At 63.4% G+C, this 57671-nt stretch carries 44 protein-coding genes and 2 pseudogenes (2 of these 46 cut by a window edge); 25 read left to right on the top strand and 21 right to left on the bottom strand.

Annotated elements, in window-relative coordinates; all coding sequences use genetic code 11:
* A pseudogene (locus tag ABNP31_RS26130) lies at nt 1-330 on the bottom strand (MCP four helix bundle domain-containing protein); its annotated part reaches 393 nt to the left of the window's first position; the annotation flags it as partial.
* A gap of 275 nt (nt 331-605) precedes the next feature.
* Here ABNP31_RS26130 and ABNP31_RS01565 point away from each other — a divergent pair.
* The 4 genes and pseudogenes from ABNP31_RS01565 to ABNP31_RS26140 all read left to right on the top strand — a co-directional run bounded on the left by ABNP31_RS01565 (nt 606) and on the right by ABNP31_RS26140 (nt 3251).
* Nucleotides 606-836, top strand: coding sequence for a hypothetical protein (locus tag ABNP31_RS01565; protein WP_085618417.1), 231 nt, complete (start codon nt 606-608; stop codon nt 834-836).
* On the top strand, nt 833-1135 hold the full coding sequence (locus tag ABNP31_RS01570; RefSeq protein ID WP_350012924.1) for a cell division protein ZapA: 303 nt from the start codon (nt 833-835) through the stop codon (nt 1133-1135). Before ABNP31_RS01565 ends, ABNP31_RS01570 begins: the two co-directional genes overlap by 4 nt.
* A gap of 361 nt (nt 1136-1496) precedes the next feature.
* Nucleotides 1497-2339, top strand: a pseudogene (locus ABNP31_RS26135) (cache domain-containing protein); the annotation flags it as partial.
* Nucleotides 2340-2546: 207 nt separating this feature from the next.
* Nucleotides 2547-3251, top strand: a complete 705-nt coding sequence (locus ABNP31_RS26140; RefSeq protein ID WP_433916060.1) for a methyl-accepting chemotaxis protein — start codon at nt 2547-2549, stop codon at nt 3249-3251.
* 149 nt (nt 3252-3400) lie between these two features.
* Here ABNP31_RS26140 and ABNP31_RS01580 read toward each other — a convergent pair whose 3' ends face one another.
* Together ABNP31_RS01580 and ABNP31_RS01585 are read right to left on the bottom strand one after the other, a co-directional pair.
* A complete protein-coding gene (locus tag ABNP31_RS01580; RefSeq protein WP_238067165.1) occupies nt 3401-3841 on the bottom strand; it encodes a hypothetical protein in 441 nt (146 codons plus the stop codon).
* A gap of 225 nt (nt 3842-4066) precedes the next feature.
* A complete protein-coding gene (locus ABNP31_RS01585) occupies nt 4067-5107 on the bottom strand; it encodes a low specificity L-threonine aldolase (RefSeq protein ID WP_085618423.1) in 1041 nt (346 codons plus the stop codon).
* A gap of 338 nt (nt 5108-5445) precedes the next feature.
* Between ABNP31_RS01585 and ABNP31_RS01590 the strand changes: the two genes are divergently transcribed.
* From ABNP31_RS01590 to purU, 6 genes are all read left to right on the top strand, one after another.
* Nucleotides 5446-6699: a serine hydroxymethyltransferase gene (locus ABNP31_RS01590; protein ID WP_025337394.1), complete on the top strand. Its 1254-nt coding sequence runs from the start codon at nt 5446-5448 to the stop codon at nt 6697-6699.
* Between the two features lie 15 nt (nt 6700-6714).
* Nucleotides 6715-7965, top strand: coding sequence for a sarcosine oxidase subunit beta family protein (locus ABNP31_RS01595; protein WP_003255680.1), 1251 nt, complete (start codon nt 6715-6717; stop codon nt 7963-7965).
* Between the two features lie 14 nt (nt 7966-7979).
* Nucleotides 7980-8315 (top strand): sarcosine oxidase subunit delta, encoded by a 336-nt coding sequence (locus tag ABNP31_RS01600; protein WP_039613194.1) that lies wholly within the window; start codon nt 7980-7982, stop codon nt 8313-8315.
* Complete coding sequence (locus ABNP31_RS01605) at nt 8312-11329, top strand: sarcosine oxidase subunit alpha (protein ID WP_085664126.1); 3018 nt, start codon at nt 8312-8314, stop codon at nt 11327-11329. Before ABNP31_RS01600 ends, ABNP31_RS01605 begins: the two co-directional genes overlap by 4 nt.
* A gap of 182 nt (nt 11330-11511) precedes the next feature.
* Nucleotides 11512-12144 carry a sarcosine oxidase subunit gamma gene (locus ABNP31_RS01610; protein ID WP_085664125.1) on the top strand — a complete coding sequence of 211 codons (633 nt, stop codon included), beginning with the start codon at nt 11512-11514 and terminating at the stop codon, nt 12142-12144.
* A gap of 12 nt (nt 12145-12156) precedes the next feature.
* Nucleotides 12157-13014 (top strand): formyltetrahydrofolate deformylase, encoded by an 858-nt coding sequence (gene purU, locus ABNP31_RS01615; protein WP_013970522.1) that lies wholly within the window; start codon nt 12157-12159, stop codon nt 13012-13014.
* Between the two features lie 6 nt (nt 13015-13020).
* Here purU and ABNP31_RS01620 read toward each other — a convergent pair whose 3' ends face one another.
* Entirely contained in the window at nt 13021-13353 is a 333-nt protein-coding gene (locus ABNP31_RS01620) for a hypothetical protein (RefSeq protein WP_061550718.1), read from the bottom strand.
* 271 nt (nt 13354-13624) lie between these two features.
* Between ABNP31_RS01620 and fdhA the strand changes: the two genes are divergently transcribed.
* On the top strand, nt 13625-14824 hold the full coding sequence (fdhA, locus tag ABNP31_RS01625; protein WP_350012926.1) for a formaldehyde dehydrogenase, glutathione-independent: 1200 nt from the start codon (nt 13625-13627) through the stop codon (nt 14822-14824).
* Nucleotides 14825-14983: 159 nt separating this feature from the next.
* Here the strand turns inward: fdhA and ABNP31_RS01630 are convergent, their stop codons facing one another.
* Entirely contained in the window at nt 14984-15940 is a 957-nt protein-coding gene (locus ABNP31_RS01630) for an RHS repeat-associated core domain-containing protein (protein ID WP_238067167.1), read from the bottom strand.
* 193 nt (nt 15941-16133) lie between these two features.
* Here ABNP31_RS01630 and ABNP31_RS01635 point away from each other — a divergent pair, with 193 nt between their 5' ends.
* Complete coding sequence (locus ABNP31_RS01635; protein WP_085664122.1) at nt 16134-16715, top strand: DUF2780 domain-containing protein; 582 nt, start codon at nt 16134-16136, stop codon at nt 16713-16715.
* Nucleotides 16716-16919: 204 nt separating this feature from the next.
* Here the strand turns inward: ABNP31_RS01635 and ABNP31_RS01640 are convergent, their stop codons facing one another.
* On the bottom strand, nt 16920-18269 hold the full coding sequence (locus ABNP31_RS01640; RefSeq protein WP_085664121.1) for an APC family permease: 1350 nt from the start codon (nt 18267-18269) through the stop codon (nt 16920-16922).
* Nucleotides 18270-18514: 245 nt separating this feature from the next.
* On the bottom strand, nt 18515-19402 hold the full coding sequence (locus tag ABNP31_RS01645) for an acyltransferase (RefSeq protein ID WP_350012927.1): 888 nt from the start codon (nt 19400-19402) through the stop codon (nt 18515-18517).
* A gap of 182 nt (nt 19403-19584) precedes the next feature.
* Between ABNP31_RS01645 and ABNP31_RS01650 the strand changes: the two genes are divergently transcribed.
* From ABNP31_RS01650 to creD, 4 genes are all read left to right on the top strand, one after another.
* A complete protein-coding gene (locus tag ABNP31_RS01650) occupies nt 19585-20085 on the top strand; it encodes an ATP-dependent zinc protease family protein (protein WP_003257529.1) in 501 nt (166 codons plus the stop codon).
* A 233-nt stretch (nt 20086-20318) separates the two neighbouring features.
* Nucleotides 20319-20999: a two-component system response regulator CreB gene (gene creB / locus ABNP31_RS01655; RefSeq protein WP_085664119.1), complete on the top strand. Its 681-nt coding sequence runs from the start codon at nt 20319-20321 to the stop codon at nt 20997-20999.
* Complete coding sequence (gene creC / locus ABNP31_RS01660) at nt 20999-22435, top strand: two-component system sensor histidine kinase CreC (RefSeq protein ID WP_350012928.1); 1437 nt, start codon at nt 20999-21001, stop codon at nt 22433-22435. Before creB ends, creC begins: the two co-directional genes overlap by 1 nt.
* 190 nt (nt 22436-22625) lie before the next feature.
* A complete protein-coding gene (gene creD, locus ABNP31_RS01665; protein WP_350012929.1) occupies nt 22626-23954 on the top strand; it encodes a cell envelope integrity protein CreD in 1329 nt (442 codons plus the stop codon).
* A 164-nt stretch (nt 23955-24118) separates the two neighbouring features.
* Here the strand turns inward: creD and ABNP31_RS01670 are convergent, their stop codons facing one another.
* The 5 genes from ABNP31_RS01670 to aceE form a co-directional block, all read right to left on the bottom strand.
* Nucleotides 24119-24742 (bottom strand): glutathione S-transferase, encoded by a 624-nt coding sequence (locus ABNP31_RS01670; RefSeq protein WP_085664116.1) that lies wholly within the window; start codon nt 24740-24742, stop codon nt 24119-24121.
* A gap of 3 nt (nt 24743-24745) precedes the next feature.
* Complete coding sequence (msrA, locus tag ABNP31_RS01675) at nt 24746-25414, bottom strand: peptide-methionine (S)-S-oxide reductase MsrA (RefSeq protein WP_085664115.1); 669 nt, start codon at nt 25412-25414, stop codon at nt 24746-24748.
* 165 nt (nt 25415-25579) lie between these two features.
* On the bottom strand, nt 25580-28270 hold the full coding sequence (locus tag ABNP31_RS01680; protein WP_085664114.1) for a putative bifunctional diguanylate cyclase/phosphodiesterase: 2691 nt from the start codon (nt 28268-28270) through the stop codon (nt 25580-25582).
* 341 nt (nt 28271-28611) lie between these two features.
* Nucleotides 28612-30249 (bottom strand): dihydrolipoyllysine-residue acetyltransferase, encoded by a 1638-nt coding sequence (aceF, locus tag ABNP31_RS01685; RefSeq protein WP_085664113.1) that lies wholly within the window; start codon nt 30247-30249, stop codon nt 28612-28614.
* 13 nt (nt 30250-30262) lie between these two features.
* Nucleotides 30263-32908, bottom strand: a complete 2646-nt coding sequence (gene aceE, locus ABNP31_RS01690; RefSeq protein WP_085618446.1) for a pyruvate dehydrogenase (acetyl-transferring), homodimeric type — start codon at nt 32906-32908, stop codon at nt 30263-30265.
* Nucleotides 32909-33291: 383 nt separating this feature from the next.
* Between aceE and glnE the strand changes: the two genes are divergently transcribed.
* The 8 genes from glnE (at nt 33292) to ABNP31_RS01730 (ending at nt 43409) form a co-directional block, all read left to right on the top strand.
* Nucleotides 33292-36225: a bifunctional [glutamate--ammonia ligase]-adenylyl-L-tyrosine phosphorylase/[glutamate--ammonia-ligase] adenylyltransferase gene (gene glnE, locus ABNP31_RS01695; protein WP_085664112.1), complete on the top strand. Its 2934-nt coding sequence runs from the start codon at nt 33292-33294 to the stop codon at nt 36223-36225.
* 223 nt (nt 36226-36448) lie between these two features.
* A complete protein-coding gene (waaF, locus tag ABNP31_RS01700; RefSeq protein ID WP_085664111.1) occupies nt 36449-37498 on the top strand; it encodes a lipopolysaccharide heptosyltransferase II in 1050 nt (349 codons plus the stop codon).
* On the top strand, nt 37499-38557 hold the full coding sequence (waaC, locus tag ABNP31_RS01705; protein WP_015268679.1) for a lipopolysaccharide heptosyltransferase I: 1059 nt from the start codon (nt 37499-37501) through the stop codon (nt 38555-38557).
* Nucleotides 38557-39681 carry a glycosyltransferase family 4 protein gene (locus tag ABNP31_RS01710; protein WP_013970538.1) on the top strand — a complete coding sequence of 375 codons (1125 nt, stop codon included), beginning with the start codon at nt 38557-38559 and terminating at the stop codon, nt 39679-39681. The genes waaC and ABNP31_RS01710 overlap by 1 nt, the downstream gene beginning before the upstream one ends.
* On the top strand, nt 39678-40484 hold the full coding sequence (gene rfaP / locus ABNP31_RS01715; protein WP_085664110.1) for a lipopolysaccharide core heptose(I) kinase RfaP: 807 nt from the start codon (nt 39678-39680) through the stop codon (nt 40482-40484). The genes ABNP31_RS01710 and rfaP overlap by 4 nt, the downstream gene beginning before the upstream one ends.
* A complete protein-coding gene (locus tag ABNP31_RS01720) occupies nt 40484-41218 on the top strand; it encodes a lipopolysaccharide kinase InaA family protein (protein ID WP_025337412.1) in 735 nt (244 codons plus the stop codon). Before rfaP ends, ABNP31_RS01720 begins: the two co-directional genes overlap by 1 nt.
* On the top strand, nt 41215-41967 hold the full coding sequence (locus tag ABNP31_RS01725) for a lipopolysaccharide kinase InaA family protein (protein WP_350012930.1): 753 nt from the start codon (nt 41215-41217) through the stop codon (nt 41965-41967). Before ABNP31_RS01720 ends, ABNP31_RS01725 begins: the two co-directional genes overlap by 4 nt.
* On the top strand, nt 41967-43409 hold the full coding sequence (locus tag ABNP31_RS01730; RefSeq protein ID WP_350012931.1) for a lipopolysaccharide kinase InaA family protein: 1443 nt from the start codon (nt 41967-41969) through the stop codon (nt 43407-43409). The genes ABNP31_RS01725 and ABNP31_RS01730 overlap by 1 nt, the downstream gene beginning before the upstream one ends.
* Here the strand turns inward: ABNP31_RS01730 and ABNP31_RS01735 are convergent.
* The 8 genes from ABNP31_RS01735 to ABNP31_RS01770 all read right to left on the bottom strand — a co-directional run bounded on the left by ABNP31_RS01735 (nt 43370) and on the right by ABNP31_RS01770 (nt 54724).
* Entirely contained in the window at nt 43370-46189 is a 2820-nt protein-coding gene (locus ABNP31_RS01735) for a dermonecrotic toxin domain-containing protein (protein WP_350012932.1), read from the bottom strand. The two genes, ABNP31_RS01730 and ABNP31_RS01735, sit on opposite strands and share 40 nt — an antisense overlap.
* 66 nt (nt 46190-46255) lie before the next feature.
* A complete protein-coding gene (locus ABNP31_RS01740) occupies nt 46256-46441 on the bottom strand; it encodes a hypothetical protein (RefSeq protein WP_085664106.1) in 186 nt (61 codons plus the stop codon).
* Entirely contained in the window at nt 46438-47550 is a 1113-nt protein-coding gene (locus ABNP31_RS01745) for a PepSY-associated TM helix domain-containing protein (protein ID WP_061303849.1), read from the bottom strand. Before ABNP31_RS01745 ends, ABNP31_RS01740 begins: the two co-directional genes overlap by 4 nt.
* A 141-nt stretch (nt 47551-47691) precedes the next feature.
* Complete coding sequence (locus tag ABNP31_RS01750) at nt 47692-50127, bottom strand: TonB-dependent siderophore receptor (protein ID WP_085664104.1); 2436 nt, start codon at nt 50125-50127, stop codon at nt 47692-47694.
* 219 nt (nt 50128-50346) lie between these two features.
* On the bottom strand, nt 50347-51303 hold the full coding sequence (locus tag ABNP31_RS01755; RefSeq protein ID WP_085664103.1) for a FecR domain-containing protein: 957 nt from the start codon (nt 51301-51303) through the stop codon (nt 50347-50349).
* On the bottom strand, nt 51300-51818 hold the full coding sequence (locus ABNP31_RS01760; protein WP_025337420.1) for an RNA polymerase sigma factor: 519 nt from the start codon (nt 51816-51818) through the stop codon (nt 51300-51302). Before ABNP31_RS01760 ends, ABNP31_RS01755 begins: the two co-directional genes overlap by 4 nt.
* Before the next feature lie 261 nt (nt 51819-52079).
* Nucleotides 52080-52790: a 3'-5' exonuclease gene (locus tag ABNP31_RS01765; protein WP_025337421.1), complete on the bottom strand. Its 711-nt coding sequence runs from the start codon at nt 52788-52790 to the stop codon at nt 52080-52082.
* Nucleotides 52787-54724, bottom strand: a complete 1938-nt coding sequence (locus ABNP31_RS01770) for a DUF294 nucleotidyltransferase-like domain-containing protein (protein ID WP_085664102.1) — start codon at nt 54722-54724, stop codon at nt 52787-52789. Before ABNP31_RS01770 ends, ABNP31_RS01765 begins: the two co-directional genes overlap by 4 nt.
* 116 nt (nt 54725-54840) lie before the next feature.
* Here ABNP31_RS01770 and ABNP31_RS01775 point away from each other — a divergent pair, with 116 nt between their 5' ends.
* Nucleotides 54841-55380: a response regulator gene (locus tag ABNP31_RS01775; protein WP_085664101.1), complete on the top strand. Its 540-nt coding sequence runs from the start codon at nt 54841-54843 to the stop codon at nt 55378-55380.
* Nucleotides 55381-55527: 147 nt separating this feature from the next.
* Here the strand turns inward: ABNP31_RS01775 and ABNP31_RS01780 are convergent, their stop codons facing one another.
* On the bottom strand, nt 55528-57671 hold the 3' portion of the coding sequence (locus tag ABNP31_RS01780) for a malate synthase G (RefSeq protein ID WP_350012933.1). It continues 34 nt past the right edge of the window; 2144 of the gene's 2178 nt are visible here — the last part of the coding sequence; its start codon lies beyond the right edge, outside the window; it ends in the stop codon at nt 55528-55530.

Genomic DNA, 57671 nt, shown 5'->3' on the forward strand with positions numbered 1-57671 from the left:
GTCGGCGGCGCCGATCATCGGCAGGTAGGCCTGGCGTGCACGGTCGATCTGGCTGTTGCGTTCGTCCAGCAGGCTCAGGGTCTCGCGCTGGGTCGCCGGCTCGCGGTTGAGCAGCAGGCGGTAGGAGAGGGTGCGCATGCGCAGGTTCAGGGCGGTGAGTTCGTCGAGGATCTTGATGCTGGGCACGCTGACCTGTTCGATGACGACGCCGGCCTGGCGGATGTTGCCCATCTGGATGAGGGAGAAGATGCCGAGGCCAAGCATCAGCAGGCCGATGAGCGCGAAGCCGAGCAGCGCGCGCGGGGCGATGTTCATATTACGTAGAGACATGAAGGGACGATCCAGGCAAAGGGAAAAGGGTGCGCAAAGTGCGACAGAACATGACTTGCCGGGCTATCGGTTGTGACTGCTCAGTCTTGAGTGCTGTTGGCGAAAATTGTGAGGTTGCTAACCTTTTCCTGACCGGCGGTTGACCCATGTCGGAACAAGGGGGTGGTTCCTCTGTCAATCTGCGGGTTAGACACCTTGTGAATCCGATATTTAATGGCGATGGGCCGCACTTTTCTTTATCGTGTGCGCCCCTCGCAACAACCTGAGATAGACCCATGCTGGAAGCTTCCCTGAACCAAATCGAGCAACTGGTCAGCGACCTGATGCAGAAGAACGCTCAACTCACCGAGCAGAACACCGTCCTCGGCCAGGAACTGGCCCAGGCCAAGGAAGAGAACGAAACCCTGCAGCTGTCGCTGATGGAGCAGGAAGAGAAGAACGGCAGCACCGCCGCACGTCTGCAGGCCCTGCTCGAGCGCGCCAACGCTGGCGTCGTAGGCGCATGACACTGCGAGCGCAGCCGATCAATGTCGTGTCGATCCTCGGCAACGACTATTCGATCAAGGCGCCTGAAGGCCAGGAAGCGACCCTGGCCCAGGCCGTGCAGATGCTCAACACCGCCCTGGCCCAGACCAAGCGTCAGTACCCGACCCTGATCGGCGAAAAGCTGCTGGTGCTGGCCGCGCTGAACCTGTGTTCGCGGCAGATCGAACTGCAGGATGAGCACCGCAAGACGCTGGAGCGTACCCAGGCGCAGATCGACGCCACGGTGGACGCCATCGTGCGAACCATAGCCGAACAATAAGGCCTTGCATCGACCTCTGTGGGAGCGGGTTCACCCGCGAATGCGTCAGTGCATTCAGCATCGCATTCGCGGGTAAACCCGCACCCGCAGGGCATATGATTGCTTCAGATCACTGGATTAACTGGATACGCAAGTGTATACACTTTCCGCAGAACAATAATTATGCGGGGAGTAGGGCATGCGTATCTGGCGCAAGAGCATCCAGTGGCAGTTGATCACCAGCATGGGCGCCGCCCTGCTGGCGAGCATCCTGGTGGTGGTCATCATTTTCACGGTGGCGCTAAACCGCCTCACCGAACGCTACCTGGTCGATACCGCGCTGCCCGCCAGCATCGAGGCCATCCGCAACGACATCGAGCGCATGCTCGGCCAGCCGCTGGTGGCGGCGGCGGATATTGCCGGCAACACCCTGCTGCGCGACTGGCTTGCCGCCGGTGAAGACCCTGCCCAGGCCGCTCCATTCATCGAATACCTGACCGCCGCCAAGCAGCGCAACCAGGCCTTCACCACCTTGTTCGTCTCGACCGAAACCGGCCACTACTACAACGAGAATGGACTGGACCGTACCCTCAGCCGCAGCAACCCCAAGGACAAATGGTTCTACGGCTACATCGACAGCGGTGCCGAACGCCTGATCAACATCGACATCGACGGTGCCACCGGCGAGCTCGCGCTGTTCATCGACTATCGAGTGGAAAAGAATGGCCAACTGGTCGGTGTGGCTGGCATGGGCCTGCGCATGACCGAACTGTCGAAGCTGATCCATGACTTCAAATTTGGCGAGCACGGCAAGGTGTTCCTGGTGCGTAACGATGGCCTGATCCAGGTTCATCCGGACGCTGCCTTCAGCGGCAAACGCCAGCTCCCCGAACAGCTCGGCGCGGATGCCGCCAAGGCGCTGATGACCGGCGGCGAAGGCCTGCGCAGCAGCCGCTTCAGCCGTGACGGCGAAAGCTACCTGGCGCTCGGCCTGCCCCTGCGCGACCTCAACTGGACCCTGGTGGCCGAGGTGCCGGAGGAGGAAATCTACGCGCCAATGCACCAGGCGGTATGGCTGACCAGCCTGATCGGTGGTGCCGTGGCCCTGGTGTCGCTGCTGCTGGTGGTGCTGCTGGCGCGTGGCCTGGTGCGGCCGATCCGCCGCGTCACAGCGGCGCTGGTACAGATTGGCAGCGGCGCGGGTGACCTCAGCCACCGGCTGGACGATTCACGCCAGGACGAACTGGGCGACCTGGCGCGTGGCTTCAACCGCTTCCTCGACAGCCAGCGCCGGTTGATCGGCGAGGTATTGCACACTTCCGAGCGGCTGCACCTGGCGGTCGAGCAGGTGACACAGGTGGTGGACAACACCGCCGAGCGTTCCGGGCGCCAGCAGGAAATGACAGAAATGGTCGCTACCGCCGTGCACGAAATGGGTTTGACCGTGCAGGACATTGCCCGCAATGCCGGTGATGCGGCCCAGGCCTCGCAATCGGCGAGGGACGAAGCCCTGCAGGCGCGTGAAGTGGTGCAACGCTCGATCCGTGGTATAGAGGGGATGTCGGATGATATCGGCAAGGCGGCCGATGCAGTCAGCCAGCTGGCCGATGAAGTGGCCTCGATCGACGAAGTTCTAGCGGTTATTCGTAGCATTTCCGAGCAAACCAACCTGCTGGCGCTGAATGCTGCCATCGAAGCGGCAAGGGCAGGGGAGATGGGCCGTGGGTTTGCCGTGGTGGCCGATGAGGTGCGTACTTTGGCCCGGCGCACCCAGCTGTCCACCGACGAAGTGCAGCAGATGATTCACCGCTTGAAGCAGGGCGCGGGTTCGGCGGTGAGTTCGATGCAGGCGGGGCAGCAGGCGACGGGTAGCGGGGTGGAGTCGAGCCAGCGCACCGGGGCGTCATTGGGGGCGATCACTGACCAGGTGGAGCACATCAGCGACATGAACCATCAGGTGGCTACTGCGACCGAAGAGCAGTCGGCGGTGACCGAGGAGATCAACCGTACGGTGCAGGGGATTTCCGACCTGGCGCGGGAGACCGCGGCGGAGGTGCAAGGGTGTCGCGAGGAATGCCTGGCATTGCGTGGTTTGGCTAACGATCTGGCGCAGCAGATGAATGGCTTCAGATTATGATCGACTCATGGGGTGCGGCAAAAGACCTGGCAGCTTTGTAAGGGAGCAACGCAGTCGATAGACGCGTTACTGGCTTGATGTAGCTCACCCCAGAATGTTGAATCACGATACTGGGGTGAGCCAATTATTCAGCCGAGCAATGCTATTGCTCACTGCGGCTCATTAATATAAAAATCGATGTAGGCATCGCCGTCGGAGAATACTTCGATCGCTGCAAATACGCTTGGGTTTTCAATCATCACGCCTTCAAACTCGAATTTCGGCTGCGAGGTATAGATCGAGATAACGCCGACGTCATGCACGGTGTAGGGTTTTTCGTTGGCGTAGATAGTTGCACCGACATGAGTGGTACGTTTGCCGGCACGCCGCTTCAGCGGTTGCTGGATACGGCCCAGCTTGTAGGTTTTGCTTGCTGCCGCCTGGTTACCTGATACAGAGATACTGGCGACTCTGCCGATAACGGCGTTGGTCTCCGAAGCGGCTTGCACGATGTCACCCACCTTTACCGAAGCAAGGGCTTTGGCGGCTTCTGCGTTACCCGCGATTTCGACACTTTCGTTTTCGTACTGGAATTTCAAAGTGGCGCTCATGGTCTGGTCCCTCTTGGAATACAGGTATCTTGAGAAGTACATGTCCTTCTAGAGCCAGTTTCATTTATCGGAACTTAAAGCGTAACTGGTATTTTTACCAGTTGCGAAAAACAGGGTCCGTAATTAAGCCGACTTTACGCAGCCGGCCCGTTTAACGGGGTAGGCCAAACTGCGCACCAGAGACCGGCCTGGTAGCGACACGCATCGCTGCGAGGCCGGTCGGTTTCATGCAGCGATAATCGCCCGGATATCCGCCGCCAGCTCGCGCACCCGCTCTTCCTCGGTATCCCACGAGCACATGAACCGCGCCCCGCCGCTACCAATGAAGGTATAGAACCGCCATCCCCTGCCGCGCAGTGCCTCGATCGCGTGTTCCGGCATCTGCAGGAACACCCCGTTGGCTTCAACCGGGAACATCAGCTCCACCCCCGGCAAGTCACTCACCAGCGAGGCGAGCAACTGTGCGCAGTGGTTGGCATGCGCGCCATGGCGCAGCCAGGCGCCATCTTCCAGCAGGCCCACCCAAGGCGCCGACAGGAAGCGCATCTTCGATGCCAGTTGCCCGGCCTGCTTGCAGCGGTAGTCGAAGTCCTCGGCCAGTTGGCGGTTGAAGAACAGGATCGCCTCGCCCACCGCCATGCCGTTCTTGGTGCCGCCAAAGCACAGCACATCGACGCCAGCCTTCCAGGTCAGCTCTGCCGGGCTGCAGCCCAGGAACGAACAGGCATTGCTGAAGCGGGCGCCGTCCATGTGCAGGTTCAGCCCCAGCTCCTTGCAGGTGGCGCTGATCGCTTTCAGCTCGTCGGGGCGATAGACGGTGCCCACCTCGGTGGCCTGGGTAATGGTCACCACCCGTGGCTTGGGGTAGTGGATGTCCTGGCGCTTCAGCGCCACTTCGCGGATCGACTGTGGTGTCAGCTTGCCGTTGACGCTGGGCGCGGTCAGCAGTTTGGAGCCGTTGGAGAAGAACTCCGGCGCACCGCACTCGTCGGTTTCGACGTGGGCGGTCTCGGAACAGATAACGCTGTGGTAGCTCTGGCACAGCGAGGCCAGGGCCAGGGAGTTGGCGGCGGTGCCGTTGAAGGCGAAGAACACCTCGCAGTCGGTTTCGAACAGCTTGCGGAAGTATTCCGCGGCGCGTTCGGTCCACTGGTCGTCGCCGTAGGCGCGGTCGTGGCCATGGTTGGCCTTTTCCATCGCTGCCCAGGCTTCGGGGCAGATGCCGGAATAGTTGTCGCTGGCGAATTGTTGGCTCTTATCTGTCATGACACTGTCCTGTGAACGACGCAGAACAGCACTCTAAACCATCGATTCAGCAGTTGCCTATACAAGCGGTGCAGCGTTTGATTTCGGCATTGCCTGTACTGGCCTCTTCGCGGCTAAAGCCGCTCCCACAGGGAGATTGCAAGCATTGAGGCACCGCCGTACCTGTGGGAGCGGGTTCACCCGCGAAAGGGCCGGCACGGTCAACACAAAAGCGAATGTCGTAAACGCGCCATTGCAAGGCGTGCGCAGGCATCTGACCCGCCCCGGCCAGTCATAACATCGCCACAAAGGGCCACAGTGCCCCACGACAAAAAATGATCGCTGCCGGGAGATACACGATGTTCAGCAAGCAAGACCAGATCCAGGGTTACGACGATGCACTGCTGGCGGCGATGAATGCCGAAGAACAGCGCCAGGAAGACCACATCGAGCTGATCGCCTCGGAAAACTACACCTCCAAGCGCGTGATGCAGGCCCAAGGCAGCGGCCTGACCAACAAGTACGCCGAAGGCTACCCGGGCAAGCGCTACTACGGTGGCTGCGAGCACGTGGACAAGGTAGAAGCCCTGGCCATCGAGCGCGCCAAGCAGCTGTTCGGTGCCGACTACGCCAACGTCCAGCCGCACTCCGGCTCCTCGGCCAACGGTGCCGTCTACCTGGCCCTGCTGCAGGCTGGTGACACCATCCTCGGCATGAGCCTGGCCCACGGCGGCCACCTGACCCACGGCGCCAAGGTGTCGTCCTCGGGCAAGCTGTACAACGCTGTGCAATACGGCATCGACACCAACACCGGCCTGATCGACTACGACGAAGTCGAGCGCCTGGCTGTCGAGCACAAGCCGAAAATGATCGTTGCCGGCTTCTCGGCCTACTCCAAGACCCTCGACTTCCCACGCTTCCGCGCCATCGCCGACAAGGTCGGTGCGCTGCTGTTCGTCGACATGGCCCACGTAGCCGGCCTGGTTGCCGCTGGCCTGTACCCGAACCCGATCCCGTTCGCCGATGTGGTTACCACCACCACCCACAAGACCCTGCGCGGCCCACGTGGCGGCCTGATCCTGGCCAAGTCGAACGAAGAGATCGAGAAGAAACTGAACGCCGCGGTGTTCCCTGGCGCCCAGGGCGGCCCGCTGATGCACGTTATCGCCGCCAAGGCCGTGTGCTTCAAGGAAGCACTGGAGCCTGAATTCAAGGCCTACCAGCAACAAGTGATCGAAAACGCCCAGGCCATGGCCCAGGTGTTCATCGACCGCGGCTACGATGTGGTTTCTGGTGGCACCGACAACCACCTGTTCCTGGTCAGCCTGATCCGCCAGGGCCTCACCGGCAAAGATGCCGACGCCGCCCTGGGCCGCGCGCACATCACCGTCAACAAGAACGCGGTGCCGAATGACCCGCAGTCGCCATTCGTCACCTCGGGCCTGCGTATCGGCACCCCGGCCGTCACCACCCGCGGCTTCAAGGTCGCTCAGTGCGTGGCCCTGGCCGGCTGGATCTGCGACATCCTCGACAACCTCGGTGACGCAGACGTCGAAGCCGATGTGGCGAAGAACGTCGCGGCCCTGTGCGCAGATTTCCCTGTTTACCGCTGAGTGGAGTCACACACCATGCAACGTTACTCGGGCTTCGGCCTTTTCAAGCACTCCCTCAGCCACCACGAGAACTGGCAGCGCATGTGGCGCACGCCAACCCCTAAAAAGGTCTACGACGTGGTTATCGTCGGCGGTGGCGGCCATGGCCTGGCCACGGCCTACTACCTGGCCAAAGAACACGGCATCACCAACGTTGCCGTGATCGAGAAGGGCTACCTGGGCGGCGGCAACACCGCCCGTAACACCACCATCGTGCGTTCCAACTACCTGTGGGACGAGTCGGCGCACCTGTACGAGCATGCCATGAAGCTGTGGGAGGGCCTGTCCCAGGACCTCAACTACAACGTGATGTTCTCCCAGCGCGGCGTGTACAACCTGTGCCACACCCTGCAGGACATGCGTGACTCCGAGCGCCGGGTCAGCGCCAACCGCCTGAACGGCGTGGATGGCGAGCTGCTCAACACTGCCCAGGTCGCGGCCGAGATCCCTTACCTGGACTGCTCGAAGAACACCCGCTACCCGATCCTCGGTGCCACCGTGCAGCGCCGTGGCGGCGTGGCGCGTCACGACGCCGTGGCCTGGGGCTTTGCCCGTGCCGCCGACGCCCTGGGCGTGGACCTGATCCAGCAGACCGAAGTGATCGGCTTCCGCAAGGAAAACGGCGCGGTCATCGGTGTGGAAACCAACAAAGGCTTCATCGGCGCCAAGCGCGTCGGCGTGGTCACCGCCGGTAACTCCGGGCACATGGCCAAGCTGGCCGGCTTCCGCCTGCCGCTGGAATCGCACCCGCTGCAAGCACTGGTATCCGAGCCGATCAAGCCGATCATCGACAGCGTGATCATGTCCAACGCCGTGCACGGCTACATCAGCCAGTCCGACAAGGGCGACCTGGTGATCGGTGCCGGTATCGACGGCTGGGTCGGCTATGGCCAGCGCGGTTCGTACCCGGTGATCGAGCACACCCTGCAGGCCATCGTCGAGATGTTCCCCAACCTCTCGCGCGTGCGCATGAACCGCCAGTGGGGCGGCATCGTCGATACCTCGCCGGACGCTTGCCCGATCATCACCAAGACCCCGGTCAAGAACATGTTCTTCAACTGCGGTTGGGGTACTGGCGGCTTCAAGGCGACCCCGGGTTCGGGCAACGTCTTCGCCGCGAGCCTGGCCAAGGGCGAAATGCACCCACTGGCCGCGCCGTTCTCCATGGACCGTTTCTACAACGGCGCACTGATCGACGAACACGGCGCCGCCGCCGTCGCCCACTAACCGGAGACACCGTCATGTTGCATATTTTCTGTCCCCACTGCGGCGAGCTGCGCTCCGAAGAAGAGTTCCACGCCTCTGGCCAGGCGCACATCGCCCGCCCGCTGGATCCTAACGCCTGCTCCGACGAGGAGTGGGGTACCTACATGTTCTACCGTGACAACCCACGCGGTATTCACCACGAACTGTGGGACCACGTTGCCGGCTGCCGCCAGTATTTCAACGTCACCCGCGACACCGTGACCTACGAGATTCTGGAAACCTACAAGATTGGCGAGAAGCCGCAAGTGACCGCCAGCGGCAAGCAGAGCAGCGCCGCGTCGACCGTCAAAGGCCAAGGGGAAAAAGTATGAGCCAGACCTATCGCCTCGCCAGCGGCGGCCGTATCGACCGCAGCAAGGTCCTGAACTTCACTTTCAACGGCAAGACCTACCAGGGTTATGCCGGTGACAGCCTGGCCGCCGCGTTGCTGGCCAACGGCGTCGACATCGTCGGCCGCAGCTTCAAGTATTCGCGCCCACGCGGCATCATCGCCGCCGGTACCGAAGAGCCGAACGCCATCCTGCAGATCGGCTCCAGCGAAGCCACCCAGATCCCCAACGTGCGTGCCACCCAGCAGGCGCTGTACGCAGGTCTTGTAGCTACCAGCACCAACGGCTGGCCGAACGTCAACAACGACGTCATGGGCATCCTGGGCAAGGTGGGCGGCAGCATGATGCCGCCGGGCTTCTACTACAAAACCTTCATGTACCCGAAATCGTTCTGGATGACTTACGAGAAGTACATCCGCAAAGCCGCGGGCCTTGGCCGCGCGCCGCTGCAGAACGACCCGGACAGCTACGACTACATGAACCAGCACTGCGACGTGCTGATCGTCGGCGCCGGCCCTGCCGGCCTGGCCGCAGCGCTGGCCGCTGCCCGCAGCGGTGCCCGCGTGATCCTGGCTGACGAGCAGGAAGAGTTCGGCGGCAGCCTGCTCGACACCCGCGAAACCCTCGACGGCAAGCCTGCTGCCGATTGGGTCAGCGCCGTGGTGAAGGAGCTGGAAAGCCTGCCGGAAGTGACCTTGCTGCCACGTGCCACGGTCAACGGCTACCACGACCATAACTTCCTGACCATCCACGAGCGCCTCACCGACCACCTCGGCGACCGCGCCCCGATCGGCCAGGTACGCCACCGCGTGCACCGCGTCCGCGCCAAGCGCGTGGTGCTGGCTGCCGGCGCCCACGAGCGCCCGCTGGTGTACGGCAACAACGACCTGCCGGGCAACATGCTGGCCGGTGCCGTGTCCACCTACGTACGCCGCTACGGCGTGGCCCCGGGCCGCAAGCTGGTGCTGTCGACCAACAACGACCACGCCTACCGCGCCGCGCTGGACTGGCACGACGCCGGCCTGCAAGTGGTCGCCATTGCCGACGCCCGCCACAACCCGCGTGGCTCGCTGGTTGAAGAAGCACGTGCCAAAGGCATTCGCATCCTCACCTCCAGCGCCGTGATCGAGGCCAAGGGCAGCAAGCACGTCACCGGCGCCCGCGTGGCCGCCATCGATGTGCAGGCACACAAGGTCACCAGCCCTGGCGAAACCCTCGAGTGCGACCTGATCGCCACCTCCGGCGGCTACAGCCCGATCGTGCACCTGGCTTCGCACCTGGGCGGTCGCCCGGTATGGCGTGAAGACATCCTCGGCTTCGTGCCGGGCGATGCCCCGCAAAAACGCGAATGCGTGGGTGGCATCAACGGCGTCTACGCCCTGGGCGACGTGATCGCCGATGGCTTCGAAGGCGGCGTTCGCGCAGCCACCGAAGCGGGCTTCAAGGCCACCGTTGGCAGCCTGCCGAAAACCGTTGCGCGCAAGGAAGAGGCCACCGTGGCACTGTTCCAGGTGCCGCACGACAAGGGCACTGCCCGCGCACCCAAGCAGTTCGTCGACCAGCAGAACGACGTCACCGCGGCCGCCATCGAACTGGCCACCCGCGAAGGCTTCGAGTCGGTCGAGCACGTAAAACGCTACACCGCGTTGGGCTTCGGTACCGACCAGGGCAAACTGGGCAACATCAACGGCCTGGCCATTGCCGCCCGTTCGATCGGCATTACCATCCCGGAAATGGGCACCACCATGTTCCGCCCCAACTACACGCCGGTTACCTTCGGTGCAGTAGCGGGCCGTCACTGTGGTCACCTGTTCGAGCCCGTACGCTTCACCGCCCTGCATGCCTGGCACGTGAAGAACGGCGCCGAGTTCGAAGACGTCGGCCAGTGGAAACGCCCGTGGTACTTCCCGAAAGCCGGTGAAGACATCCACGCCGCCGTGACCCGTGAGTGCAAGGCCGTGCGCGACAGCGTGGGCCTGCTGGACGCCTCGACCCTGGGCAAGATCGACATTCAGGGCCCGGATGCGCGTGAGTTCCTCAACCGCATCTACACCAACGCCTGGACCAAGCTCGACGTGGGCAAGGCCCGCTATGGCCTGATGTGCAAGGAAGACGGCATGGTCTTCGACGACGGCGTAACCGCCTGCGTCGGCGACAACCACTTCATCATGACCACCACCACTGGCGGCGCCGCCCGTGTGCTGCAGTGGATGGAGCTGTACCACCAGACCGAGTGGCCGGAACTGAAGGTGTACTTCACCTCGGTCACCGACCACTGGGCCACCATGACCCTGTCCGGCCCCAACAGCCGCAAGCTGCTGAGCGAGCTGACCGACATCGACATGGACAAGGAAGCCTTCCCGTTCATGACCTGGAAGGAAGGCAACGTCGGCGGCGTACCGGCCCGGGTGTTCCGTATCTCGTTCACCGGCGAGCTGTCGTACGAAGTCAACGTGCAGGCCAACTACGCCATGGGCGTTCTGGAACAGATCATCGAGGCAGGCAAGAAGTACAACCTGACCCCGTACGGTACCGAGACCATGCACGTACTGCGTGCCGAGAAGGGCTTCATCATTGTTGGCCAGGATACCGACGGCTCGATGACCCCGGACGACCTGAACATGAGCTGGTGCGTAGGCCGCAACAAGCCGTACTCGTGGATCGGCCTGCGTGGCATGAACCGCGAAGACTGCGTGCGCGAGAACCGCAAGCAACTGGTAGGCCTGAAGCCGGTCGACCCGAACCAGTGGCTGCCGGAAGGCGCCCAGCTGGTATTCGACCCGAAACAGCCGATCCCGATGGATATGGTTGGCCACGTCACCTCCAGCTATGCGTCCAACTCCCTGGGCTACTCGTTCGCCATGGGGGTGGTCAAAGGCGGCCTCAAGCGCATGGGCGAGCGCGTCTACTCGCCGCAGGCGGATGGCAGCGTGATCGAGGCGGAGATCGTGTCTTCGGTGTTCTTCGATCCGAAGGGTGAGCGGCAGAACGTTTGAGGCTTCACCGGTAGCTCTGATTGGAATGCGGCCTCTGTGGGAGCGGGTTCACCCGCGAATGCGATGGTGGATTCACCGCCCTCTTCGCGGGTAAACCCGCTCCCACACTGGGTCTCCTCAGTCTGTGACTACAGGTTCTACCTCAGGTCTTCGCGATCAACAGAATTCAAGGCAGGTAAGAAATGAGCGCTATCAACGTCTTCCAGCAAAACCCCGGCGCCGAGGCCAAGGCCCAGTCGCCACTGCACCACGCCGACCTGGCCAGCCTGGTTGGCAAAGGCCGCAAGAACGCAGGCGTGACCCTGCGTGAACGCAAGTTCCTCGGCCACCTGACCATCCGTGGCGACGGCCACAACCCGGAATTCGCCGCCGGCGTGCACAAGGCCCTGGGCCTGGAGCTGCCAGTGGCACTGACCGTGGTCGCCAACAACGAAATGTCGCTGCAATGGATGGGCCCCGACGAGTGGTTGCTGATCGTCCCGGGTGGCCAGGAGTTTGCCGTTGAGCAAAAGCTGCGCGCAGCCCTCGAAGGCCAGCACATCCAGGTGGTCAATGTCAGCGGCGGGCAGAGCCTGCTGGAACTGCGCGGCCCGAATGTGCGCGAAGTTCTGATGAAATCCACCAGCTATGATGTTCACCCGAACAACTTCCCGGTGGGCAAGGCAGTCGGCACCGTGTTCGCCAAGTCGCAACTGGTGATTCGCCGCACCGCCGAAGATACCTGGGAGCTGGTGATTCGCCGCAGCTTCGCCGACTACTGGTGGCTGTGGCTGCAGGACGCTTCGGCCGAGTACGGCCTGAGCATCGAGGCTTAAGGAGAACAGAACATGAGTCGGGCACCGGATACCTGGATTCTCACCGCCGACTGCCCGAGCATGCTCGGCACCGTCGACGTGGTGACGCGTTACCTCTTCGAGCAGCGCTGCTACGTGACGGAGCACCACTCCTTCGATGACCGGCTGTCGGGGCGTTTCTTCATTCGCGTGGAGTTCCGCCAGCCGGATGATTTCGATGAAGCCGGCTTCCGGGCCGGCCTTGCCGAGCGCAGCGAGGCGTTCGGCATGACCTTCGAGCTGACCGCACCTAACCATCGCCCCAAAGTGGTGATCATGGTGTCCAAGGCCGACCACTGCCTTAACGACCTGCTGTATCGCCAGCGTATCGGTCAGCTGGCCATGGACGTGGTCGCGGTGGTATCCAACCACCCTGATCTCGAACCCCTGGCACACTGGCACAAGATTCCTTACTACCACTTTGCCCTCGACCCCAAGGACAAGCCCGGGCAAGAGCGCAAGGTACTTCAGGTGATCGAGGAAACCGGCGCCGAACTGGTGATTCTTGCGCGCTACATGCAGGTGCTGTCGCCAGAGCTGTGCCGGCGCCTGGATGGTTGGGCGATCAACATTCACCACTCGTTGCTGCCAGGGTTCAAAGGCGCCAAGCCTTATCACCAGGCGTACAACAAGGGCGTGAAGATGGTTGGCGCTACCGCGCACTACATCAACAACGACCTGGACGAAGGCCCGATCATCGCCCAGGGTGTGGAGGTGGTCGACCACAGTCATTACCCCGAAGACCTGATTGCCAAAGGGCGCGACATCGAGTGCCTGACCCTGGCGCGAGCGGTGGGGTATCACATCGAGCGACGAGTGTTCCTCAATGCGAACAGGACTGTGGTGCTCTGACCGCGTCTAGCTTTTATCGCGGGCATGGGCTTTCAGGGTTTCGCGGATGGCTGTAACGAACCTCTGGCGCATGTCCGCACCCAGTTTGTTACCTGGGATTGGATCGCCGTCGCGGTCCACCCAGCCTGCTTTGAACTCGTGAAGATCCATGCCTTCGGCTTCTTCGTCGAAGTCGTAGCCTGGACCATAAGCCGCGTAATAGAAGATCTTGTCGGCGTCCAGAAAGTACCGCTGTTTGCCGAACAATGCTGCTTCGATGTCTGGGTCGAAGCCCTGCTGCCTGGCAGCCTCGACCCAGTATGGCCAGAAGGCGTCCTCGGGGCGTTCAGTATCCGTCATGGTGGTTCTCCAGTTTGATAGACGATGGGTTACTGCATCCCTATCGAATCACTCGGTCGCCAACGTATTGCGGTAGATATTCATCGCCCCGGGCATGCGCGCGACCACCACCTGGCCGATTGCCGTTCAGAGGTATTTGCCTGTCGTTTCCAGTCAGCGCATCCGTCCCCATCAGGCCCACAATTCCCTGCATTCCAGTAACACATGCCGCCCACGGATGGCGGCGCGTTCAACCACCGCTGCATAAATATAAATCAAGCGAGGTAAGAGCATGTCTGGCAATCGTGGAGTGGTATATCTCGGCGCCGGCAAGGTCGAGGTGCAGAAGATCGACTACCCGAAAATGCAGGACCCACGCGGCAAGAAGATCGAGCACGGCGTGATCCTGAAGGTGGTCTCCACCAACATCTGCGGCTCCGACCAGCACATGGTCCGCGGTCGCACCACTGCCCAGGTCGGCCTGGTCCTGGGCCACGAAATCACCGGCGAGATCGTCGAGAAGGGCCGTGACGTCGAGCGCATGCAGATTGGCGACCTGGTCTCGGTGCCATTCAACGTCGCCTGTGGCCGCTGCCGCTCCTGCAAGGAAATGCACACCGGTGTCTGCCTCTCCGTCAACCCTGCCCGCGCTGGCGGTGCCTATGGTTACGTCGACATGGGCGACTGGACCGGCGGCCAGGCCGAGTACGTGCTGGTGCCGTACGCCGACTTCAACCTGCTGAAACTGCCCGAGCGTGACAAGGCCATGGAAAAGATCCGTGACCTGACCTGCCTGTCCGACATCCTGCCGACCGGCTACCACGGTGCCGTGACTGCCGGTGTAGGCCCAGGCAGCACCGTCTACGTTGCTGGTGCCGGCCCGGTCGGTCTGGCTGCCGCTGCCTCGGCACGCCTGCTGGGCGCTGCCTGCGTCATCGTCGGCGACCTCAACCCAGCCCGCCTGGCCCACGCCAAGTCCCAAGGCTTCGAAGTGGTCGACCTGTCCAAGGACACCCCGCTGCACGAGCAGATCGTCGACATCCTCGGCGAGCCGGAAGTGGACTGCGCCGTCGACGCCGTCGGCTTCGAAGCCCGCGGCCATGGTCACGAAGGTGCCAAGCATGAAGCGCCGGCCACCGTGCTGAACTCGCTGATGCAGGTTACCCGCGTTGCCGGCAACATCGGTATCCCGGGTTTGTACGTGACCGAAGACCCGGGTGCGGTGGATGCTGCCGCCAAGATCGGCGCGCTGAGCATTCGCTTTGGCTTGGGCTGGGCGAAGTCGCACAGCTTCCACACCGGCCAGACCCCGACCATGAAGTACAACCGCCAGCTGATGCAGGCGATCATGTGGGACCGAATCAACATCGCTGAAGTGGTGGGTGTGCAGGTGATCAATCTGGATCAGGCGCCGGAAGGTTATGGCGAGTTCGATGCCGGTGTGCCGAAGAAATTCGTCATCGACCCGCACAAGATGTGGGGTGCGGCGTAATAGCGCGAATAAGATAAGCCCCTCATATTGAGGGGCTTTTTCATGGCACTTCCGATCTCACAGGGAAGGTTGCAAACTCAAGCCTGACGCCGTACCTATGGGAGTTGGTTTGCCGGCGATGGGGCCAGGCCCGTCACTCAATCTCTTAGGCATCATCCATCACATCTCCCACTGAAAGTGGCCTTTGGGTTCTCTTATATCGCGTGCGGCTGTCTGCACTCGTTCAATAGGCGACTCTTTATAATGCGGATTTTTTTTCCTATCTTTTAGCCATTTCTTTTTTTCCGCCCGGTGTATGTCGTCGATTTCTTTGTCGATATCATTGAATGCGGCTTTAATTGTATCTTTTGCTTGCTTTGTCTGTTCATTTAGTATGCGATAGTGTTCTGCAAGATTTTTATCTTTGAGAATATAGTGTTTGTGTCTAAATTTTTTGGCTTCGTTGCTTAGGCTGTGTACTTTGGGGAGGTTATTTTGGTTGGTTAACATCTCCTGTTTTGACTTTTCTAGATCACTTAATTTTCTTCGGGGGCTAGGGATTTCAAAGTTTATGATTGCCTTGGATCGGGCTTCGAGCTCGGTATTATAAGTATTGACTTGTCGAGTGAGAGATTTTTTTCGGCCAAAAAAAATGTTTCTAAAAGTTTTCCAGATTTTTATATGGCCTGAAGGATCAATGTTATTTATCGGGTCATTCCCGCAGTAGCTGTAAGCATTGATTCCGCCTAGATTGAACGGGCTTAGAGTGTCAGGGCAGATGAATCTCAGGTGGCGGACGCTAAGGGGGCGATTGTGACCAATTCCGAGCAGGTACAGCCCTAGCTCAATAAGTAGGAGTTCTCCGTTGTATCCCGGAAAGGTTCCTGTTTCGGGGGCATTTGAAATATTTCCGTACGGAGTGTAGGCAACAGGTCGTTCTGTGCAGCCTGACCTCTTCAAGACGCTTGCTGACTCATCAGTCAAATAAAGCTTTGCAGGGCTTTCAATGTCGCTTTCCCATTCGGCCAGTATGTTCTGGTGATTACGAAGTAATGTGCGACTTCCCGTTGGTGTTTTCAGGTTGTGGGGACGCCCATCCATATAAAAAAATTGTTGGTCTAAATTTTTAGTACTCATGGTAACCCTCGGCTATGGAGTTCAAGGTCATGCATGAGTATCGGATGACTCTTTTGACACCGCTACTGGCAAAAATAACAGGCGTCCGCTACGGCTTAGGATTGGCCTCCCGACAAGCCGCTTGGAACAATCGCCCAAATCATCAGTCCAAACCTCGTTTCCCAGGCCATCCCGGCCGACGAGGTCCCTCCCGATGAAAGCATTCACCCTGGCAACCCTGATGACCCTGGCCGCAAGCCCTGTGTTCGCCTTCAACCTCAGCGACGCCGCCAACGCCGTGTCGGCCATGCAGAACCAGAATCAGAGCCAGCAAGGCCAGGTGCAGGCGCCCGAGGCGCAGGCCAACCTGCTCAACACCTTGGGCAGCCAATTGAATATCACCCCGGAGCAAGCCGTGGGCGGTGCAGGGGCCATGCTGGGGCTGGCGCGCAACAACCTGAGCAGCGACGACTACGGCCAATTGACCAAGGCCGTGCCGGGGCTTGACCTGCTTGCCGGGGCCAATGTACTGGGTGGCTTGAGTGGCCTGGGTGAGTTGCTGGGCAAGAACAGCGAGAGCCAGTCGGCCTTGAGCAATGCGCTGGGCAACAATGTGGAAAACCGCAGCGACCTGGACAATGCGTTCAAGGCGCTGGGGATGGACACCGGGATGATCGGGCAGTTTGCGCCGTTGCTGCTGCAGTACCTGGGGCAGCAGGGGATTGCCGGGTCGCTGTTGCAGAATCTGGGGAGTTTGTGGACCACTCCTGCTCCGTTGACCGGGCCTTCGGTCTGAGGATTTCGCCAGTATCACAGCGTTGAAGGCTGACGCCGTACCTGTAGGAGCGGCCTTGTGTCGCGAGAGGGCCGCAAAGCGGCCCCACTATTTCAGCGTCGATGCAGATATAGCCGGGGCTGCTCTGCAGCCCTTTCGCGACACAAGGCCGCTCCTACAAAGGCCAGCGCAGGCCATGAGATTGGTGTATCCCGCAAAGGCGAGTCAGGTCGCTTCTGTGAAATCCACCAGCCGCACCGGGCGGCGGAAGCCGGCGGTCAGTACTGCCAGATACGCAAGACCCAGCGCAAACCAGCACAGGCCAATCACCAAGGTAAGCGCCGACAGGCTGGTCCACAGCCACAGTGTCAGCCCCAACCCCACCAGCGGCACCAGGCCATAGCTCAGCAGCCCTTTGAGGCTGCGCTGCGAGGCATCGTCCACCAGGTGGGTCTTCACCACCGCCAGGTTCACCGCCGAAAACGCCACCAGCGCACCAAAGCTGATCAGCGATGCAAGGGTCGCCAGGTCGATCACCAACGCCAGCAACGAGAACGCCGAAACCAGCAGAATGGCGAACACCGGCGTGCCGAAGCGCGGTGACAGGTAGCCGAACGTTCGCTGCGGCAGCACCTTGTCACGGCCCATGGTGAACAGAATGCGCGACACAGCCGCCTGCGAGGCCAGCGCCGAGCCCAGGCTGCCGGCCACATAGGCCGCAGTGAAGAAGTTGGCCAGGAACTGCCCGCCCGCCTTGAACATCACCTCATTGGCCGCCGCATCGGCATTGGCAAAAGTGGTGCCCGGCAGTACCAGTTGGCTGACATAGGCCAGCACGGTGAACAGCACGCCGGCGAACAGGGTGGTGAGGATGATTGCCCGTGGCACATCGCGGCGGGCATCGCGGCATTCTTCGGCCAAGGTCGAGACAGCGTCAAAGCCGAGGAACGACAGGCACAGCACCGCCGCACCAGCCATCAGCGCGCCGAAGCCCGGCTGCGAACCGTTGCCCAGCAGTGGCGACAACAGCTCGAGCGGCTGGCCGGCCAGGGACTGGCAGGACAGGGCGACGAACACCACGATGAAGACGATCTGCGCCCCGACGATCAGGTTGCTGGTCTTGGCCACAGAGTGAATGCCGACCACGTTGAGCAGCGTGACCAGGGCAATCGAGGCCAGCGCGATAGACCACGCGGGGATGGCCGGAAAGGCGATGTTCAGGAACAGGCCGATCAGTAGGTAGTTGATCATCGGCAGGAACAGGTAGTCGAGCAGCAGCGACCAGCCGGCCAGGAAGCCAACGTTCGGGCCGAAGGCCATGTTGGTGTAGGAGTACGCCGAGCCCGCGACCGGGAAGCGTTTGACCATGAAGCTGTAGGAGGTGGCGGTGAACAGCATGGCCACCAAGGTGACGATATAGGCGCCGGCCGTGCGGCCACCAGTAAGTTCGGTGACGATGCCGTAAGTGGTAAAGATGGTCAGCGGGACCATGTACACCAGGCCGAAGAACACCAGGGCGGGCAGGCCGAGGACACGGCGGAGCTGGACGGGGGTAGAGCTGGGTGGGTTGGCCATCGTTCGATCCAGAGCATTTTTGTAGTTGTGCTTTGGTCGATTTTTATCCACTTAGGTGGGGCGTGACAAAGAAGTAATCCTAATGCTGATTATTAGCCAGGTTTTTAATCGGATTCTTGTAATGCCTGTTCCGGCCTCTTCGCGGGTAAACCCGCTCCCACAGGGGGCTCACAGGTCTTGAGTTCTGCGCATTACCTGTGGGAGCGGGTTCACCCGCGAAGAGGCCTGGTCAGGCAATGGAAATCTCAGCCCATCTCCACCCGCAGCTGCTCGATCCTCAAGTCCTTCTCCACCCACAACTGGTTCACCCAGGCCTGCACGGTCTGCCTGAACTCAGCATCATTCTCGTAATCTCCCGCCCACAGCATTGGGTCCAGTTCACGCACACGAATGTCGATAATCACCCGGCTGATGCTGCCATTGAGCAAATCCCAGAAACCCGGCGCCTTGTTGCCGGGGTAGACGATGGTCACGTCCAGCAAGGCATCCAGCTGCTCGCCCAATGCCGCCAGCACGAACGCCACGCCACCAGCCTTGGGCTTGAGCAGGTAGCGATACGGCGATTGCTGCTGCTGACGCTTGGCTTCGGTGAAGCGTGTGCCTTCCAGGTAGTTCACCACGGTCACCGGCTGGCGCTTGAACAGTTCACAAGCAGCCTTGGTGATTTCCAGGTCCTTGCCTTTCAGCTCGGGGTGCTTCTCCAGGAAGGCCTTGCTGTAGCGCTTCATGAACGGGTAATCCAGCCCCCACCAGGCCAGGCCCAGCAGTGGTACCCAGATCAGCTCCTTCTTCAGGAAGAACTTGAAGAACGGTGTACGGCGGTTGAGGCTCTCGATCAGCGCCGGAATATCGACCCAGGTCTGGTGGTTGCTGACGGCCAGGTACGAAGTGTCCTTGCGCAGGTTCTCGACGCCACGGATATCCCACTGGGTAGGAATGCACAGGGCAAAGATGGCCTTGTCGATCTCCGACCAGGTCTCGGCCACCCACATCACCGCCCATGAGGCATAGTCACGCCCACGCCCCGGCAGCACCAGTTTGAGCAGGGCGAAGACCAGCAGCGGGCAGATCAACACCAGGGTGTTGAGCAGCAGCAGGGTGGTAGTGAGGGTGCCGGTCAGCAGGCGACGCATAAAGAGACTCTTGTTGTGGGAGATAAACGGTTGGCAATGATAAGCAGGGCAGTGGCCTACGCCAAATTTCCAGTGCCCTGCGGCGAGGACAAATGTTTCACATTATGTTGGTTAGGCTTGTGACAGCGAACCTATCCTGCCAGTGCAGTCTAAGCACTGACCCTCCTCAAGGAAGCTTGCCTGTGAAACCTCTGCTTGCCCTGCTGTCGTTGTTGGCGCTGCCGGTCATGGCCGCCGAGCCCACAATCTATGGCCGTTACGAGAACATAGCCCTGCCCGAACTGGGCGAAACCCTGAAAGCCAAGATGGATACCGGTGCCTTCACCGCGTCGCTGTCGGCCAAGGACATCGAGCTGTTCACCCGTGATGGCGACGAGTGGGTGCGCTTCCGCCTGGCTACCAAGGACTCGGACGGCAAGGTGTACGAGCACAAGGTCTCGCGCATCAGCAAGATCAAGGGCCGTGCCGATGAAGAGGAGGAAGGCGATGCGCCGGAAATCTCCAAGCGCCCGGTGGTCGACCTGGAGCTGTGCCTGGGGGACGTGAAACGCACCGTCGAGGTCAACCTGGTGGACCGCAGCAGCTTCAACTACCCGTTGCTGGTGGGCTCCAAGGCTTTGCGCGAGTTCAAGGCGGCGGTCAACCCGGCCAAGAAGTTCACCGCTGGCAAGCCTGACTGCTGATCGCAAGCCTCGGCCTCTTCGCGGGCACGCCCGCTCCCACAGGGATGGCGCGTGTCCTTGTGGGCTGCGCGGTACCTGTGGGAGCTGGCTTGCCTGCGATGGGGCGCATAGCGGCCCCACGATCTCAGCGCTGATGCAGAAATCGCCGGGGCCGCTCTGCGGCCCTTTCGCGACACAAGGCCGCTCCTACACAATAGTGCGTCGCCATAGATATCTGCACAGGCCCGGACGCCATGCCCCACATCCTCATCGTCGAAGACGAAGCCGCCATCGCCGATACCCTGGTCTACGCCCTGCAGGCCGACGGCCATAGCACCGAATGGGTAACCCTGGGCGGCGCCGCCCTCGACCAGCAGCGCCAGCGCCCGGCCGACTTGGTCATCCTCGACATCGGCTTGCCCGATATCAGTGGCTTCGAAACCTGCCGCCAGCTGCGCCGCTTCAGCGAAGTACCGGTAATGTTCCTCAGCGCCCGCGATGGCGAAATCGACCGGGTGGTGGGCCTGGAAATCGGCGCAGACGATTATGTGGTCAAACCCTTCAGCCCGCGTGAAGTGGCGGCGCGGGTACGGGCGATCCTCAAGCGCATGGGCCCCAGGGTCGAGCCCGCTGTCGAGGCCACGCTGTTCCAGCTCGACACCTTGCGCATGCAGATTACCTACCGCGGCCAGCCACTCCCCCTTACCCTCCACGAATTCCGCCTGCTGCAATGCCTGCTCGAGCAACCGCACCGGGTATTCAGCCGCGAACAGCTGCTGGACGCCGTGGGCGTGGCCTCTGACGTGGGCTACGAGCGCAACATCGACAGCCATATCAAGAGCCTGCGCGCCAAGCTGCGCCAGGTGGCCAGCGATGCCGAACCGATCCAGACCCACCGTGGCCTCGGCTACAGCTACAGCCCGGACCATGCCTGATGCGCCTGGGCATCCGGATCTTCCTGGTGTACTTCCTGTTCGTCGGACTGGCGGGCTACTTTCTGCTCAACACGGTGCGCGAACAGATCCGTCCGGTGGTGCGCCAGTCCTCTGAAGAAACGCTGGTAGACACCGCCAACCTGCTGGCCGAGATCCTGCACGATGACGTCAAGGCCGGCACCCTGAACCAGAGCCGCTTGCCCGAGGTGCTAAAGGCCTATGGCTCGCGCAGCCCGGGTGCGCAGATCTGGGGCCTGGCCAAGAATCAGGTCAGCCACCGCATCTATGTCACCGATGCCAAGGGCACCGTGCTGCTGGACTCCAGCGGCGAGGATCTGGGCAAGGACTACTCGAAGTGGAATGACGTGTACCTGACCTTGCGTGGCCAGTACGGCGCCCGCTCCACCCGCAGCGACCCCGACGATGAAAGCACCTCGGTGATGCACGTGGGTGCACCGATCATCGACGATGGCAAGATCATCGGCGTGGTCACCGTGGCCAAGCCCAACAGCTCGCTGCAACCTTACATCGACCGCTCCGAACGGCGCTTGCTGACCCTGGGCCTGGGGCTGATCGGCCTGGGCCTGCTGATCGGTGCCGCGTTGTCGTGGTGGCTGGCGCGCTCGCTGCGCCGGCTGGCCCGCTACGCCCAGGCGGTCAGCGAGGGCGAGCGCGCCGCCCTGCCGCACTACAAGGGTGGCGAACTGGCGCACCTGGCCCAGGCGGTCGAGCGCATGCGCACGCAACTGGAGGGCAAGGCCTATGTCGAGCGGTATGTGCATACCCTGACACACGAGCTGAAAAGCCCGCTGGCGGCCATTCGTGGTGCGTCCGAGCTGTTGCAGGGCGATGATATGCCGGCTGACCAGCGGGCGCGCTTTGCCGGCAACATCGAGCGCGAGAGCGAGCGTTTGCAGCAGATGATCGAACGCCTGCTCAACCTGGCCCGGGTCGAGCAGATGCAGGCGCTGGAGGATGAGCAGCAGGTGGCGCTGGCGGCGTTGGTGGACGAGTTGCTGTTGGCCCATGCGGTGCGTATCGAAGGTGCCGATTTGCAGGTGCGCCAGCGGGTGCCGGCTGGCTTGCGCTTGTTGTGTGACCCGTTCCTGATGCGCCAGGCGCTGGCCAACCTGCTCGACAACGCGTTGGACTTCACCCCGGAGGGAGGCGCGCTGTTGTTCGACCTGGAGCGCGATGGCGAGCGGGTGGCGCTGAGTGTGTTCAACCAGGGGCAGGCGATACCGGCCTACGCCATTGGGCGGGTGAGCGAGCGATTCTACTCGCTGCCGCGGCCGGGGAGTGGGCGCAAGAGCACCGGGTTGGGGCTGAATTTTGTGGCCGAGGTGATGCAGCTGCATGGCGGGGCGTTGGCTGTGGATAACGTCGATGGAGGGGTGCGGGTGAGGTTGTGGCTGCCGGTGCGGCGTATCAGCTGACATTGCCGGGGCTGCTGCGCAGCCCATCGCGACACAAGGCCGCTCCTACAAGAGCGCGCGCCCTCCTGTAGGAGCGGCCTTGTGTCGCGATGGGCCGCAAAGCGGCCCCAAAAACACACAATCTCCACACAGCCTCCCTATGGCCTCCACGCAAGGCGCAGACACTGCGCCCACTGCCACAGGAGGCCCCATGAACAAGACCCTCGGTTTCAAACTCGGTATGATCGCCGTATTGATGTTGCTGCTGCTCGTCCCGCTACTGCTGATCAGCGGCCTGATCGGTGAACGCCAGGCACTGCGCGACAATGTGCTGCGCGATATCGCCCAGAGCGCCAGCTTCGACCAGCAACTCAGCGGCCCGCTGCTGGTGGTGCCCTACCGCAAGTACCAGCGCCGCTGGATCGAAAAGGACGGCGAGCGCACCCAGGAAACCAGCACCATTGCCGGCCACCTGTACTTCCTGCCGGAAACCTTCGACGCCGACCTGGGCGTGGACACCGAACTGCGCGCCCGTGGCATCTACCAGGCCCGGCTGTTCCACGCCAAGGGCCGTATCAGTGGCCGCTTCAAGCTCCCGGAACGCTGGGGCATCGACAAGGACTTCGACGACTACCGCTTCGACAAGCCGTTCCTGGTGGTGGGCATCAGCGATATCCGCGGCATCGAGAACGGCCTTGAGCTGAGCATGGGCGAGCAGAAAGTGCCGTTCGAAGCCGGTACCCGGCTCGACTGGATGCGCGGCGGCGTGCACGCCAGCCTGCCGGGGCTGGACGGCTTGCAGGCGCGTGAATTCAGCTACGGTTTCGATCTCGCACTGCAAGGCACCGGCCAGTTGCACGTAGTGCCGGTGGGCCGCACCAGTGCCGTGGACCTGCGCGCCAACTGGCCGCACCCGAGCTTCGTCGGCAACTACCTGCCCAGTCGTCGCGACATCGACGCCCAGGGCTTCACTGCCCACTGGCAGACCTCGTTCTTTGCCACCAACCTCGAAGACGCCCTGCGCCAGTGCGCCACCGCCGGGCAGTGTGCGGACTTCAGCGAGCGCAGCTTCGGTGTCAGCTTCGTCGACCCGGTGGACCAGTACCTGAAGAGCGAGCGGGCAATCAAGTACGCCTTGCTGTTCATCGCCCTGACCTTCGCCGGCTTCTTCCTGTTCGAAGTGCTGAAGAACCTCAGCGTGCACCCGGTGCAGTACATCCTGGTGGGGGTGGCGCTGGCGTTCTTCTACCTGCTGTTGCTGTCGTTGTCCGAGCACATCGGCTTTGGTTTGGCGTATGGGCTGTCAGCTTCGGCATGTGTGCTGCTGATCGGCTTCTACCTGAGCCATGTGTTGCGCAGCCTGGGGCGTGGAGTGGGCTTTGCGGTGGGGTTGGCGGCGTTGTATGCGCTGCTCTACGGGCTGCTGAGTGCCGAGGACTATGCGCTGTTGATGGGCTCGTTGCTGTGCTTCGGCCTGCTGGGGGTATTCATGGTGCTGACCCGGCGGCTGGATTGGGCCCGGGTGGGGAGGGCGGCATGAGGGAGGACAGAGAGATCGGGCGGTGGTTGGCCCTCAGGATCGGGCAGCTGTTTCCTTTGATATCGAGGTGAGGCCTTCGCGGGCACGCCCGCTCCCACAGGTACTGCACAGCTCGAAATACTGTGAGGATCCTGTGGGAGCGGGCGTGCCCGCGAAGAGGCCCTTCAGGCCACCGGAGAGGTCGCGACCATCGACGGCCGCTTGGCCACCTCGGCATACCACGCCGCCAATCCAGGCTGGTGTTCACGCCAGCCAAACTCGGGCTGGCGCAAATCCAGATACCCCAGCGCACAGGCCACGCCGATCGCTGCCAGGTCGAACCCGGACATCAACTCGGGCAAATGCTCCTGCTCCAGATTGGCCAGGCTACGGCGGATCTTGTCGCCCTGTGCCTGCAGCCAACCATCCCAGCGCTTGTCTTCAGGGCGCAGGAAGCTCTCATAGCGGCTCGACACCGCCGCATCCATGATGGCATCGGCCTGTGACACCAGCGTCATGCGCCGCCAGCGCGCCAAGCCTTCGCGCGGCAGCAGCGGCAGGCCGACGTGCTGCAGGTCGAGGTACTCGCAGATCACCCGGCTGTCATGCAGCACGGTGCCGTCTTCCAGGCGCAGGGCCGGGATCTTGCCGATCGGGTTGTCCTGGTTGAGCTGTGGGTCACCGCTGACCGGGCTGATGTTCACCGGCTGCAGCTGCACGCGCTCAAGCTGGCCAGTCTCGTGCAACACCACCATGACCTTGCGCACGAAAGGCGACAACGGCGAGTGGAACAGAGTCATCGTGCTCATGCTTCAGTTACCCTGCAGGCTCGGTGGCAGGCACACGCCGGTACCGCCGATACCGCAGTAGCCGTCCGGGTTCTTGGCCAGGTACTGCTGGTGGTAGGCCTCGGCGAAGTACACGGTCGGTGCCTGGTCGATTTCGGTGGTGATCTCGCCGAAGCCGGCCTTGTTCAGTTCGGCCTGGAAGGCGTCGCGGCTGGCCTTGGCCTGTTCCAGCTGTTCAGGGCTGGTGCAGTAGATGGCCGAGCGGTACTGGGTGCCGATGTCGTTGCCCTGGCGCATGCCCTGGGTCGGGTTGTGCAGCTCCCAGAACATCGCCAGCAGCTCGCGGTAGCTGACCTTGTCCTTGTCGAACACCACCAGCACCACTTCGGTGTGGCCGGTCAGGCCCGAGCACACTTCTTCGTAGGTGGGGTGGGGAGTGAAGCCGCCGGCGTAGCCGACCACTGTGCTGACCACGCCTTCACGCTGCCAGAAGCGACGCTCGGCGCCCCAGAAGCAACCCAGGCCGAAGATGGCGAAGTCGATGGCGCCTTCGAAGAAAGGGCCGAGCAGCGGCGTGTCTTTGAACACGTAGTGGAACTCGGGCAGGCTCATTGGCGTTTCGCGGCCAGGCAGGGCCTGTTCCGCGGTTGGCATGACGTTTTTGTTCACCAGGATTTCCGAACGCAGGACCATGGCCGTTCCTCTGTAGATCTTTGAGATGGGGGCTGGGGCATTCGCGGGTAAACCCGCTCCTACAGGTCCTGCACAGATTTCGAATATTGTGATGTACCTGTGGGAGCGGGCGTGCCCGCGAAGGGGCCCGTATGGGCTCTATAGTGCCCGAGGTTTGCGCGGCTGTCAGGCCACCGGGCCACGCGGATAGCGCTTCAGCCGTTCAGCCAGCTCGCGCCCCGGAATCGGCCGGTCGAACAGGTAGCCCTGGCCCACGTCGCAGCGGTGCCGGCGCAGGAACGCCAGCTGCTCCGGCGTCTCGATACCCTCGGCCACCACCTTCAGCTTGAGGTTGTGAGCCATGGCCACCACCGCCGAGGTGATTTCCATGTCGTCCTGGTTGTCCGGGATCTCGTTGATGAAGCTGCGGTCGATCTTGAGGATGTCGATCGGAAACTTTTTCAGGTAGCTCAGCGACGAGTAACCGGTGCCGAAATCGTCCATGGCCAGGGTCAGGCCCAGTGCCTTCAGCTCATCCAGCTGGCGGTGGGTGTCTTCGGTGGCCTCCAGCAGCAGGCCTTCGGTCAGCTCCAGCTCCAGCAGGTGCGGGGGCAGGGCTTCTTCCTCGAGGATGGTGCTGATCGACGCCACCAGGTCCGGGTCGGAGAACTGCTTGGGCGACAGGTTGATGGCCACATGCAGGTTGCCCATGCCGGCCTCGCGCAGTTGCTGGCTCATGCGGCAGGACTGGCGCACCACCCATTTGCCGATGGGGATGATCAGGCCGGTTTCTTCCGCCACGCTGATGAACTGGTCCGGGCGGATCATGCCGCGTTCGGGGTGGTTCCAGCGCAGCAGTGCTTCCAGCCCCAGCAGGCGGCCGCTGCGCAGGCACAGCTTGGGCTGGTAGAACACCTCCAGCTCGTTCTGGGTCAGGGCGCGACGCAGGTTGTTCTCCACGAACAGCTTGTAGCTGGCTTCGGCATTGAGCACTTCGGTAAACACCTGCACCTGGTGCTTGCCGTTGGCCTTGGCCTTGTGCAGCGCCAGGCCGGCGTTCTTCATCAGGCTGGCCGGGTCGGCGCCATGCAGTGGCGCGCAGGCCAGGCCCACCGAGGCGGTGACGTTGATCAGCTGGTTGTCGACGAACATCGGCTTGTCGAGGGTGCGCAGCAGTTGCTGGGCGACGCCCTGGCCATCTTCCAGGCTGGTGTCGTCGAGCAGTACGGCGAACTCGTTACTGGCAAAGCGCGCCAGGATACCGCCGGTGTGCAGGCTGTTGCGCAGGCGCCGGGCCAGGCTGATCAGCAGCTTGTCGCCGGTCTGGTGGCCGAGGCTGTCGTTGATGCGCTTGAAGTTGTCGATGTCCACCAGCAGCAGGCACATCGAGTACTCGCCATCGCGGGCAAAGCGCTCGTCCAGGCTGCGGATGAACGCCGGGCGGTTGCCCAGGTTGGTCAGGTTGTCGGTGTAGGCCAGGCGCTCGATGCGCTGCTGGGCCAGCTTGGTCTGGGTGACGTCTTCGTAGATGCCGATGTAGTGGGTCAGCTCACGGTTGTCGCCGTATACCTTGGAAATCGACAGCTGGCCCCAGTAGGGCTCGAGGTTCTTGCGCCGGCTCTTGAACTCGCCCTGCCAGCTGTTGCCCATGGCCAGGCTCGACGGCGAGTCGAACAGCAGCTCGCTCAGGTTTTCCAGCGCCGGCAGCTCGCCCAGGTGGCGGCCTTGCACTTCCTCGGTGCTGTACTGGGTGATGGCGGTAAAGCTGGGGTTGACGTACTCCACCACACCGTCGCGGTTGACCAGCAGGAAAGCGTTGGCGCTCTGCTCGACCGCACGCTGGAACAGGTGCAGGGCGCTGGCGGCGGTGCGCCGGTTGTGGTTGGTGATGACCTGGGCGAACTGGTCGGCCAGTTCGCCGGCAAAGGCGATTTCGTCCGACTGCCAGGCCCGTGTCTGGCCGGTCTGTTCCAGGCACAGCACGCCGACTACCTGGCCATCGACACGGATGCTGGCATCGAGCATGGCCTTGTTTTCCGGGTACATACTTTGCGCCAGGGCGCGGGTGCGTGGGTCGTGGCCGGCATTGTGGGCGTCGATGGCGCGGCTGGCGTGCAGCGCGTCGAGATAATCGGGGAAGTGGCTGGCATCGATTGCTTCGGGCTGGCGGTGCTCTTGCGCGTCCCGGTACCAGGCGATTATCGGCTCCAGACGCTGGTCTTCCAGGTGCCAGATGCTGGCGCAGTCCACCTTGTAGATCTCGCAGGCGCTCTGGGTAATCAGCTGGGCGGCTTCCCGCAGCGAGTTCCCGGCGCTGTAGCGTTGGCGGGCCAGGCGAAGGATCAGGTCCTGCTGGCCGCGTACCCGGTCCAGATGCTCGAGTTGTTCCTGCTGCGCGCGCTGGTTCAGTTGCAGGGCCAGTTGCAGGCGGTTGTTGCGCGATTCCAGGTCGCTGGCACCGGCTTCGCCAGTATCTTCGGCCTGGTCGTCGAGCACGCTCAGGTAGCCGCGCAACAGGTGGCGGTTGTGCTGCTTGTAGGCTTCCCCAGCCTCCAGCAGGCGTAGCGATGCAGTTGGCGTGTGCAAGGTGTAGCGCACGCGGTAGTAGCCGCGCTGGGCCAGTTGCAGCTGGATCTCGTCGTGCAGCCGGTAGCGGGCCTCGGGTTCCATTAGGCTGGCATAGGGTGCGTCTACCAGGGCGCACAGGTCGCCGGCGTGCAGGCCGAACTGGCGCTCGCAGGCCGGGTCGAGGTAGAGCATGGTCCAGCTGGCTTCGTTGAGCCTTTCGAAACGCAGCATGCCGAGCCGCGAGGGCACGGGTAACTGCGTGACGACCTCGGCCGCCACACGGCTGGCGGCATCGGGTTGGCTTTTCATCGAAGACTCGCTTGAAGAGGAAACGCGGCCTTGGGGGCGGCAGGTCTGGCAAGGTTGCATCATGTCCCGGGGGCTGGCAAGCAGCCATGCGTGATGCTGTGGACGGGTTATCGGCTGGTGGGTGGGAATCTGTAGTCTGGCTGATATTTCCGGGGCTGCTTTGCAGCCCATCGCAGGCGATCGCGGTACCTTGTAGGAGCGGCCTTGTGTCGCGATAGGAGGGCAAAGCCCTCCCGGCTTTCTCAAGGCAAAAAAAAGCCCCGCCAATCGACGGGGTTGAGGTACGAGCGTGGCAGCTCGAAAAGGGTACTGCCCCTCGCGGGGAGGGGCAGTGGGCTGCCTTACAGCAGCATGGTGCGGATATCGCCCAGCACGTCGCCCAGGCGCTTGGTGAAGCGCGCGGCGGCAGCGCCGTTGATCACACGGTGATCGTAGGACAGCGACAGCGGCAGCATCAGCTTCGGCTGGAATGCCTTGCCATCCCAGACCGGCTGCATGGTCGCCTTGGAGACGCCCAGGATAGCCACTTCCGGCGCGTTGACGATCGGCGTGAAGCCGGTGCCGCCAATGTGGCCGAGGCTGGAGATGGTGAAGCAGGCGCCTTGCATCTCGTCGGCCGACAGCTTCTTGGTGCGGGCTTTTTCGGCCAGCGCAGCCGCTTCGGCAGCCAGTTGCAGCAGGCTCTTCTGGTCGACGTTCTTGATCACAGGGACCAGCAGGCCGTCCGGGGTGTCCACGGCAAAGCCGATGTGCACGTACTTCTTGCGGATGATGGCCTTGCCGCTTGGCGCCAGCGAGCTGTTGAAGTCCGGCAGTTCCTTGAGCAGGAAGGCGCAGGCCTTGAGCAGCAGTGGCAGCACGGTCAGCTTCACGCCAGCCTTCTCGGCCACGGCCTTCTGCGCAACGCGGAAGGCTTCCAGCTCGGTGATGTCGGCGGAGTCGAACTGGGTCACGTGCGGCACGTTCAGCCAGCTGCGGTGCAGGTTGGCAGCACCGACCTGCATCAGGCGGGTCAGGGCCACTTCTTCCACTTCACCGAACTTGCTGAAGTCCACGGCAGGGATCGGCGGGATGCCGGCGCCACCGGTTGCACCAGCGGCTGCCGGTGCTTCCTTGGCCTTCTGCATCATCGCCTTGACGTAGACCTGCACGTCTTCTTTCAGGATGCGGCCGTGCGGACCGGTCGCGGCAACCGCGCCCAGGTCGACGCCGAATTCACGGGCCAGCTGGCGAACCGCCGGGCCTGCGTGAACCTTGGCGTTGCTGCCGGCAGCCGGTGCGGTAGCAACCGGTGCAGGGGTAGCAGCCGGGGCAGCAGCGGCAGGTGCGGCGGCCGGAGCCGCCTCAGCCTTGGCCGGGGCAGCAGCAGCGGCAGGTGCCGGAGCAGCAGCCGGGGCAGCGCCCGCGACTTTCAGCTTGAAGATCAGGTCGCCAGTGCCGACTTCGTCTTCCAGCTTGCACAGTACTTCTTCGACCACGCCGGCAGCCGGCGAAGGGATTTCCATGGAGGCCTTGTCGGACTCCAGGGTAATCAGCGACTGGTCGGCTTCGACGGTGTCGCCGACCTTGACCAGCACTTCGATGATCTTGGCCTTGCCCGACGAGCCGATGTCCGGCACGTGGATGTCCTGCACGCTGGCGGCAGCCGGGGCTGCTGCAGGGGCAGGGGCGGCTTCGGCGGCCGGAGCCGGCGCAGCAGCCTGGGCCGGGGCTGCGGCCGGGGCCTCAGGGGCCGCAGCAGCGGCGCCCTCGGCTTCCAGGACCAGCAGCTCGTCGCCTTCTTTCAGGCGGTCGCCCAGCTTGACCTTCAGCTCCTTGATGACGCCGGCTTTCGGGGCCGGGATCTCCATGGAGGCCTTGTCGGACTCCAGGGTCAGCAGGCTCTGGTCAGCCTCGATACGATCACCGACCTTGACGAACAGCTCGATGATTTCACCTTCACCGCTGCCGATGTCAGGTACGCGAATGAGTTCGCTCACTTAAAAATACTCCTCAGCAGTCCAGTGGGTTGCGCTTGTCCGGGTCGATACCGAACTTGACGATAGCGTCTGCAACAACCTTTGGTTCGATCTCGCCGCGGTCAGCCAGGGCTTCCAGGGCAGCCAGCACCACGAAGTGGCGGTCGACTTCGAAGAAGTGACGCAGCTTCTTGCGGCTGTCGCTGCGACCGTAACCGTCGGTACCCAGGACCTTGAACTCTTTGCTCGGTACCCACTGGCGAATCTGCTCGGCGAACAGCTTCATGTAGTCGGTGGAGGCGATGACCGGGCCCTTGCGACCGTTCAGGCACTGCTCGACGTAGGTCTGCTGTGGCTTCTGGCCAGGCTTCAGGCGGTTGGCGCGTTCCACGGCCAGGCCGTCGCGACGCAGTTCGTTGAAGCTGGTGACGCTCCACACGTCGGCACCGACGTTGAACTCTTCACGCAGGATCTTCGCTGCTTCGCGGACTTCGCGCAGGATGGTGCCGGAGCCCATCAGCTGTACGTGGTGCGCGGCTTCGCGGGTGTCTTCTTCCAGCAGGTACATGCCCTTGATGATGCCTTCCTCGACACCGGCCGGCATGGCTGGCTGCTGGTAGGATTCGTTCATCACGGTGATGTAGTAGAAGATGTCCTGTTGCTCTTCGGTCATCTTCTTCATGCCGTCCTGGATGATCACCGCCAGCTCGTAGCCGTAGGTCGGATCGTAGGTGCGGCAGTTCGGGATGGTGCCCGCCATCATGTGGCTGTGACCGTCTTCGTGCTGCAGGCCTTCACCGTTCAGGGTGGTACGGCCGGCGGTACCGCCGATCAGGAAGCCACGGGTGCGGCTGTCGCCAGCGGCCCAGGCCAGGTCGCCAATACGCTGGAAGCCGAACATCGAGTAGAAGATGTAGAACGGCAGCATCGGCTGGTTGTGGCAGCTGTACGAGGTACCGGCAGCGATGAACGACGACATGGCGCCGGCTTCGTTGATGCCTTCCTCGAGGATCTGGCCCTTCTTGTCTTCGCGGTAGAACATCACCTGGTCTTTATCGACTGGCTCGTAGAGCTGGCCGACCGACGAGTAGATGCCCAGCTGGCGGAACATGCCTTCCATACCGAAGGTACGGGCTTCGTCCGGGATGATCGGGACGATGCGCTGGCCGATTTCCTTGTCCTTGACCAGCTGCGCCAGAATACGCACGAAGGCCATGGTGGTGGAGATTTCGCGGTCGCCCGAGCCGTCCAGGATCGCTTTCAGCGTTTCCAGTGGCGGGGTCGGTACGCTGAAGCTCTTGGCGCGGCGCTGTGGCACGAAACCGCCCAGGGCAGCACGGCGCTCGGCCAGGTACTTGGCTTCGGCAGAACCTTCTTCCGGCTTGAAGAACGGCAGGTTCTCCAGGTCGGCATCCTTGACCGGGATGTCGAAGCGGTCACGGAAGTGACGCAGGCTGTCGACGTCGACCTTCTTGGTGTTGTGCGCGGTGTTCTTGGCTTCGCCGGCACCGGTACCGTAACCCTTGATGGTCTTGGCCAGGATGACGGTAGGCTGGTCCTTGTGGTTGACCGCCTGGTGGTACGCCGCGTAGACCTTGTACGGGTCGTGGCCGCCACGGTTGAGCTTCCAGATCTCTTCGTCGGACAGGTCTTCGACCATGGCCTTGAGCTCTGGGGTGTTGAAGAAGTTCTCGCGAACGTACGCGCCGTCTTTGGCTTTGTAGTTCTGGTACTCGCCGTCGATGACTTCGTCCATGCGGCGCTGCAGGGCACCGTTGGTGTCCTTGGCGAACAGTGGGTCCCAGAAACGGCCCCAGACGACCTTGTTGACGTTCCAGCCACCGCCACGGAACACGCCTTCGAGTTCCTGGATGATCTTGCCGTTGCCGCGAACCGGGCCGTCGAGGCGCTGAAGGTTGCAGTTGATGACGAAGATCAGGTTGTCCAGCTTCTCGCGGCCGGCCAGGGCGATTGCACCCAGGGATTCCGGCTCGTCGCACTCGCCGTCGCCCATGAAGCACCAGACCTTCTGCTTGCCGGCCGGGATGTAGCCACGGGCTTCCAGGTACTTCATGAAGCGTGCCTGGTAGATGGCCTGGATCGGGCCCAGACCCATCGAAACGGTCGGGAACTGCCAGAAGTCAGGCATCAGCCATGGGTGCGGGTACGAAGACAGGCCGTTGCCGTCCACTTCCTGACGGAAGTTGTTCATCTGGTCTTCGTTGATGCGGCCTTCCATGAACGCACGGGCGTAGACGCCTGGCGAAGCGTGGCCCTGGAAGAAGATCAGGTCGCCGCCGTGTTCTTCGGTCGGGGCCTGGAAGAAGTAGTTGAAGCCGATGTCGTACAGGGTGGCGCTGGAGGCGAAGCTGGAGATGTGTCCGCCCAGGTCCGAGTCTTTCAGGTTGGTACGCATGACCATGGCCAGGGCGTTCCAACGCACCATCGAGCGAATGCGGCGTTCCATGAACAGGTCGCCAGGCATGCGTGCTTCGTGGGTGACAGGGATGGTGTTGCGGTATGGCGTGGTGATCGCATACGGCAGCTGGGAGCCACTACGGGTGGCCAGCTCGCCCATACGGGTCATCAGGTAATGAGCGCGGTCTTCGCCTTCTTTGTCGAGGACCGACTCCAGGGCATCCAGCCATTCCTGGGTTTCGATTGGATCGAGGTCTTGCATGGCTTGCTCCAGGGCGGAAAGGCAACCAGAATCGATTGCCTGAGATTGCGACTGGCCTTATGGGCAGACGTCGTGAATTCTTGGATTACCGGGGTGTCCTCCGGCGCCGTGTAGTTTTACTACATTTGCTTTCGCATTTCATGCTTTTACACGACACGAGTAGTAGTAAAACTACATTTGTGCGACGTTTCGTCGCATGCTGGCTTGTGAGGAAAAACGTTCATGTTGGTTGGCATTGTGTCGCGAACGGGTAACTCTTGATGTTTGTTGCCAATTTTTCGTTTCTTTCAGCTATTTCCAACTTTTGTACGACAGTCCAACCGTGGTCCGGCTTCCCCTTGGCCGCTTCTTCCCCTCTATTTCACGCCGATCAAGGATAGACCATGCGCCTACCTTTGCCGTCCGATCTGCCCGCCACCCTGCAGCCGCTGGTCGCGCGCAACCAGCAATTCATCAGCGATGCGGTGGCTGCCCACCCGGAACTCGATCTCCAGGCCTGGAGCCCGCTGCACCGGCAACAGTTCGACCAGGTAGCCGCCGCCAGCGACTTCGTGCTCGGCCTGGTCCGGCGCGAGCCGGCCATGCTGTTCGGCCTGCTGGCCAGTGGCGAGCTGGATCGGCGTTACGCCGCGGGTGAACTGCGCGGGCACATTGCTGCAGCCGCCCAGGCGGCGCAGAGCGAGGACGAGCTGGCGCGCAACCTGCGCCGCGAGCGCAACCGCCAACAGTTGCGCATCATCTGGCGCGACATCACCCGCCAGGCCGCGCTGGGCGAAACCTGCCGCGACCTGTCCGACCTGGCCGACGCCGCCATCGATGAAGCCTACCAATGGCTGTACCCGCGCCACTGCCAGCAGTTCGGCACGCCTGTCGGCAACCGCAGCGGCCAGCCGCAGCACATGGTGGTGCTGGGCATGGGCAAGCTGGGCGCGGTGGAGCTGAACCTGTCGTCGGACATCGACCTGATCTTCGCCTTCCCCGAAGGCGGCGAAACCGAAGGGGTGAAGCGCTCGCTGGACAACCAGGAGTTCTTCACCCGCCTGGGCCAGCGCCTGATCAAGGCGCTGGACCCGGTCACCGTCGACGGTTTCGTGTTCCGCGTCGACATGCGCCTGCGCCCGTATGGCTCGGCCGGCGCGCTGGTGCTCAGCTTCAATGCCCTGGAGCAGTACTACCAGGACCAGGGCCGTGACTGGGAACGCTATGCGATGATCAAGGCGCGGGTGGTGGCCGGTGACCAGGCGGCCGGCGCGCAGCTGCAGGAGATGCTGCGGCCGTTCGTGTACCGCCGCTACCTGGACTTTTCCGCGATCGAAGCGCTGCGCACCATGAAGCAGCTGATCCAGCAGGAAGTGCGGCGCAAGGGCATGGCCGACAACATCAAGCTGGGTGCCGGTGGCATTCGCGAGGTGGAATTCATCGCCCAGGCCTTCCAGCTGATCCACGGCGGGCGCGACCTCAGCCTGCAACAGCGGCCGCTGCTGAAAGTGCTGGCCACCCTCGAGGGCCAGGGCTACCTGCCGCCAGCCGTGGTCGCCGAGTTGCGCGAGGGTTATGAGTTCCTGCGCTATACCGAACACGCCATCCAGGCCATCGCCGACCGCCAGACGCAGATGCTGCCGGACAGCGAGACCGATAAGGCGCGGGTGGCCTACATGCTCGGTTATGCCGACTGGCAAAGCTTCCATGACCAGCTGACGCACTGGCGTGGCCGGATTGACTGGCACTTCCGCCAGGTGATCGCCGACCCGGATGATGAAGACGGCGAGGGCGAGCTGGTGGTGGGTGGCGAATGGTCGCCGCTGTGGGAGCAGGCGCAGGATGAAGATGCCGCTGGCCGTCAGCTGCAGGAGGCCGGTTTCCAGCAGCCCGCCGAAGCCCTGCGGCGCCTGGCCGCGCTGCGCTCCAGCCCGCAGCTGCGTTCGATGCAGCGGATTGGCCGTGAGCGCCTGGACGCCTTTATCCCGCGGTTGCTGGCTCAGGCTGTGGAACATGACAACCCCGACCTGGTGCTCGAGCGCGTGCTGCCGCTGGTCGAGGCCGTGGCACGCCGTTCTGCCTACCTGGTGCTGCTGACCGAAAACCCCGGCGCCTTGCGCCGCCTGCTGACCCTGTGCGCCGCCAGCCCGTGGATTGCCGAGCAGATTGCCCGCTACCCGCTGCTGCTCGATGAACTGCTCAATGAAGGCCGCCTGTTCAGCCCGCCACTGGCGCCGGAGCTGGCCAGCGAACTGCGCGAGCGCCTGACGCGCATCCCCGAGGACGACCTGGAACAGCAAATGGAGGCGCTGCGCCACTTCAAGCTGGCCCACAGCCTGCGCGTGGCCGCCTCGGAAATCAGCGGCAACCTGCCGCTGATGAAAGTCAGCGACTACCTGACCTGGCTGGCCGAGGCCATCCTCGACCAGGTGCTGGCCCTGGCCTGGCGCCAGACCGTGGCTCGCCACGGCCAGCCCAAGCGCAGCGACGGCAGCCTGTGCGACCCGGGCTTCATCATCATCGGCTACGGCAAGGTAGGTGGCCTGGAGCTGGGTCACGGTTCGGACCTGGACCTGGTATTCATCCATGACGGCGACCCGCAGGCGGAAACCGACGGCGCCAAGCCGATCGACAGTGCGCAGTTCTTCACCCGCCTGGGCCAGCGCATCATTCACCTGCTGACCACCCAGACCAACTCGGGCCAGCTGTATGACGTGGACATGCGCCTGCGCCCGTCGGGGGCCTCGGGCCTGCTGGTGAGTTCGCTGGGAGCGTTCGAGCGCTACCAGCAGAACGAGGCCTGGACCTGGGAGCATCAGGCCCTGGTGCGGGCCCGGGTGCTGGTGGGCTGCAAGCAGGTGGGCACGGCGTTCGAAGGCGTGCGCGCCAAGGTGCTGGGCCAGGCCCGCGACCTGGAAAAACTGCGCAGCGAAGTGAGCGAAATGCGCGCCAAGATGCGCGACAACCTCGGCACCAAGGCCACCGCAGCCGGTACCGCGGCAAACGCCTTCGAGGCCGGTGTGCCGTTCGATATCAAGCAGGATGCCGGCGGTATCGTCGATATCGAATTTATGGTGCAATACGCCGCTTTGGCCTGGTCCCACGACCACCCGGCCATACTCCGATGGACCGATAACATCCGCATTCTGGAAGAGCTGGAGCAGGCGGGTTTGATGCCGGCCAGTGACGCGGTGCTGTTGCGTGAAGTGTACAAGGCGTTCCGCTCGGCCTCGCACCGCCAGGCCCTGCAGAAGCAGGCCGGGGTTATCGATGCGGCGCAGTTTGCCGATGAACGCCGTGAGGTGCGGCGGATCTGGGGTGAATTGGGTTTGACTTGAGATTGCTGGGGCCGCTTTGCGGCCATCGCGACACAAGGCCGCTCCTACAGGAGATCGCATTCCCTTGCAGGAGCGGCCTTGTGTCGCGATGGGCTGCAAAGCAGCCCCAAAGGCTCATGCCTCACCACCGGTGGTACACTGTCCGCCACATAGCCTGAATATAAAGAGGGGAGGCCAGGCTGTACCGCAGCCTGTAGCCTCCCCGAGCGTTTCTGGACTAAGCATGAGAATACTGATCATTGGCCCCAGCTGGGTCGGCGACATGGTGATGGCGCAGACCCTGTTCCAGTGCCTGAAACAGCAGCACCCCGACTGCGTGATCGATGTGCTGGCCCCCGAGTGGAGCCGGCCGATCCTCGAACGCATGCCCGAGGTCCGTCAGGCCCTGAGCTTCCCGCTCGGCCACGGCGCACTGGAACTGGCCACGCGGCGACGCATCGGCAAGTCCCTGGCCGGCCAGTACGACCAGGCCATCCTGCTGCCCAACTCGCTCAAGTCGGCGCTGGTGCCGTTCTTTGCCGGTATCCCCAAGCGCACCGGCTGGCGTGGCGAAATGCGCTTCGGCCTGCTCAACGACGTGCGCAAGCTGGACAAGGCCCGCTACCCGCTGATGATCGAGCGCTTCATGGCCCTGGCCTACGCGCCCGGCACCGAGCTGCCGCAGCCGTACCCGCGCCCCAGCCTGCAGATCGAAGCGCAAAGCCGCGACGCCGCCCTGGCCAAGTTCGGCCTGGAGCTGGACCGCCCGGTGCTGGCGCTGTGCCCCGGTGCCGAGTTCGGCGAGGCCAAGCGCTGGCCGGCCGAGCACTACGCCACCGTGGCCGATGCGATGATCCGCCAGGGCTGGCAGGTGTGGCTGTTCGGCTCGAAGAACGATCACCCGGTCGGTGAGCAGATTCGCGACCGGCTGATCCCGGGCTTGCGTGAAGAGTCGTCCAACCTGGCCGGCGAAACCTCGCTTGCCGAGGCTATCGACCTGATGTCCTGCGCCCATGCCGTGGTGTCCAACGACTCGGGCCTGATGCACGTGGCCGCCGCGCTGAACCGACCAATGGTGGCGGTGTACGGCTCGACCTCGCCAGGCTTCACCCCGCCGCTGGCCGAGCACGTGGAAGTGGTGCGCACCGGCATCGAGTGCAGCCCGTGCTTCGACCGCACCTGCCGCTTCGGTCACTACAACTGCCTGCGTTTGCTGGAACCGGGCAAAGTCATCGCTGCTTTGCACAGCCTGACCGGGCCGGACCTGATCGATACCGTGGCCGAGGTCGACTAAGTGCGGGTACTGATCATCAAGACTTCGTCGCTGGGTGATGTGATCCACACCTTGCCGGCGCTTACCGATGCCGCCCACGCCATCCCGGGCATCCGCTTCGACTGGGTGGTGGAAGAAGGCTTCGCCGAAATCCCCAGCTGGCACCCGGCGGTCGACCAGGTGATCCCGGTGGCCATTCGCCGCTGGCGCAAGAACCTCTGGCAAACCATCAAGAGCGGCGAGTGGAAGGCATTCAAGCAACGTGTACGCGAGCGCAAGTACGACCTGGTGATCGACGCCCAGGGCCTGGTCAAATCGGCCTGGCTGACCCGCTACGTGAAGGCGCCGGTGGCCGGCCTGGACCGCTACTCGGCCCGCGAAGGCTGGGCCAGCCGCTTCTATGACCGGCGCCTGTCGGTTGCCACCGGCCAGCACGCGGTGGAGCGGGTGCGCCAGCTGTTCGCCATGGCCTTGGCCTACGACCTGCCGGAAGGCATCGGCAACTACGGCCTCGACCTCGAGCGCCTGCAACTGCCGCCGGCCGCCCCCTATGTGGTGTTCCTGCATGGCACCACCTGGGCGACCAAGCACTGGCCCGAAGCCTACTGGCGCGAACTGGCCGAGCGCATGGGCCGGCGCAAGCTGGAAGTGCGCCTGCCGTGGGGCAACCCGGCCGAGAAGGCGCGGGCCGAGCGTATCGCCCAGGGCTTGAACAACTGCCAGGTGCTCCCCAAATTGAACCTTGCCGGTGTCGCACGCGTGTTGGCGGCGGCAAAAGCCTGCGTGGCGGTCGATACCGGCCTCGGCCACCTGGCGGCGGCACTCGATGTGCCCACCATTTCGCTGTTCGGCCCGACCAACCCGGGCCTGACCGGCGCCTACGGACGGACCCAGATTCACCAGGCCAGTGACTGGCCCTGCGCGCCCTGCCTGCAGAAAAAGTGCACTTACAAACCGAGCGCCGATGACCTGCGCCGGTTCGATCTGAAACGCGAGTGGCCATTGTGCTTCACTCGCCTGAATCCCGAGCATGTGGCGAGCCGCTTGAGCGCGTTGCTGCTGGCTGAGGATGTCCGTTGATGCAACTGGCTTTCGTGCTTTACAAATATTTCCCCTTCGGCGGGCTGCAGCGCGACTTCATGCGCATTGCCCTGGAATGCCAGAAGCGGGGCCACCAGATCCGTGTGTACACGTTGATCTGGGAGGGTGACATTCCGCCGGGCTTCGAAGTGCTGGTGGCGCCGGTGAAGGCGATTTTCAATCACCGCCGCAACGAGAAGCTCAGCGCCTGGATGGCCGCCGACCTGGCCAAGCGCCCGGTCGACCGCCTGATCGGTTTCAACAAGATGCCTGGGCTGGACGTGTACTACGCCGCCGACGGCTGCTTCGAGGACAAGGCGCAGACCCTGCGTGGCGGCCTGTACCGCCGCTGGGGCCGCTACCGGCACTTTGCCGAGTACGAACGTGCGGTGTTCGCCAAGGACGCCCATACCGAAGTGCTGATGATTTCCGAAGTGCAGCAGCCGCTGTTCATCAAGCACTACGGCACCCCGGTAGAGCGTTTCCACCTGCTGCCGCCGGGCATTTCCCAGGACCGCCGCGCGCCGGCCAATGCCGGCGAAATCCGCGCCGAGTTCCGCAAGGAATTCAACCTGGGCGATGACGACCTGCTGCTGGTGCAGATTGGCTCGGGCTTCAAGACCAAGGGCGTTGACCGCAGCCTCAAGGCCCTGGCCGCGCTGCCGTCGGCCCTGCGCAAGCGCACCAGGCTGATGGTGATCGGCCAGGATGACCCCAAGGTGTTCCAGTTGCAAAGCGCTACCTTGGGCCTGGGCGAGCAGGTGCAGTTCCTCAAGGGCCGCAGCGACATCCCGCGTTTCCTGCTGGGCGCCGACCTGCTGATCCACCCGGCGTACAACGAGAACACCGGCACGGTGCTGCTCGAGGCGCTGGTGGCCGGCCTGCCGGTGCTGGTCTCCAAGGTGTGCGGCTACGCCCACTACATTGCCGAGGCCGACAGCGGCCTGGTGCTGGACGAGCCGTTCGAGCAGGAACAGCTCAATGGTTACCTGCAGCGTATGCTTGAAGACCAACAGGCCCGCGCCAGCTGGTCGCGCAACGGCCTGGCGTTTGCTGAAACCGCCGATCTGTACAGCATGCCGCAGCATGCCGCCGACGTGATCCTGGGGCAGGAGTCCGCATGAAGCTGATACTGGCCGAACCGTTCAAGCGCCTGTGGGCCGGGCGTGATGCCTTCGATGCCGTGGAGGCGCTGCAAGGCGAGGTCTATCGCGAACTGGAAGGGCGCCGCACGCTGCGCACCGAGGTCGCTGGCGAGGGCTTCTTCGTCAAGATCCACCGCGGCATTGGCTGGGGCGAGATATTCAAGAACCTGCTTACCGCCAAGCTGCCGGTGCTTGGCGCCGGCCAGGAATGGCAGGCCATCCAGCGCCTGCACCAGGTTGGCGTGCCGACCATGACTGCCGTCGCCTATGGCGAGCGTGGCAGCAACCCGGCCGCGCAGCATTCGTTCATCATCACCGAAGAACTGGCGCCGACCATCAGCCTGGAAGACTTCAGCATCGACTGGGTCAGGCAGCCGCCCGAGCCGCGCCTGAAGCGCGCGCTGATCGCCGAAGTGGCGAAGATGACCGGCGGCATGCACCGCGCGGGGGTCAACCACCGCGACTGCTACATCTGCCACTTCCTGCTGCACACCGACCGCCCGGTGACGGCGGACGACTTCAAACTGTCGGTGATCGACCTGCACCGCGCGCAGACCCGGGCGAAAATCAGCCGCCGCTGGCGCGACAAGGACCTGGCCGCGCTGTACTTCTCGGCGCTGGACATCGGCCTGACCCAGCGCGACAAGCTGCGCTTCCTGCGCGGTTACTTCCAGCGCCCGCTGCGGCAGGTCCTGAAGGATGAAGCCTCGCTGCTCGCCTGGCTGGAGCGCAAGGCGCAGAAACTCTATGACCGCAAACAACGTTATGGGGATGCACTCTGATGGCGGGGTGGACACTGGCGCCGGGCTACGAACACCTGGCGGCGGACTTCGGCAGCCTGGAAGCGGTATTTGCCCTGCAAGGCGAGCGCCTGACCCGCGACCCGATCAGCGAGGTGGTGCGTATCGAGCGTGACGGGGTCAATTACTACGTCAAGCGCTACACCGGGGCCGGCAAGCACATGCGCCGTTACCTGGGCCGGCCGCGGATCAAGGCCGAATGGCAGAACCTCAAGCAGTTCGACAAGTGGGGCATCCCCACTGCCGAAGTGGTGGCCTGGGGCCTGGAGCGCAATGGCCTGGCCTTTGGCCGGGGGGCCATGATCACCCGCGAACTGCCGCGCACCGAAGACCTGTCGGCGCTGGCCGAGCGCAACGATGCACGCCTGGCCGATCGCGCCTGGGTCGGGCATGTCAGCAGCCAGCTGGCGCGCCACACCCGGGTCATGCACCAGCACCACTTCGCCCACAACGACCTGAAATGGCGCAACCTGCTGGTCGACGACCAGGGCACGCTATTCTTCATCGACTGCCCCACCGGCGATTTCTGGCGCGGCTTCATGTGGCGGCACCGGATGATCAAGGACCTGGCGTGCCTGGACAAAGTGGCCAAATACCACCTGTCGGCAACCCAGCGCCTGCGTTTCTACCTGCAATACCGTGGCCGCGACCGGCTGAATGTGCGTGACAAGAAGCGCATTCGCCAGGTGGTGAGCTTTTTCGAGGGAAGGGAATGACCGATTACCTGGCCAGCGCGGACCTCGCGCTGCTCAAACGCCATGGCCTGGATGACTTCGAGGCGCTGTGGGCACTGCAACTGGATGCCGTGGACGAACCGAACACCGGCCGCGGAGGCTGGAGCAGCGTGTTCCGCCTGGAACTCGAAGGCAAGGGCTACTACCTCAAGCGCCAGAGCGACTACCTGACCCGTACCCTGCACCGGCCATTCGGCGAGCCGACCTTCGCCCGCGAATTCCGCAACATCAGCCGTTACCAGAAGCTGCACATTCCGGCCTTGCAGGCGGTGTTCTATGGCGAGCGCAAGAAAGGTGGCACGCACCGGGCGATCCTGATGACTCGCGCCCTGGACGAATGGGCCGACCTCGACAGCCTGCTGGCCCAGTGGCCACAACTGAGCGATGCTGAACGCAATGGCGTCCTGCAGGCCTGCGGCCAGCTGGCGCGCACCCTGCACAGCGCCGGCCAGGTGCATGGCTGCTTCTACCCCAAGCACATCTTCCTGCGCCAGCGCCGCGAAGGCTGGGACGCGCAACTGATCGACCTGGAGAAGACCCGCCCCCTGCTGTTCGGCATGCGTGACCGTCTCAAGGACCTGGAGCCGCTGCTGCGTCGTGCCCCGGTCTGGAGCGAGCTTGATGTACGTACCTTGCTGGCCAGCTACCTGGCGCAGCCTGCCGATGGCACGCTGGTCGATACCTGGCTGCAACGCCTGACGCAACGCCGTCGTGAAAAAGAGGCCCGCTGATGCGTTTGTCTGAATTGAAAGAGGCCGGGCGCAGCCCCTCGCTGCCCCTGAGCATCACCCTGGCCGATGCCGCCGGCATGGCCGACCTGCAATTGCTCAGCCTGCTGCGCGTGCTGCCGGGCCAGCGCTATGTGGGCGCCGGCGTGTGGCGCGGTACCCCGGTGCTGGCCAAGCTGCTGGTCGGTGGTAACGCTGCACGGCATTTCCAGCGCGAACTGCAAGGCGTGAAGCTGCTGGCCGAGCAGGGCCTGACCACGCCGAAGCTGCTGGCCGACGGCCTCAAGGAAGGCGAGGGCGGCTGGCTGCTGTTCGAATTCCTCGACGGTGCCGAAAGCCTGGCCGATGCCTGGGCGGCAGTGGAGAGCTTGCCGGTACTGGCCGACGAGCAGCACCTGGTGCTGGGCGAGGCGCTCACCGCAGTGGCGCACATGCACGCCCGGGGCCTGTGGCAGGAAGACCTGCACCTGGACAACCTGCTGCGCCACGGCGGCAAGCTGTACCTGATCGACGGCGCCGGCATCAAGGCCGAAACGCCTGGCCAGCAGCTGTCGCGCCCACGTGTGCTGGAAAACCTGGGGGTATTCTTCGCCCAGCTACCCAAGCGTCTGGAGCCGTTCATCGAAGAACTGCTGGTGCAGTACCTGCTGGCCAACGCCGAGCATGCGCTGCCGCTGGAAGCCTTGCAGAAGCAGGTGGACAAGGTGCGCAGCTGGCGCCAGAAGGATTACCTGGAAAAGGCTGGTCGTGAATGCAGCCTGTTCAGTGTCGAGCGCAGCCTTTCGGGCTTGCGGGCAGTCCGCCGCGACGAGGCCGAAGCCATGTTGCCGGTGCTGGAGCAGGCTGACGCGTTGATTGACCAGGGCCACCTGTACAAGACCGGTGGTGCGGCCAGCGTGGCGCGCATCGAGGTTGGCGGCCGCACACTGGTGCTCAAACGCTACAACATCAAGAACACCGCGCACTGGTTCAAGCGCTTCTGGCGCCCGAGCCGGGCCTGGCATTCCTGGATCGAAGGCCACCGCCTGGAGTTCCTCGACATTGCCACGCCGCGTCCACTCGCGGTGCTGGAGCAGCGGGTGATGGGGCTGCGAAGCCGTGCCTACCTGGTCACCGAGTATGTCGATGGCCCGGACCTGGCCGAATGCTTCGCGCCCTACGTGGATAACGGCGATGCGCCCGAGGAGCAGGTGGATGCCCTGGTGCACGTGATGCAGCAACTGATTCGTGAGCGTATCAGCCACGGCGACTTCAAGGGCCACAACCTGTTCTGGCACAACGGCCAGTGGTCGCTGATCGACCTCGACGCCATGTGCCAGCACGCCACCCAGCTCAGCTTTGCCCCGGCCTACGCCCGCGATCGGGCGCGGCTGCTGCGCAACTGGCCGAGTGGCAGTGCCTTGCATCAGCGGCTGGACCGGCTGCTGCCCAAGCTGGCCGAGTAATCCGCCGGCAGTGCCAGCCAGTCGCTGCTGCGGCCTGGCTGGCGCACGCGAATGCGCCATTGGCCGCCCTGTTGGCGCAGTACTGCCCAGGCGTGGACTGCGCCCAGTGCCTTCTCGGGCAGCAGCAGATGGAAATGCCCGGCGAGCAGGTGCCGACGAACCGGCAACTGCTGGTCACCCAGCTGCAGATAGAGTTGCCCCCCGGTGTCGTGCAGGTCGGCTTCCCCTGCCACTGGTTCGCCCTCGAGCGGCGGTTGCAGGCGTACCTCTTCCAACAGCTGGGCTACGTCAGGTAGCCCGTCATGCCATAGCACGATGGAATCGACCACCCAATTGCCATTGCGCAGCCGTTTGATCGGCAGCTGCGCGTAGGCATCCGGCTGCCTGGGGTCGAGCACCCGCCAGCGATAGCCGTCGAAGTGGACGTTGTACAACCGCCCCTGGCTGTCCTTGACGAAGTAACGGTCCGGGCCTGGCACGCTGTTGATCTGTTCGTACACTTCCTCGCCATGAACCCCGTCGATCCGGTAGCGCAGCTTGCTCACGTCCACGGCCGCTTCGTGGGTTTTCGGCAGTGGGCGCGGGGGTTGCGGTGGCAGGCCGCGCATCGCCCTGCGCATGAGGGGCGAGCCAGCGAAACTGGACAACCCGTCGGCGCTGTGGCTCAAAGCGGCCATGGCGTGGTGGAAGGTTGCTGCATAATCCTCTTTTTCCAGGGCTTCGAAGCCGTCCCAAAGCGAAATCGACATACGGCCGAAGGCCAGGGCTGACATTGTCGGGGCCGGTAGCACGAGGCTGATCATGTCGAGAACCAGGCGCAGCGTCGACAGCCCGTACTCGCCGAGCAGCTCGCGGTTGCTGCGGCTGTTGGTATCGGCCTCGGCGATCATGGCGTGGACCTGGGCCTTGTAAAGGGCATCGAAGAGGTTGCCGTTGATCATTGGCCTTTGCACATATGGCCCGAGGCGGCCCTTGCGCACCAATTTGTCGAGCCGCTTGCCATCAGCCAGAGGCGCGCGCTGGATCAGGTACTTTCGCAAGGACGGCGTGCTGCGAAGGGTTCTGAGCAGCGCCCGGGTATCGGGGTATTCACGCCATGCGCGCCGATCGGGAGCGTCCGGCGTATACAGCACCAGCGACGGCTGGTTGTCGCTCTCGGCATTGAGCAGCAGTACCCCTTGCAGCGTGTGCCCGTCGATGATCAGCTGGCGCACCGCGATACGATGCTCGTCGATTGTAGGGCGCCAATTGTTGTCGGGGTGGTCGGTGACGGCTTTGACCCAGCGATAGCCTCGCTCGTGGGTATCGTTCAGAAAGTGCCTGGCATAGCGGGCCTTGGCCGCCTCGGCGCGCATGCGGGCGCGGTTCATGTTGCCGTGGCATTGCATGCGCCAGCGCGCACCTGGAGACTCCAGCAGGTGGGTTCGCAGGTAGCGGATGTAGCCACTGCCTGCGTCAAGCTCGCGCACCAGGCGCTTTACCCCTTCTGCGGATATTGATTCCAGTGTGGAACCGTCTTCGTGGTGTATTCGGGCAGTCAGCCAGTAATCGACGTCGAACCAGCCGATGTTCAACAGGGCCAGCTCGTCCAGGCGGTAGGTGGTGGTTACCAGCTCGATGGTGCCACCGACATGGCGACGGTTGGCAACGGCCACGTAACCCGAAGGTGCCAGCGGGTTGATCAACGGGCCGGTGCGGTGTGCAAGCGTGACGGTTATGCAGACTTTTTCGGCAGGCAAGTCGATGGAGAATTCGCGCCGCAGCGCCTTGCCAAGGCGTTCGCGCACCCATGCCAGCAGGTGGTGGCGATTGCCGAACGCCTCCAGGGTCAAAAGGCCGGGTGCAGCAGCCTGGGTGATGGCCCCGGCGAGCTCCTGGATCGTTTGCATGATGTGCGTCAGGCTTTGCGTGGAGCTCTGGCGCAGCCAGGCGGGCAGGTGTTTTTCCAGCAGCAGCGCATAACGGGTGGACAACGCATATTGGCTGCCCATGAGATCGGTCAGTGACTGCTGTTTGGCCAGGGTGCTTTTGAGTGCCGGCAGATCCGGGTTCTGGTCAAGCGCCCAGGCGGCGTGCCAGGCGATGGTGAGCCGTTGATGCTGCGCGTCGATCACGTCAGTGGCCTGTTGTTCGACCAGGTCGCCGGTAAACCACTCGTAGCGCAGCCGGTCGGCACACCGGACCAGTTGCTGGTCCTGCAGGCGGGGTAGCAGTTGCAGCATTGGCCGGCTTTGCATGGGGTCGTCCAGGCGCTCGCACAGCTCTCTATGCAGTTCGGCCAGGTTGGCGAAGCCTTCAACGCCATGAGAAACGCTGCACAGCAGTGCCTGGCCTGTGGCTGTTGCAGGCTCGGCAACGGCCCCTTCCGGTGCGTCTGCCACCAATACCAGCACGCCGGGTAACGGCAACCGGCCATGGGGCCTTGAGCGGTTGAATACCGGCCGATAAACCTGGGCCCGGTGGGTGTCTGGCAGGTGGTTGCGCTGCCAGGGTAGCGGCAGCTCCAGGGAGGTGCGCAGCAGGCTGATGTGGCTGTAGTCCAGGGTCTGGTCGGCGAGGCGCAGTTCCAGTTCGGCCAGAAGTTGCTCATGACGCAGTTCGCGCAGTTGCCGGACGCGGCTGTGGCCTGCTTCGACAGGGTCGTTCCAGAACGCTGCCAGGTCACCAAAAAAACGCTGACGCATGGCGGCCGGTTCCGTTTCGCCCGCCAGTTCGGGTTTGCCTTGCTCAAGGGCGATGAGTTGTTGATCGAGCGCTTCGAGGCGCTGCAAAGGTGTCATGGTATGGCTCCTTGGAAAATGGGAGCCAACCATGTCGCGGCAAAAGAGGGTGCGGGTATTACCCGGTTACTGCCGTGGACGAGGGTAGAAACCTTGCAGGCCGAGAGCCGCCGACACCCCCAGGCCGAGCCAGGCCAGGCTGTCCCAGACCCCGTCCCCCAGCAAGGCGGCAAACAGCCCCACGGCAGTGAGCAAGGCCACGACCATCGGCCAGACGAAGATGCGCCAGGTCGGCTGTGACCTGTGGCTCATGCCCGCGCCTCCCGCTTCGTGCGTTGTTTGCCCCACCACAGGTACAAGCCGCTGCCGAGGACGATGATGGTCAGCACATCGAGTAGCGCCCACAGGATTTGCATTGGCCGGCCGCCGTAGTCGCCGAAGTGCAGTGGTTGCGACAGGCCCATGGCATCCATGTACCAGGGGCGTTCGCCGACGGCGGTCACCGCCAGTGTTCGCGCATCGATCAGCACGGGCGTGAGCAGGTGCGAGGTCAGGTGCGTGGCGCCCTTCATGAACACCGCATAGTGGTGCTCACTGGAAAAGCGTGTGCCGGGGAAGGCGATGAAGTCCGGGCGCATGCCGGGGGCGGCCTGTTCGGCGATGGTCAGCAGGTGGGTGGCCGGGGCGCGTTCGGTGAGCGGTGGGGCATCACGGTACGGGGCAACCATGGCGGCCAGGCTGTCGTTGCGCCAGGCGGCGATGACCAGGTCCGACAGCGCGCTGATGACACCGGTCACGCCTACCGTCAGTGCCCAGGCCAAGGTGACCACGCCGATCAGGTTGTGCAGGTCGAGCCAGCGCAGGCGACGGGATTTGCCGTGGCGCACCGTGCCGAAGTCCAGGCGGCGCATGAACGGTGCATAGAGCACGGTGCCGGAGATGATCGCCACGACGAACAGCACGCCCATGAAGGCCAGCAGCAGCTTGCCGGGCAGGCCGGCGAACATGTCCACGTGCAGGCGCAGCATGGTCATCATGAAGCCGCCGTTGGCGGCCGGCATGGCCACGGCTTCACCGGTGCGGGCGTCGAGCATGAAGGTGTGCGACGAATTGGGATCGGTGCCGGCGGTGGCGGCGGTTATGGCCACTACGCCGTTGGCTTCGTCCTCGTCGTAGCCGAAGTACTGCATGACCTCGCCGGGGCGGTGCTGCTCGGCCTTGATCACCAACTGCTGCAGGTCGAGGTGTGGTGTATCGGCCGGCATTTCCCGCAGTTCGGGGGCGTCGCCGAGCAGGTGTTCGAGTTCGTGGTGGAAGATCAGCGGCAGGCCGGTGACTGCCAGCAACAGCAGGAACAGGGTGCAGACCAGGCTGCTCCAGGTGTGGATCACCGACCAGCGGCGGATGGTTGGGCTTTTCATCACGGTACCGATTTTTGCCTGTCGGAAGCTGGGGCTGCTGCGCAGCCCTTTCGCGACACAAGGCCGCTCCTACAGGGGAGCACGTTTTCCTGTAGGAGCGGCCTTGTGTCGCGAAAGGGCCGCAAAGCGGCCCCCGTTCACTCAGAACTTGTAATTGACACTGGCCACCACGTTGCGCTCGTCGCCGTAGTAGCAGTAGTACCCGTCACAGGTAGACAAGTAGTCCTTGTTGAACAGGTTCTTCGCATCCACGGCTACGGTCACTCCCTTGAGGGTGCTGTTCAGGCGGCCCAGGTCGTAGTGCACCGATGCGTCGTAGACGGTGTAGGACCCCACATGGCCCCAATCGGTGTTAGTGGTATTACCGTAGGTGTCGCCCACGTAGCGCACGCCAACGCCGACCCCAAACCCATCCAGTGGTCCGCTGTGCCAGGTGTAGTCAGCCCAGGCAGTGGCCTGGTTGCGCGGCACCTGCGCCATGCGCTTGCCTTTCTCGTCACTGGTGCCTTTGATGATTTCGCTGTCGTTGTAGGTGTACGAGCCCACCAGTTTGAGGTTCTCGGTCACATCCGAGGTAGCCTCCAGCTCCAGGCCTTTGACACGCACTTCGCCAACCTGGCGGGTTACACCACCCTCGGTCACAGACATGTTCTCCTGCGTCAGGTCGAACACAGCAGCGGTGAACAGGCTATTGCTGCCTGGAGGCTGGTACTTGATGCCCAGTTCGTATTGCTTGCCTTCGGTCGGTTTGAAGGCATCGGTGCTGTTGACGGTGGAGCCGGTGGCGGCCTGGAACGACTCGGCATAGGAGATGTAAGGCGTCAGGCCGTTATCGAATACATAGCTGAGTGCTGCGTTACCACTGAATTTCTTGTCGCGTTGGGTGTTGGTGGCATCGCCTTGGTTGTGGAAGGTGGTGCCGGTGTGCACCCAGTCCTCACGGCCACCAAGGGTCAGGCGCCAGTTGTCCAGGGCCATCTGGTCCTGGATATACAGGCCGGTCTGCTGGGTTTTCTGGTCGTAGTCGTACATGTCGAAGTACTGAACGTTCGAGAAATCCTGACCGTAGATTGGGTTGTGGATATTGCTCGGTGGCACACCAGCCGAGCCCCAGCGCCAGCGGGCATTGCTGTCCGAGCGCTGGTGGTCGAGACCCAGCAGCAGGGTATGGGCAACCTGGCCGGTCTGGAAGTCGGCCTGGAAGTTGTTGTCCAGGGCGAACTGGGAGATGTCCTCCTCGACGATACCGGCGGTGCGTTGCACGGTGCCATCGGCGCTGACAGCTTCGTCCGGGCCGGCTGGCCAGATCGAGCCACCGGCGGTAATGCCCTTGAAGTCCAGTTCGTTACGCGCGTAGCGCAGGTTCTGACGGAACTGCCAGGTATCGTTCAGGCGGGTCTCGAACGCATAGCCCAGGTGGTAGTAGGTGCGGTCGTAGGACTCCCAATCCGGGTCGCCCAGGTTCTTGTGGTGCGAAATCTTGCCTGCGGGGCTATCCAGCTTGGTGCCTTGCAGTGGCAGGAACTGGCCGGTGATGCCGGTGTCATCGCGGGTGTACTGGCTGATGAACGTCAGCTTGGTATCGTCGTTGATGTTCCAGGTCAGGCTGGGCGCGATGTTGTAGCGCTTGTCCGGGATGTGGTCTACCGGCGCACCGCTGTCACGCACGGTGCCGCTCACTCGGTACAGGAACTGGCCTGCATCGTCGAGCTTGCCGGTGCTGTCGAAGTTGATCTGCTTGTGGTTATTGCTGCCAACCTGGGCTTCGACTTCGTGGCTGCTTTCCAATTGCGGCCGACGGCTGGTCATGTCCAGCAGGCCGCCTGGTGGAGTCTGGCCGTAGACCGAAGAAGCCGGGCCGCGCAGCACGGCGATGCGCTCCAGGTTCCAGGGTTCGATCTTGGGGGTGGCGTAGTTGCCCTTGGGCAATGGCAGGCCATCGAGGAACTGGGTAGGCTCAAAACCACGTACCAGCAACCAGTCGCTGCGCGAGTCGGAGCCATAGCCGCTGCTTTGCACGCCAGCGGTGTAGCGAAGGGCATCGTTCAGGCTGAGCACCGGCCGGTCTTCCATCTGCTGGCGGGTGATCACGCTTACCGAGCGGGGGAGTTCAGCGATCGCGGTGTCGGTCTTGGTGCCAGCTGCTGTCCGGGTCGCGGTGTAACCCTCTACCGGCCCCCAGGCGCTTTCATAGTTGGAAGTGGCATTGATCGCAGTCTCCGGCAACGCCAGTGTCCCTTCCGGCGTAGCCACCAGGCTGTAGCTGCCCACGCTGCTTTGCTGCAGCTGCAGGCCGGTGCCGCGCAGGGCGGCCTGCAGGGCACCAAGGCCATCGTACTGCCCGCTCACCGGGGCCGAGGTGCGGCCGCTGACCAGTGCCGGGTCGATGGCCAGAGTGATGCCGGCCTGGCTGGCGATCTGGTTGAGGGTGGTGGCCAGCGGGGCGCTGGGCAGGTCGTAGGCGCGCTGAGCGGATTGCTCGGCGGCGAACAGGGCAGGGCTGGCCAATGGCGCGGCCACGGCGATGGCCAAGGCCATCAGGCTGGGGCGCAGGATACGATCAACAGCACGGGACATGCAGCGGCTCCTCGACGGATAAGTGCTTTCTGCTTCCTTGCCGAGCGAGATTTGAAAAGTGACAGGGCGAATCTGAAATAAATTGAGAATTATTTGAAGTTGGTTTTTGCCTGTACCGGCCCTTTCGCGGGTAAACCCGCTCCCACAGGGATCGCGGGGGCTTTGAGGCTGGTGCAATCCTGTGGGAGCGGGTTTACCCGCGAAGAGGCCGGTGCAGGCCTACTTGGGAACGACGGTCACCCACCACGGCGTATGCCGCTCGACCTTCACCGGCAGTGCCGGCACCAGCGACGACAGCGCCAGGTCGGTGTCGGTCAGCGGGAAGCTGCCGGTCACACGCAGGTCGGCGACTTGCTCGTCCACCCCGAGGTAACCGCTGCGGTACTGGCCGAGCGTGGCCAGCAGGTCAGCCAGGCGCACGTTGTCCACCACCAGCATGCCGCGGGTCCAGGCGTCGGCACCGGCTGGCACCGTGCCGATCCGGCCAAGGCCGTTGGCGTTCATCAGCACCTGCTGGCCTTCGCGCAGCACCTGTTCGTCGCCGCTGTTCAGCGGCATGGCGGCGACCGAGGCCTGCAACACCTCCAGGCGCGTGCCGTCGTCCTCACGGCGCACCAGGAAGCGCGTGCCCAACGGGCGCAGGCGGCCATCGCCGGTGCGCACCAGCAGCGGGCGCGGGTCCTGATGGCCGGTTTCGACCGAAATCTCGCCCTGGTGCAGCACGATTACCCGCTGCTCGCCGGCGTAGTCGATATCCACGGCAGTGTGGCTGTTCAGGCTCAGCAAGGTGCCGTCTTCCAGGCGCAGGGTACGCAGTTCGCCGGTGGCGGTACGCTGGTCGGCCAGCCAGTAGCTCGGTGCCAGCGATGGTGCGCCGACCCAGGCCAGCAGCGAGCCCAAAAGAAACATGCCGGCCAGCCCGCCGCCGACCTTGCCGATGCGTCGGCGCAGGCCGGCGCGCGATTGCAGCAGGGCCTGGCGTGCCGGGCCGGCAGCGGCGCTCACACGCTGGTCCATGGCGCCGAGCTGGCGCCAGGCGCGGGCGTGCTCCTCGCTGGCGGCATGCCAGCGCATGAATTCGCTGCGCTCGTCGGGTGTGCCGCTGCCGTTGTCGAGGCTGAGTTTCCAGGCAATGGCGGCTTCCAGCACCCGGGACGAAACCGGTGCACTGCTCACGTCGGCTCCCCGTACAGGGCCACGTAGCACTGGCGCATGCCCTGGGCGATGTACTGGCGCACCCGCGACACCGAAACCCCCATGCGCTCGGCGATTTCGGCATGGCTCATACCGTCCAGGCGATTGTGCAGGAATGCTGCACGGGCCTTGCTCGACAGCTTGCCGAGCAGGCGGTCGATGGCCTTGAGGTCCTCGAGGATCAGGTGCTGCACTTCCGGGGAAGGTTGTTCGGCTTCCGGCATCAGGGCCAGTTCGGCCAGGTAGGCCTGTTCCAGCGCGGCGCGGCGGAAGTGGTCGAACATCAGGCCCTTGGCCACGGCGGCCAGGAATGCGCGGGGTTCGCGGGGCGTATCCAGTTGCTCACGGCCGAGCAGGCGCACGAAGGTGTCCTGGCTCAGGTCTTCGGCACGTTGGCGGCAGGCCATGCTGCGTTGCAGCCAGGCGAGCAGCCAGCCGCGGTGGTCGCGGTACAGCGCACCGACCAGATCGGCGTGTGGGCTCTGTGCAGAAGACAAGCAGCGTCCCCCCGGAACGAATGCATTAACTAACGATAATTATTCGCGATTGTTGCAGAGGGGAGGGGGTGGGTGCAATGGACGCTTATCGGATGGCCATCATGGAAAAGGCAGGTGGCCGTTCAGCAACTCGGTCGTTGTAGGAGCGGCCTTGCGTCGCGAAAGGGCTGCATAGCAGCCCCGGCCATATCTGCGGCGAAGCTGAAAATGTGGGGCCGCTGCGCGCCCCTTTCGCGACACAAGGCCGCTCCTACAGGATCTTCACAGGCCGTGATTGTGCGCTTTCCGCCGCCGCCAGCCGCGCAGCCGCTGCTCCAGCTGCAGCGGGCTGTCCAGCTGCTGGCGCCGGGCCTGGCTGAACAGGATCAGCGCCAGCTCGGCGGTAACCAGGGCATCGGCGCTGGCATGATGGCGCTCCTCTACCTGCAGGCCAAACCGCGCCACCCAGTCATCCAGCCCGGCCTCGCGCAGCACTGTGTCGGGGTTGAGCATCGGTGCCAGCTCGGCAACATCCAGGAAGGGCGAGTGCAAGCGATAGCCCAGGCTTTCCTTCAGCGCACGGGCCAGCATGCGCTGGTCGAACGGCGCGTGGAATGCCAGCACCGGGCTATTGCCAATGAAGTCGAGCAGGTCGAGCAAGGCCTCGGCCGGGTCGCAACCGGCAGCCAGGGCACTCGGGCCCAGGCCATGGATCAGCACGCTGGCGTTGGTCTTCTGCAAAGGCCGGTGCAGGGTGCGTTCGAACTGCTGGGCAAAGTCGATGGCGCCATCCTCGATGGCCACGGCGCCAACCGACAGCACCTGGTCACGGTTGGGGTTCAGGCCGCTGGTCTCCAGGTCGAGCACCACCCAGCGCTGCTCGCGCAGGGTACACACCCCCAGGGGCGCGGCCTTGGGCAGCCGGGCCAGGCGCTGGCGCGTGGCATGGTCCAGTTCGGGCGCACTGGGGCGCAGCCAGGCGAACAGGCTCATAGCTGGTACCGCAAGGCCAGGCTGCTTTGCAGGCGCTGGGCCTGGCGCAGGGACTCGCGCAGGATGCGCCGGTCCAGGTGGTTGAGGCTGTCCGGGTCCAGGCGGTTGGAATAGGGCAGGTTGTCGCGGGTCTGGCGCTGGTGCTGCTGCATGCGGGTTTGCTGGATGAAGTGGTAGGCCTCTTCATACGCTGCGCCGTCCAGTGCCTCGATCACGCCCTTGGCCACCAGCTGGCGCAGGCGTTCCAGGGTATTGCAGGCACCGATGCCGTTGGCCAGGGCCAGCAGCCGGGCACCATCGACGAAGGGCGTCAGGCCCTGGACCTTGAGGTCGAGGGTGGCGGCCTTGTCGTTGCCCTGGCGGGTCAGCACGAACTCGCGCAGGCGGCCCACCGGTGGGCGCTGACGCAGGGCGTTGTCAGCCATCATGCGCTGGAAGATGCGGTTATCGGCCACCTGCTCGAGCAGGCCCTGGCGCAGCTGCTCGCAACCTTGCTCGTCGCCCCACACCACGCGCAGGTCGAAATAGATGCTCGAGCCCAGCAGGTTCTCCGGGCTGGCTTCACGGACAAAACCGGAAAAACGCCGCGCCCACTCACTACGCGACAGGCACAGCTCTGGGTTGCCGGCCATGACGTTGCCCTTGCACAGGGTGAAGCCACACTGGGCCAGGCACTGGTTGATGTATTGCGCCAGCGGCAGCAGCCGTGCGCGGATGGCGTTGGCTTCGGCGCCGTCGGCGGCTTCGAAGAGGATGCCGTTGTCCTGGTCGGTGTGCAGGGTTTGTTCACGCCGCCCTTCGCTGCCAAAGCACAGCCAGCTGAACGGCACGCCCGGGTCACCGCGCTCGGCCAGCGCCAGTTCGATCACCCGGCACACGGTGTGGTCGTTGAGCAGGGTGATGATCTGGGTGATCTGCGTGGAGGACGCGCCATGGGCCAGCATGCGCTCGACCAGTTGGCTGATTTCGCCGCGCAGCGAGACCAGGGTATCCAGGCGTGGCGCATGGCGGATGGTGCGCGCCAGGTGCACCAGATCGACCCGTTGCAGGGAGAACAGGTCGCGCTCCGAAACCACACCGCACAGGCGTCGTTTTTCCACCAGGCATACGTGGGCGATATGCCGCTCGGTCATGGCCATGGCTGCGTCGAAGGCGCTGGCCTGGGGGCTGAGGTAGAATGGCTGGGCGGTCATGTGCCGCGCGATGGGCGCGCCCAGGTCGGCATCGGCCGCAGCCACCACCTGGCGCAGGTCGCGCAGGGTGAAGATACCGGTGGGGTAGCGCTGCGGGTCGACCACCACGATGCTGCCGACCTGCTGCTCGTGCATCAGCCGCACGGCGTCGCGCAGGGGCGTGTCGGGGCTGCACACCACCGGGTGGCGCATGGCCAGTTCACCCAGTGGCGTGTTCAGCGAATATTGGGTGCCGAGGGTTTCCACCGCGCGCTGGCGTACCTGCTGATTGACCTGGTCGAGCAGGCTGCTGACCCCGCGCAGGGCAAAATCCCGAAACACTTCCGACATCGAGAACACGCGGATGAACGCGGCCTTGTTCAGCTGCAGGCAGAAGGTGTCCTCACCGGCCAGGTGCTCGGTACGGGTCGCTCGCTCGCCGAGCAGGGCAGCCAGCGGGAAGCATTCGCCGCTGGTGATTTCGAAGGTGGTCTCCACACCAGGCTTGACCAGGTGCTGGCGCTCACCCACCACGCGGCCCTGCTTGACGATGTAGAAGTGCTCGACCGGCCCGTCGGCAGGTTTGACGATGCTTTCGCCGCTGGCATAGAAGCGCAGCTGGCACTGTTCGACCAGGTAGGCCAGGTGGCTGTGTTCCATCTGGTTGAACGGCGGAAAACGCTGCAGGAACTGCAGGGTGCCCTGGATGTTCTGCAGCACTGCTGTCCTGCCCGCCTGGCTGTAGGCGTCCTTTTTACTCATGAAACTGACCGTATCGCTATGCCGAACTATATATATCTATATATAGGTGCCGGCCATGTTGTTCTCTGCCTCCATGGTCGGCTTGCGGCGGGGTGGTGCCCATTGGACGTAAGTCTATGAGCGCCCCTGTCAAAGACCCGACGAAAGGCCAGCCGGGTTGCGCAAGTTCTGCGGTCCTAATGCTGAAGCGGAATTTTTTTGACGAGATGAGCATGCCTGAGCAACACGACATCCTGAGCGACGCCGAGCGCGAGGCATTGGCAGTCGTAAGTGCGCCCGTGGCTGCCAAGCCGTTGGTGCTGGTGGTGGATGACAATGCAGTGAACCGTGAGGCGCTGATCCTGTACCTGAAAAGCCGGGGGATCGACTGTGTCGGAGCGGATGGGGCCGAGGAAGCCAGGCTATACCTGCACTACCAGCAACGAATCGGCTTGATGATCACGGATTTGCGCATGCAGCCCGAGGATGGCCTGGACCTGATCCGGCAGATTCGCGAGTCGGAACGGGCGGCGTTGTCGATCATCGTGGTGTCGGGCGACACCGATGTGAAAGAGGCGGTGGACGTGATGCACCTGGGGGTTGTGGATTTTCTGCTGAAGCCGGTCGATCTGGACAGGCTGCTGGAGCTGGTGAAGAAAGAACTGAAGATCGAGTAGTGCAGGAGTGGGGCTGCTTTGCAGCCCTTTCGCGACACAAGGCCGCTCCTACAAGTACTGCGCCAGACCTCAGCCTTGCGCGGTACCTGTAGGAGCGGCCTTGTGTCGCGAAAGGGCCGCAAAGCGGCCCCCTGTCGCAGATGTCGCTTACAACCCGTTACGCGCCTTGAACTCGCGGCGACGGCGGTGCAGTACCGGCTCGGTATAGCCGTTCGGCTGCTTGCCACCTTCCACCACCAGCTCTACCGCAGCCTGGAACGCGACGTTGTCGTCGAAGTGCGGTGCCATCGGGCGATACAGGGCGTCGCCGGCGTTCTGCTGGTCGACCACCACGGCCATGCGCTTGAGGCTTTCCAGCACCTGCTCCTGGCTGACTACGCCATGGCGCAGCCAGTTGGCCAGCAGCTGGGCCGAAATGCGCAGGGTGGCGCGGTCTTCCATCAGGCCGACGTTGTTGATGTCCGGCACCTTCGAGCAACCCACACCCTGGTCGATCCAGCGCACCACGTAGCCGAGGATGCCCTGAGCGTTGTTGTCCAGTTCGTTGCGGATCTCTTCGGCCGACCAGTTGGTGTCGGCGGCCAGCGGGATGGACAGGATGTCGTCCACCGACGCCGGGGTACGCGAAGCCAGTTCACGCTGACGCGCCTGTACGTCCACCTTGTGGTAGTGCAGCGCATGCAGGGTGGCGGCGGTCGGCGACGGCACCCAGGCGGTGTTGGCACCGGCCAGCGGGTGGGCGATCTTCTGCTCGAGCATGGCCGCCATCAGGTCGGGCATGGCCCACATGCCTTTGCCGATCTGCGCACGGCCTTGCAGGCCGGTGGCCAGGCCAACGTCGACGTTGTTGTTCTCGTAGGCACCGATCCACTTCTCGTTCTTCATGGCGCCCTTGCGCACCACGGCGCCGGCTTCCATCGAGGTGTGGATTTCATCGCCGGTGCGGTCAAGGAAGCCGGTGTTGATGAACACCACGCGCTCGGCTGCGGCCTTGATGCACGACTTGAGGTTGACCGTGGTACGGCGCTCCTCGTCCATGATGCCGACCTTGACGGTGTTGCGCTTCATGCCCAGCAGGTCTTCGACCTGGCTGAAGATCTCGGCGGCGAAGGCTACTTCCTCCGGGCCGTGCATCTTCGGCTTGACGATGTACACGCTGCCGCTGCGGGTGTTCTTGCGGCTGGTGTTGCCATTGAGGTTGTGCAGGGCGATCAGGTTGGTGAACAGACCGTCCTGGATGCCTTCGGGGATTTCGTTGCCTTGGGCGTCGAGGATCGCCGGGTTGGTCATCAGGTGGCCAACGTTGCGCACGAACAGCAGCGAACGACCGTGCAGGGTCACGCTGCCGCAGTTGGGCGCGGCGTACTCGCGGTCCGGGTTCATGGTGCGGGTGAAGGTCTTGCCACCCTTGCTCACGCTTTCGGCCAGGTCGCCTTTCATCAGGCCCAGCCAGTTGCGGTAGACGATCACCTTGTCGTCGGCGTCGACGGCGGCAACCGAGTCTTCGCAGTCCATGATGGTGGTCAGCGCCGATTCCATCAGGATGTCTTTCACGCCGGCGGCGTCGGTGCTGCCGACCGGGGTGCTGGCATCGACCTGGATTTCGAAGTGCAGGCCGTTGTGCTTGAGCAGCACGGCAGTCGGCGCGGCGGCATCGCCATGGAAGCCGATCAGCTGGGCGTCGTCACGCAGGCCGCTGTTGCTGCCGCCTTTCAGGGCAACTACCAGCTTGCCACCTTCGATGCGGTAGCCGGTGGAGTCGACATGCGAGCCGGCCGCCAGTGGCGCGGCTTCGTCGAGGAAGGCGCGGGCGAAGGCGATGACCTTGTCGCCACGTACCTTGTTGTAGCCTTGGCCTTTCTCGGCGCCGCCTTCATCGCTGATGGCATCGGTGCCATACAGCGCGTCGTACAGCGAACCCCAACGGGCGTTGGCGGCGTTCAGGGCGAAGCGGGCGTTCATCACCGGTACGACCAGCTGCGGGCCGGCCATGTGGGCGATTTCTTCGTCCACGTTCTGGGTGGTGGCCTGGAAATCGTCGGCTTGTGGCAGCAGGTAGCCGATTTCCTGGAGGAATGCTTTGTAGGCTACGGCGTCGTGGGCCTGGCCTTTGCGTGCCTGGTGCCAGGCGTCGATCTTGGCTTGCAGCTCGTCGCGCTTGGCGAGCAGGGCTTTGTTCTTTGGAGCGAGGTCATTGATGATCTTCTCTGCACCCGCCCAGAACTGCTCGGCGACGATGCCGGTCCCCGGGATGGCTTCGTTGTTCACGAAGTCGTACAGGACCTTGGCGA

This window comes from Pseudomonas asiatica (assembly GCF_040214835.1).
GTDB classification, from domain to species: domain Bacteria; phylum Pseudomonadota; class Gammaproteobacteria; order Pseudomonadales; family Pseudomonadaceae; genus Aquipseudomonas; species Aquipseudomonas putida_Z.

What these genes read in the sequence shown, in the direction of transcription:
- ABNP31_RS01565 (WP_085618417.1), top strand. Translation starts at nt 606, where the DNA reads ATGCTGGAAGCTTCCCTGAACCAAATCGAGCAACTGGTCAGCGACCTG.
- ABNP31_RS01570 (WP_350012924.1), top strand. Translation starts at nt 833, where the DNA reads ATGACACTGCGAGCGCAGCCGATCAATGTCGTGTCGATCCTCGGCAAC.
- ABNP31_RS26140 (WP_433916060.1), top strand. Translation starts at nt 2,547, where the DNA reads ATGGGTTTGACCGTGCAGGACATTGCCCGCAATGCCGGTGATGCGGCC.
- ABNP31_RS01580 (WP_238067165.1), bottom strand. Translation starts at nt 3,841, where the DNA reads ATGAGCGCCACTTTGAAATTCCAGTACGAAAACGAAAGTGTCGAAATC.
- ABNP31_RS01585 (WP_085618423.1), bottom strand. Translation starts at nt 5,107, where the DNA reads ATGACAGATAAGAGCCAACAATTCGCCAGCGACAACTATTCCGGCATC.
- ABNP31_RS01590 (WP_025337394.1), top strand. Translation starts at nt 5,446, where the DNA reads ATGTTCAGCAAGCAAGACCAGATCCAGGGTTACGACGATGCACTGCTG.
- ABNP31_RS01595 (WP_003255680.1), top strand. Translation starts at nt 6,715, where the DNA reads ATGCAACGTTACTCGGGCTTCGGCCTTTTCAAGCACTCCCTCAGCCAC.
- ABNP31_RS01600 (WP_039613194.1), top strand. Translation starts at nt 7,980, where the DNA reads ATGTTGCATATTTTCTGTCCCCACTGCGGCGAGCTGCGCTCCGAAGAA.
- ABNP31_RS01605 (WP_085664126.1), top strand. Translation starts at nt 8,312, where the DNA reads ATGAGCCAGACCTATCGCCTCGCCAGCGGCGGCCGTATCGACCGCAGC.
- ABNP31_RS01610 (WP_085664125.1), top strand. Translation starts at nt 11,512, where the DNA reads ATGAGCGCTATCAACGTCTTCCAGCAAAACCCCGGCGCCGAGGCCAAG.
- purU (WP_013970522.1), top strand. Translation starts at nt 12,157, where the DNA reads ATGAGTCGGGCACCGGATACCTGGATTCTCACCGCCGACTGCCCGAGC.
- ABNP31_RS01620 (WP_061550718.1), bottom strand. Translation starts at nt 13,353, where the DNA reads ATGACGGATACTGAACGCCCCGAGGACGCCTTCTGGCCATACTGGGTC.
- fdhA (WP_350012926.1), top strand. Translation starts at nt 13,625, where the DNA reads ATGTCTGGCAATCGTGGAGTGGTATATCTCGGCGCCGGCAAGGTCGAG.
- ABNP31_RS01630 (WP_238067167.1), bottom strand. Translation starts at nt 15,940, where the DNA reads ATGAGTACTAAAAATTTAGACCAACAATTTTTTTATATGGATGGGCGT.
- ABNP31_RS01635 (WP_085664122.1), top strand. Translation starts at nt 16,134, where the DNA reads ATGAAAGCATTCACCCTGGCAACCCTGATGACCCTGGCCGCAAGCCCT.
- ABNP31_RS01640 (WP_085664121.1), bottom strand. Translation starts at nt 18,269, where the DNA reads ATGGCCAACCCACCCAGCTCTACCCCCGTCCAGCTCCGCCGTGTCCTC.
- ABNP31_RS01645 (WP_350012927.1), bottom strand. Translation starts at nt 19,402, where the DNA reads ATGCGTCGCCTGCTGACCGGCACCCTCACTACCACCCTGCTGCTGCTC.
- creB (WP_085664119.1), top strand. Translation starts at nt 20,319, where the DNA reads ATGCCCCACATCCTCATCGTCGAAGACGAAGCCGCCATCGCCGATACC.
- creC (WP_350012928.1), top strand. Translation starts at nt 20,999, where the DNA reads ATGCGCCTGGGCATCCGGATCTTCCTGGTGTACTTCCTGTTCGTCGGA.
- creD (WP_350012929.1), top strand. Translation starts at nt 22,626, where the DNA reads ATGAACAAGACCCTCGGTTTCAAACTCGGTATGATCGCCGTATTGATG.
- ABNP31_RS01670 (WP_085664116.1), bottom strand. Translation starts at nt 24,742, where the DNA reads ATGAGCACGATGACTCTGTTCCACTCGCCGTTGTCGCCTTTCGTGCGC.
- msrA (WP_085664115.1), bottom strand. Translation starts at nt 25,414, where the DNA reads ATGGTCCTGCGTTCGGAAATCCTGGTGAACAAAAACGTCATGCCAACC.
- ABNP31_RS01680 (WP_085664114.1), bottom strand. Translation starts at nt 28,270, where the DNA reads ATGAAAAGCCAACCCGATGCCGCCAGCCGTGTGGCGGCCGAGGTCGTC.
- aceE (WP_085618446.1), bottom strand. Translation starts at nt 32,908, where the DNA reads ATGCAAGACCTCGATCCAATCGAAACCCAGGAATGGCTGGATGCCCTG.
- glnE (WP_085664112.1), top strand. Translation starts at nt 33,292, where the DNA reads ATGCGCCTACCTTTGCCGTCCGATCTGCCCGCCACCCTGCAGCCGCTG.
- waaF (WP_085664111.1), top strand. Translation starts at nt 36,449, where the DNA reads ATGAGAATACTGATCATTGGCCCCAGCTGGGTCGGCGACATGGTGATG.
- ABNP31_RS01710 (WP_013970538.1), top strand. Translation starts at nt 38,557, where the DNA reads ATGCAACTGGCTTTCGTGCTTTACAAATATTTCCCCTTCGGCGGGCTG.
- rfaP (WP_085664110.1), top strand. Translation starts at nt 39,678, where the DNA reads ATGAAGCTGATACTGGCCGAACCGTTCAAGCGCCTGTGGGCCGGGCGT.
- ABNP31_RS01720 (WP_025337412.1), top strand. Translation starts at nt 40,484, where the DNA reads ATGGCGGGGTGGACACTGGCGCCGGGCTACGAACACCTGGCGGCGGAC.
- ABNP31_RS01725 (WP_350012930.1), top strand. Translation starts at nt 41,215, where the DNA reads ATGACCGATTACCTGGCCAGCGCGGACCTCGCGCTGCTCAAACGCCAT.
- ABNP31_RS01730 (WP_350012931.1), top strand. Translation starts at nt 41,967, where the DNA reads ATGCGTTTGTCTGAATTGAAAGAGGCCGGGCGCAGCCCCTCGCTGCCC.
- ABNP31_RS01735 (WP_350012932.1), bottom strand. Translation starts at nt 46,189, where the DNA reads ATGACACCTTTGCAGCGCCTCGAAGCGCTCGATCAACAACTCATCGCC.
- ABNP31_RS01740 (WP_085664106.1), bottom strand. Translation starts at nt 46,441, where the DNA reads ATGAGCCACAGGTCACAGCCGACCTGGCGCATCTTCGTCTGGCCGATG.
- ABNP31_RS01745 (WP_061303849.1), bottom strand. Translation starts at nt 47,550, where the DNA reads ATGAAAAGCCCAACCATCCGCCGCTGGTCGGTGATCCACACCTGGAGC.
- ABNP31_RS01750 (WP_085664104.1), bottom strand. Translation starts at nt 50,127, where the DNA reads ATGTCCCGTGCTGTTGATCGTATCCTGCGCCCCAGCCTGATGGCCTTG.
- ABNP31_RS01765 (WP_025337421.1), bottom strand. Translation starts at nt 52,790, where the DNA reads ATGAGCCTGTTCGCCTGGCTGCGCCCCAGTGCGCCCGAACTGGACCAT.
- ABNP31_RS01770 (WP_085664102.1), bottom strand. Translation starts at nt 54,724, where the DNA reads ATGAGTAAAAAGGACGCCTACAGCCAGGCGGGCAGGACAGCAGTGCTG.
- ABNP31_RS01775 (WP_085664101.1), top strand. Translation starts at nt 54,841, where the DNA reads ATGAGCGCCCCTGTCAAAGACCCGACGAAAGGCCAGCCGGGTTGCGCA.